Below are 57671 nucleotides of genomic sequence, written 5' to 3' on the forward strand. Positions count from 1 at the left end.
CGGCGCGGACGGCTACGTTCTGGCCACCGATATTTCCTCCAACATCCTCGATCACGCCGCCGCCAATGCCCGTGCAAACGGCTACGGCCAGATCGATTTTCAGGTGATGGACGGCGAAGAGCTCATGACGGCTCCGGAGCGTTTCGACGCCGTCGTCTCGCGGGTCGGCTTGATCTACTTCCCCGACCAGATGAAGGCGCTCGCCGGTATCCACAGGGCGCTGAAGCCGGGCGGATGGTTCTCCGCCATCGTCTATTCGACGCCGGAACGGAACGGGTTCTTCTCGATCCCCGTCGGCATCATCCGCAAGGCCGCAGACCTGCCGACGCCCGCCAAAGGGCAGCCCGGCCCGTTCAGCCTCGGCCAGCCCGGCGTTCTGGCCGCACTGCTGGCGCAGGCAGGGTTCACCAACATTCGTGAACGGACAATCGACGCCCCGCTGAATCTGCCGCGCGCGTCCGATTGCGTGCGTTTTGAACGGGAAAGCTTCGGTGCGCTGCATGAGATGCTGAAGGGCCTCGGCGCGGAAGAGCAAGCCAACGTCTGGGCGGAGATCGAAACCGCGCTTCAGACCTTTGAAAACGGGACCGGCTTTTCCGGCCCCTGCGAATTGATCGTCGTCGCCGGTCAGAAGTGACCCGTCAAAACAACGTCCCACTCAGGAGAAAAACAATGTCGAACAAGATTGCCGTCATCCAGACCCCGCCCGTCCTTTTGAATCTCGAAAAATCCATGGAACGTGCCGTCGCCAGCATCGAAGAGGTCGCTGCAAACGGTGCCGAGTTGGCCGTCTTCCCCGAGGCCTTCCTGCCCGGATATCCAACCTGGATCTGGCGCCTGCGCCCGGGGGGCGACATGGGGCTCTCCAGCACGATCCACCGTCGGCTGCGTGAAAATGCCGTCGATATCGGCAAGGGAGATCTCGCGCCGCTTTGCGACGTTGCCGCGAAACACAACATCACCGTGGTCATGGGAATGAGCGAGGTGGACGGCGAATTCAGCGGCAGCACGCTCTACAACACTGTCGTCGTCATCGGACCGGATGGCACCCTGCTCAATCGCCACCGCAAACTGCTCGCGACGAACCCGGAACGTATGGTCTGGGGGCATGGCGATGCGAGCGGGCTGCGGGTCATCGACACACCCGTAGGTCGGATCGGCACGCTTCTTTGTTGGGAAAACTACATGCCGCTTTCGCGTTTTGCGCTCTACGCGCAGAACCTCGACATCCTTATCGCGCCTACTTGGGATTGCGGTGAGGGCTGGTTGGCCTCGATGCGCCATATCGCCCGCGAGGGTGGCTGCTGGGTCGTGTCTCTGGCCACCGCGCTCAACGAACGCGACATCCCCGAAGACTTCCCAAGCCGCGATGAGCTGTTCGGCGAGGACAGCTGGGTCTGCGATGGCGATGCCGTTGTCATGGAGCCCTTCGGAGGCCCGATCGCGGGTCCGCTCCACCGCAAGCAGGAAGTTCTCTACGCCGAAATCGATGCGTCTCAGGCGGCTTCGGCCCGCCGGTCGCTCGATGTGGCCGGTCACTATGGACGTCCCGATATCTTCAACCTCTCGGTCAACCGCGCGCCCATGCAGCCGGTGTCCTTCACCGATTAACCCCGCAGTCAGAAAAGGAGACATGTCATGACCCATGCAACCCACAAAGGACAGTGCTTTTGCGGCAGTGTGAAATTCGAAGTCACCGGAGCGCCCGAAGGTATGGGCTATTGCCACTGCGAAAGCTGCCGGAGCTGGTCAGCCTCACCGGTCAACGGCTTTACATTGTGGAAGCCGGAAAGCCTCACGATCACGGAAGGTGCGGAATATGTGGGCGAGTACCACAAGACGGACAACAGCCACCGGAAGTTCTGCACCAAATGCGGCGGCCACCTGATGACCGACCATCCGAGTATGGGGCTCGTGGACATCTACTCGGCCATGTTGCCCGATCTTGATTTCGAGCCGGGGCTGCACATCAACTACAGCGAAAAAGTGCTGGCCATTCCGGACGGTTTGCCAAAATTCGCGGACCTGCCCGGTGACTTCGGCGGATCGGACCAGCAACTTCCGGAATAGGACGGCGATCGCGTTGAAAGGCAAAGCCCCACCGAAAAGCAAAGGGCGACCGCGGTTTCACCCACGGTCGCCCATACTTACAGGAGGCCACGCCCTACCCCGCCAATTCCTGTTGCTTTGCCTTCCGGAATTTCCATCGCTGTACCAGCACTGCGATACCCCCGGGCTCGTAGAGCATCATGCCGATGGCTGCGGCGCCGAGGATGATCATGTAGATCGGTCCGTATCCCGAGAGGTTTTCCCGCAGCAGCACGAAGAGAACGGCCCCGATGATCGGCCCGATGATCCGGCCCATACCACCGATCACGACCATGAAGATGATGAACACCGTCCAGTCCGTGAGGCTGAAAGAACCGCTCGGATTCACCCGCAGTTTTTGCAGCGTGTTCACGGCCCCGAGGAGCGACAGAAACGCGCCGGAGACAACAAAGAGCATCGCCTTCACCGCGTTCGGGTTGACGCCGAGTGCCATGGCCGCCGTTTCATTGTCCCGCATCGCACGGAGCGAGTAGCCACGGCGCGAATGCATCACGAGGATGATGAGGAAGATCACGAGCACCAGAATGGCGAAGCTCAGCCAGTAGATGTTCTCGACCCGCGTCGAGGTGCTCGCACCGAAGGCTTTCACAATCTGGGGGCGTAAACTGATGCCCGAGCCGCCGCCAAAGCCCGGCAGTTTGCCGGCCACCAGCATAAAGACTTCGGCCAACACCCAACTGCCGATCGCAAAGTAGGCGACGCGCATACGGCTCAGGATGGCAAAGACCGGAAGCGACAGCAACGCGCCGAAGGGCAGCGTCAAAGCCATGCTCAGAAACGGGTTCAGACCCAGATGCGTCGTGAGACCGAAGAAGGCATAGCCCCCCGCCCCGACGAAGGCGTGCTGCCCGATGGAGACAACGCCGCCGAAACCCGCCAGCAGGTTCCACAACTGGGCGACGGCCATGATGATAAACAGGTCGGTCAGATAGCGCATGGTGCCGTTGTCCACAAAGAACGGGAGCGGAACCATGACGGCGACAGAAAGACCAAGGACTGCGAGAGGAAGTTTTTGGGATCCAGAAGTCATGATTTCACCCGTCATTCTTTGGGAACAGGCCACGCGGGCGGACGATGAGCAGGATCAGAAAGACCAGATGGCCGGACAGCACCTGCCATGAGGCATCAATCTGAGCGCCCACCATTTGCGCGATGCCGATGATGATACCGCCAACCAAAGTGCCCCACATGGACCCGAGGCCGCCGATGACAATCGCCTCGAAAGCCGTCAGCAGTCGGGTCGGACCGCTCGCAGGATCAAAGTTGCCGCGCACGGCCATGAGCATCGCCGCAATCGCAACGGTCAGCATCACGATCACAAACGCCTTGCGGAAGACCGCACGTGTATCGAGACCGAGCATGGCGGCGTTCGCTTCGTTATCCGAAACAGCCCGCAGGGCGCGACCGAAAGAGGTGCGATAGATCATCAACTGCAACCCTCCGATCAGGGCCACCGCGACACCGAAAATCAAAAGCGAGAAGACGCCGACATGCAGGTTGGGCAGGATTTGGACACTCGCTTGCTCCAGCTTACCAATGCTGAGTTTCTGAGGGTCCGCGCCGAACCCCAAGAGCATCAGGTTCTGCAGGATAATCGACAGGCCGAAGGCCACGAGAAGCGGGATCAACGGATCGTGCCGCGGGACGAACTCAAACAGTCCACGCTGGAGCAACCAGCCCATTCCCCCGGCCAAGAGCAGCACCAACGGGGCCGCCACGATGATCGAAATCCCGAAAAACTCGGTCACTGTCAGTCCGACATAGGCAAGCACGACGATCAGATCGCCATGCGCAATGTTCACGATCCGCATGACGCCGAACACGAGACTAAGGCCGAGCGCGTAGAGGGCGAAAAGGCCACCCAACAGCGTGCCCTGCACAAGAGTATTAACCAGTTCCACGTCTACCTCCCAAAATACGCTTGTGCGACTTGATGTTCGTCTGCTTCGCTGGACGCGCCAGACAAAGACACATGCCCCTCAAGGAGGCAGTAGTACCGGTCGGAAATCTCCAACGCTTTGCGCATGGCCTGCTCGACCACGAGGATCGCGAGACCTTCGGACGCGAGCTTGATAAGCTGTTCGTAGAGGCGACCGATGATGGTCGGGGCGAGGCCGAGGCTAATTTCATCGCACAAGAGCACACGCGGATTGGTCATCAGCGCCCGCGCAATCGCGATCATCTGCTGCTGGCCACCCGACAGCATCGTTCCCGAGATATGGCGCTTGGGCACCAGATCCGGAAAGAGGTCGTAAATCCGGTCGAGCGTCCACGGATCACCGCCGTGCACCTGTCCGAGTTGCCCCCCCAAGAGAATGTTTTCTTCCACGCTCAGGGATGGGAAAATGCGCCGTCCTTCCGGCACGAGACCAATCCCCGCGCGGGTAATCTCCGGCGGGTTCAAACCCAATAGCTCACGCCCGTCTAGCGTAATGCTGCCGCGCCCCTCGCCTTCGGTGCCGCAAATGCCACGAATGAGCGAGCTTTTCCCGGCCCCGTTAGCACCGATGACGGCGACGATTTCACCGGCGTCGATTTCGATGTCCATGCCGTGCAAGGCGGCGAACTGGCCGTAATTCAGGTGCAGGTCCCGAATGCTTAACAGTGAACTCATGCCTCTGCCTCCGCGCCGAAATAGAGACGGCGCACTTCGGAATTCTCCAAAACGTCGTCGATCTGGCCGCGCACGATAATGTGCTTGTCCGCGAGGACGGCGACTTCATCGACAAAGCGCGTGAGCGCATGCACGACATGTTCGATCCAGATGACGGCAGTCTCGCGCCCCACGACCTTTTGCAGAATGTCCAAGAGCGTTATGCATTCCGCCTCGGTCAAGCCGCCTGCAATCTCGTCGAGCAGCAGAAGCTTGGGCTTCATCGCAGCCGCTTTCGCCAGTTCCAGACGCTTGAGGTCCAGCAGCGCCAAGGACTTGGCCAATTTGTCCCGATGCTCGCCGAGTCCGGTCATGTCGAGAATTTCATGCGCTCGTTCGCGCGCATCATGTAGCCCAAGACCCGCGCCGCTCGTGCATCCGACGATGACGTTTTCGGCAACGGTCATGTCGCCAAAGGGCTGCGGGATTTGAAAGGTGCGCCCGATGCCGAACCGGCAGGCATCCCACGGCTTCATCTGAACAAGGTTGCGCCCCTGATAGATCATCTCGCCGCCGGACGGGCGATGCAGTCCGGAGATCAGGTTGAACATCGTGCTTTTGCCCGCGCCGTTCGGACCGAGAATGCCCAGACGGGCCCCCGGTTCGAGCGTGAGGCTGACATCCTTGAAGACCTCGATGCCGCCAAAGGCTTTCGAGACCCCTCGAAGTTCGAGAAGTGGTTCCAAGATTATCTCCATCGAGTTGGAAAGAGGCCCCTCAACCCGCCGATGCGGGTTGAGGGAGAGACTCAATACGTCAGAGGCTGAACTTCGCCCTGGACGGGAACCTCTGGCGCAAACTCGTTGTCGCAGATGACGAGGCTCAGAGGGTACTTGTCCCCCTTGACCCATTGGCCACCTGCCGTCGGCGTCATGCAGGTGTTCGGGAGCGGACCGGTCTGGAAGTTGATCGGACCCACGACAGAAACCATGTCGGTCTCGTTGAATGCGGCCTGAATCGACTCCGGATCATCAAGATCCTGCACGCGCTTGAGACCATCGAAGATCACCTCGAAGAGCGAGTGACGATAGGCGAGCGGCATGGACCACTGACGACCGGAGGCAGCCTCATACTCGTCAGCAAGTTCCTGAGAACTTTGACCCGTCATGGTGGAGGCATACGGATAGCTTGGCGCCCACCACACTTCGGTGATCAGACCTTCTGCGCGCGCGCCGAAGGGTTCGATCGCGGCCGGGAATTGAACGGTTTTGCCCGCATAGACCAGCTTGGGCTGGAACTGCTGCTGCGCGGCCTCGTTCCAGAAGGTCGTGAATTCCGGCGGCGGAATAACACCGTAGATCAGGTCAACGCCGTCAGCTTTGAACTGCGATACGGCAGCCGCATAAGAACTCAGCGGCATATCGAAACGGCCCGGATCAGACAGACCGTATCCAAGACTATCGAAAAGGGCCGGATAGCTTTGGGCGAAGGCATTGCCGTCACCATCGTTCGGCCACAGCGCCCCGACCATCTTGTCGGACGCAATCTGACCGAACATGTTGAGGTTCGTGCCCGCCGACTGGGTCCCGGAGAAGAAGAAGTGGTTCGTCCACTCAAAGCCGACGTCGGGGTCACCACCGCGCGCCTGGAAATAGGGTTCGAGCGGCGTGTCGTTGGTCACGCAGGGCACGCCGTTGAGTTCACACATGTCGGACACCGGCACGGTCGTTTCCGGAGTGGCCGCTGCGATCATGAGATCAACGCCTTCGTCGAGGATCAGCTCGGCTGCCACTTCAGACGCGCGGTTCGGGTTCGACTGACTATCACGCAAAAGAATTTCAAAAGGAATTTGGCGCCCGTCGATGTCGAGCTTGCCGCCAGTTGCCTTTTGCACCTGACCAAGCACGAAATCCACGTGCTCAGAGAAGAATGCCAAAGGGCCGGTCTGCGGCATGACCATCCCGATCTTGATGGTCCGCCCCGCGGCAAATGCAGGGCTGTAAAGACCGACCGCCGCCGCAGAGGCCGCCCCAGCCTTTAGAAACCCCCTGCGATTCAGGTGGGTTAAGTTGTGCGTTTTCTTAGTCATAGTTTTCTCCTCTGGTGGTTTCCCGGTCTCCTCCGCCGGGAATTCCTTTTCAATCAGGCGACCGAGTACCCGCCGTCCACGGGGATGCTGACGCCTGTGATGAAATTGGATGCGGCGGACGCCAAAAAGATTGCGACCCCCGCCAGATCTTCGGGCTCGCCCCAACGGGCGGCTGGTGTGCGTGCCAGCACCCGTTCGTTCAGGCCTTCCATCTCGCGACGCCCTTGGGCGCCGAGGCCCGTGTTGATCCAACCGGGCAGGATCGCGTTGACTTGAATACCTTGTTCGGCCCAGGCCACGGCGAGGCTCTTGGTCAGCTGCACCACGCCCCCCTTGCTGGCGGCATAGGCGGGCACTTCGCCCGCGCCGAAAATCGAATACATGGACCCGATGTTGATGATCTTCCCTCCACCGTCGCGCAGGTGCTCGTAGGCGAGTTTCGACAGATGGAAGACGCTGCGAAGATTGACCGAGACGTTGAGGTCCCATTGCTCCATCGTCATCTCTTCGGGCCGACAGTGAATGCCAATGCCTGCGTTGTTCACGAGGATGTCGAGACGTCCGAAGCGCTCCAGCGTCTTGGTGATCAGCCCTTCGGCCTGCTCCGTCGAGGTCACATCAATGGCGAGCGCCATCGTTTCTGCAGACGTGTCTGCGGCCAGTTTCTCTGCGACAGCTTGCGCTGCGTCGCCGTTCAGGTCCGCGATGACAACATTCGCACCTGCGGTGGCCAGAGCCGTCGCGATCCCGAGACCGATGCCAGATGCACCGCCGGTGACGACAGCAACGCGTCCCGACACATCAAAAAGTGTGCTTTCCATATTTCCTCCAATTCGGTTTCAGCCGTTCGGCTGTACCAAAATCTTTATTTCTTCCGGTCTGCCCAAAAGCGCCTCGAAGCCGTCCTTCACAGCTTTGTCCAAGGGCACCTTTCGGGTGACGATTTGCGAGGGCTCGAACCGGCCCGACGCGATGTGTTCGATGAGGTCCGGGTAGCAGTCACGATACCCGAGCGTCGTCAACAGGCTCACTTCCCGATTGACCATGTCGAAGAGGTTCATCTGGGCCGTCTCAACGAAGAGGCCCGCGAGAATAACTTTGCCGCCTTTCCGCGTCGCTTTGAGCGCAGCATCGAGGGCCGCTTGCACGCCGACCGCCTCGAACACCACGTCGAAGTGATCAGGCGCGAGCGCCTCGTCACGCGGTGAGAACGCCGTGTCCGCCCCCAATGCCAATGCTTTGGCACAACGGGCCTCGGACATATCGGTCGCAACAATCTCGGACGCGCCGAACAGCTTCAGAAGCTGGACCAGCAGCAGACCAATTGGTCCTGCCCCAACCACAGCACAGCGTGCACCGTAGACTTCCCCTGCACGGTTGATCGCGTGGCGCGCGACCGCCGCAGGTTCAAGAAGCGCGGCATCATCGAATGACACCCCGTCCGGTAGTGTGTGCAGCATATACGCGGGAACGACGGCCTCTTGTGCCATGCCGCCATGCCCCATCAATCCGGCAAAGCCCCAATCGTCGCACAGATGGTAATCCCCGCGAACGCAGGCTGTGCATTCGCCACAACGATACTCGGGCTCGACCGCGACACGATCACCGACCGCCACAGATCGCACGTCAGACCCGACCTCAATGACGGTTCCGCAAAACTCGTGTCCGATCACGAGCGGAGCCTTCACACCGGAGAGCCGATGGGGCATTTCTGTCGGGATTGCCTGTGGCCCCTGCGCGTATTCATGAAGGTCACTTCCGCAAATCCCGCAGTAAGCAACAGCCAAACGCACCTCGTCCGGTGAAAGCGGAGGACGCTCACGCGCCTCCACCCTCAAATCACGTTGCCCATGCCACTGGACGGCGAGATGGTTCACCGGAGCAGACCATCGATGTAATCTGCACCGAGCCCGACTTTTTCGTAATGCTCACGGCACATTTTCAGGTAGTCGTGGACATCCATGTAGCCGTCGACTTCGCCGTCTTCGTCGAGCCAGAGCAACGGGCCCTTCACAATGAAGAACGCGCGCATCGGATCCGGATGGTCATAGGCGACAAGTGTGTGACCCTCGCCCGGGGATTCATAGATGAAGTCACCTGCGGTCGCGGTCCAGTCATGCTCCAGATAGCCCCACTTGCCGCTGATCGTGTAGGCGAACACTTCGTGCGGGTGATAGTGACGGTTCACGAGACCCGCCTCTTTCGCCATCAGGATATCGCACCATTTGTTCTGGCTCGGCGAAATCCAGAGCGGGCGCGAGGAAACGGTGTCGGTGAAAGGAACAAAATATTTTTCGTCTGCGTCGGCAACATTGCTCGTGTAGACATCGCGACCGGCGTCCGGTTTGAACACCTCTGCGATGGGTTTAATATCTTTCCAAAACTCGTTTACAGCAGCTTCGGGCATTTTTCCTCCAATGGTATTATGCGGCGACCACGGATATTCCGAGGCCCCCTATGAACTTGTGAAACGGCATCTGGCGGTATTCGGGCCCCAGCCCGAGCACCTCCTTGACGTGTTCGATGCCACGCAGCGCTTTTTGACTGTGCGTGCGCATGAGTAATTCCGCGGCCATCGCATCTCCCGTGAGGAGCGCCGTCAGCACGTTCTGGTGCTCGGCCATTCCGGATTGCACGGTCTCGGTTGCAAACTTGCGATCAGACGCAAAGACCACGCGGTTGATCTGGACTGGCATGTAGGCAAGCGTCTCGATCGAGCGCAGAAGGCTCTGATTTTCCGTCTCGGCAACGATTGTGTCATGAAAGGTCCGGTTCGCTGCGGAGTGAGCCTCAAGAAAGCCGTCCGACAGTTCCACGTGACGCGCGAGCTGGCTATAGTCCTCGACACTGCGCTCAAGCGTTTCGCGCACGGCCTCATCGATACCGTTCCGCGCCAACATGCCTGCGGCAGCCCCCTCCAGAACCGAGCGCACCACATTCGCGCCCCACACGTCATCGACAGTGATGCCGCGCACGGTGTAGCCGCGGTTGCTCTGGCCGATGACCAGGTTTTGGGCGGCAAGCTGCAAAAAGGCAGCCCGCACTGGCGTCCGCGACACACCTAGTGTGTCGCAAACCATTTTTTCCGTCAGCCTCTCTCCGGCGTCGAAATCGCCGTTAAGGATCATGCTGCGCAACTTGCTATATACGGTTTGCTCTTGGCTCATATGTATACAATGTTGCGATTCCTGAAATCGATCAATACCTTTTTTTGAAATAAATGTATTTATAATCGGTATATCCGGCAATTTTCCGGATTATAGCCAAAATAATGTATACACTTTTGGGCGGCGCCAGAACATGACTCGACCGGCCCAGCCCACATTTGCGGTGGGATGGAGCGCGAGATCTGGCAATTAAGTGAGGGAATCTAAAGGGGCGGCCTACAGGTTGTAGGCGTTAGAGGCTGCGTCGGGAAATGGCCGGCTCCGATCCTAGCCGGCCCTCTTCGCACATGGCCTCTTAGCTCAGCCCGACGAGCACGCGCAGCAGGTCGGATCGCCGAAGCATCCCGACGAACTGTTCACCATCGAGAACCGGAAACACACGATGAGGATGGTTGAGAAAGGCTTCTGCGGCGGTGGTGATGTCTGCATTTGCCGAGAGCGTCATCACGTCCGACGTCATGAAATCCGCAACTGTGCCTTTCCACTCCTGATAGTAACTCGCGTTCAGAGCCGGACGGAAACAGTCCTTCTGGCTCAGGATGCCTTGCAGCACGCCGCTCTCGTCCAGGACGGCCCCCGCAGCGCCGCGTTCCTCAATGAGTACCGCCACGGCACGACGAATGGGCATGTCGGGTGTGAATACCGGCAGATCATCCCGCACGATATCTCTGAGTGTCTGAACAGGGCTCATCGGCTTTCCTCCCCGAGTTTGTGAGGACACCCTTCACAGGCGATATCTTTGAGACAGGCCATGCCGCCACAAGAGCCTTTCACCGGACCGCGCCCGAACAAAGACCCGAGGGCGAGCCCTCCGACGGCGAGGAGAATGATGACGAGGCCGAGGACAAGTTCCATATCCGCGCCCTCAAACCATATGGCGATCGAAATCGCCTGTCGTGGTCGCGGACAGCCCTGTGTCCGACGGATACAGGAACAGCGCCGACAGCCCGTTCTGACGCGCGAGTTCCGGCCCTTGCTCTCCGGCGGCCATCAATGCCGTGGCCCAACCGTCCGCGATCATGGCCTCCGGCGCGAGCACGGAAACCGAGATTGCCCCGCCCTCGACAGGCGTTGCGCGGCGCGGGTCGATGATGTGGCTGTAGACGTGGTCCCCAAGCGTATAGCTCTGCGCCCGAAGACCGGATGTGGCGACCGAAAAACCGGACGGGAGCCGTAGTCCTGCGGCGGGGCTGAGGGCTCCGACCCGCGGGTCCTCGACAGCCACTTGCCATGCACGACCCGACGGATGCTGCCCGCGGCTTTTCAACTCGCCACCCAAATCAATCAGGACATCCGAAAGTCCGGCCTGCATAAGATAGCTGTCCAAGAGATCGAGCGCGCGTCCCTTCGCGATGCCGCACAGATCAAGGGTCAGCCCCGAGATCTCCTTGCGCAATTGATCGCCTTCTGTTGCGATGCCAGCCCACGTTCCGGACGTGCCGCCCGTGATCCGGCCAAACCCCCATTGCGCGACCAAGGGGCCAACCGTGGGATCAAACCGGCCACCGCTGTCGCGCGCGATCTCCAATGCTGCGCGGGTCACAAGGGCCGTCTCATCAGACACACGGCAGGTATCGGTGCTTCGGTTGAAACGGGACACATCGCTGTCCTCGCGCCATGGCGACATCTGGGCGTCCACCTCGGCCAAGAGACGGTCGATGGCGGCGCGATGCGGCTCAAGCGGCACATCAGAGGGCGCGGTCACGCGCCAATGGCTCGCGAAAGCGCGGCCCTCCATGCTGTGCGTCGGAGAAAGACTGCCTGCCTGTGCCATGCCAGCGCAAAGCGTGGCGCCGCTGAGGGCAATCATCTGACGGCGGGTAAAATCATGGCGCATGGGTCAGCCTCCGAAGTCATCATTGTAGATGGAATCTGGTTCCACGCCCAGCTTGGCGAGCGTGTTGAGGACCGCCGAGATCATGACCGGCGGACCACAGAGATAATATTCGCAATTCTCGGGTGCGGGATGTTTAGACATCGCGGCACGCACGGTGTCGTGGATAAATCCGGTTTCGCCGCGCCACCTGTCCCCCGGTGCAGGGTCGGACAGGGCGGGGGTCCATGCAAAGTTGGGGTGCTCTTTGGCGATGGCTTCGAATTCCTCGACGTAGAAAAGGTCCGCCGCCGAGCGCGCGCCGTAGAAATAACGCATGCTGCGCGTCGTACCCTTGCCGATCTGTTCGTGGATCATGGCCCGCAGAGGCGCCATCCCAACGCCGCCACCGATAAAGACCATGTCGCGTTCTGTGGGCTGGACATGGAACTCTCCGAACGGCCCCGACGCGGCCACTTCGTCGCCCGGTTTCAGGGAAAAGAGCCACGACGACACCGCTCCCGGCGCGATGTCATGCTCTTTGCCTGCGGGCGGCACGGCGAGGCGGATGTTGAACACCGCCTGTCCGACATTGGCGGGGGTGTTGGCGATGGAATAGGCGCGTGTAACCGGCTGATCGGAAGAGGCCGTCATCGTCGGCCAATCGGCGAGGTCCCATGTCTGGGCAAAGGCCGGATCTACGTCGATATCTGCGAAGTCGAGCCGGTAGGCCGGCGCGGTCAACTGCATGAAGCCACCAGCACGGAAGGAAAACGGCTGCTCTGCCGGCAGTTCGAGAACCAGTTCCCTGATGAGAGGGGCAAGCTGTCTGTTGGACACAACGCGGCATGTAAATCCGGTCGCTCCGAGGAACTCTTGTGGCACCGTCACTTGGCATGGGCCGCGCAGGGTTGTCTGGCAGGCCAGTCTGACATGGGCCTTGCGCTCTGCCGCAGAAAGAATCCCTTTCTCCGTCGCGATCGCGGTGCCCGCGCCCTCCCCGTTCACAACGACACGGCACAGCCCGCAGGTGCCCGATCCGCCACAGGCCGCCGGAATACCGATGCCGGAGCGGTGCAGAACGCCCAAGAGCTTTTCGCCGCGCTGCACATCGAGCTTTTCGGTGTCGTTCACCGTGATCTGAAGTGCTTCAGCAGGCACAAGCTTTTGCCGCGTCAAAAGCAGGACAACGGTCAGCGCAATGACCAGCCCGATGATGATGATGGCTCCGAGAACAATCTCCGTCATGACGCCACCATCTGTGCAAAGGCGGAAAAGCCGAGGGACATCATTCCGGCGAGGATGAAGGTGATGCCCAACCCACGCAGCCCTTCAGGGATGTGCGCATAGGCGAGGCGCGCGCGGATCGCGCCGAGCATGATGACAGAGACAGCAAAACCTGTGCCCGCCCCGAGACCGAAAACGGTGGACTCGGCCAGCGTATAGCTGCGCTCGACCATAAAGAGGCTGCCTGCGAGGATGGCGCATTGCACGGTCAGAAGCGGCAGAAAGACCCCGAAAGAGGCGTAGATAGCAGGGAAAAAGCGATCCAGAACCATTTCGAGCAACTGAACCGTGGCCGCGATGACGCCGATAAAGGCAATCAGTTTGAGATAGGACAGATCCGTCTCCGGCAGGCCCGCCCATGCCCACGCGCCGGGCGCGAGGAGCGCGGTGTAGATCAGATGATTGAGCGGCACGGTAACCCCCATGACCGCAACCACGGCGATCCCGAGGCCCGCGGCAGAGCCGGTTTTTCGCGACAGCGCGATGAAAGTGCAGAGGCCCAAAAACAGGGTGAGCGGCATGTTCTCCACAAAGGCCGCGCTCAGGAACAGAGAGACAAGATCATTCATGACAGGTCCTCCGGTTTGTCCGGCGACAACAGATCAATGGTTTCCGCCTGTGCGGGTAGGAGGGTGCGAATGGCCCAGACCAATCCGCCCAGCAGAAAGAACGCAGACGGCGCCAAGAGCATCAGGTTAAGGGGCGTATACCACCCGCCCTGATCGACCGTTTGAAAGACCTGAACCCCGAGCAGCGATCCGGCCCCGAAGAGTTCCCGAACCGATCCGATCACGACCAGAACGACGGAATACCCAAGCCCGTTGCCCAAAGCGTCCACCATCGACCGCCCCGGCGGGTTGTGGCGGGAAAAGGACTCCGTGCGTCCGAGCACGAGACAGTTCGTGGTGATCAGGCTGACAAAGACCGACAATTTTTGGCTGATCTCGAACAGATAGGCCTGAAGGATCTGGTCGATCACGATCACAAGCGAGGCCACGATCACGATCTGGACGATCAGGCGGATCGAGCCGGGAATGTGGTTGCGGATCAGGCTGATGAGACCGGCGGACATCACGAGGACCGCCGTGAGTGCGGCCGACATGGTGAGAGCCGTCGCGACAGAGGTCGTCACCGCCAATGCGGAACAAATCCCGAGAATTTGCAGGGTCACGGGATTCTGGTGGACCAACGGGTCTGTCAGGGTGTTCCAGAGACTTGCGCGGGCGGGCATGGGTCAGAACTCCCCACGCTGGATGGCGTCGATCAGAGGGCCGTATCCATCGGGGCCGAGCCAGAAACGCATGATCCGCGTCACGGCGCTTGAGGTGCGCGTCGCCCCTGTGATCCCGTCAACCTCGAACTCGCTGCTCGCGCGTCCTTTGGCGACGGCAAAACGCACAGCGCCGCTTGCGTCCGCGATCTCTTTCCCGCGCCATTGCGAAAGCCACGCAGGTTCCTCGATGCGTCCGCCCAGACCGGGGGTCTCGGCTTGGGCCAAGACGGCCAGACCCGCGATGGTGTTCATGTCCGCCCTGAGCGCGAGAATGGCATCAATCGGGGCGACATAGCCTGCCCCGCTGATCGGCAGCAGCGCGAGTGAAATTTCGCCGTCCGCCCCGCGCAGGAAGTAGATCTGCGCGTAGTTCGGGCGCTGCCCGAGACCGGCGAGGTCCTGCCCTTCGGAGAGACCCGTCCAGTTCGCATTGTCCTCCAGCGCAGCGGAGAGAGTGGCGGGCGTGACGTCAGTCGCGGCTCTTCCTTCGGTCAGATCGACAACGACGGTGGAGAGAGAGCCGCCCTCCGCGGCCATCAGTTCAGACATGCCTGGGATGCCCGCGATCAGCCCCTCAAGACGCGCCTGTTGTTCGGCGGCACGGTTGGCGGCTTGGATCGGGCGCAGGATCACGGTCGCCCCGCTGACCCCGAGGGCACAGATGGCCGAGACCAGAAACGCCATGACCAAGGTCTTGGTCCGGCTTTCGTTCGGCAGAGCGAGGAGTTTCCGCCACGCGGTGATCGGGTTCATGTCAGCCATGACGTTTTCTCCTTTGCCTTACCCAGAGAGCGAGCGCGGCCTCGTCGAAGAGTGGCGCGAACAAAGATGCGAGGAATGCGGCCGAGACAGTCATTTGCACCGGTGCGGCCCCCTGCCATTCATGAGCGAAGAGGACTACAAATCCCCCATAGACCGCCCCGTAAAGCCAACGGCCGAGGGAGGTCGAGGCGCCCGCGACCGGATCGGTGACGAGGAGCGCCAACACCAAAACAGCGGCGGGCAAGATTGCTGAAATCGCAGGATCGCCGCCGGAATACGCGATCCCGAGGACCGCAAAGGCCGCGATAATGACGCGCATAGACAGAATGCCGAACAGTGCGCCAATCGCCAACGCAGGCAGCGCCGCCCAAAAGACGGGTGCAACGAAATCAGGCCACGGTGCCGCCGGAAAACCAAAGCCCAGAAAGGCAATCGTAACAGTGGCCGGATTGAGTACATTGCGCCCCCAGCCTCCAAACACCAATTCGGCCATGACCGTGCCGAAACTGACGCCGAGGGCCAACCGGATCAGACCCAAATCTTCGGGCGCGATCATGGCGACTGCGATTGCGGACAGCACACCGGCCAGAGAAGGCGATTGTGCCCGCGCCAGCATAAAGACCATGTGCCAGACGCCGGATATGATCAGAGTGAGGCTGAGTCGCCCAATCGCATCAAGGCCCCCGAACCAGAGCCACGTCAGCACCATCGGCATAAGCGCCAAGAGCAAGAGTGCTGCGACCATCTCGCGATCCCACATCCCGCGCCTCATGCGACACCTTCCTCTTCTTCAATGCGGTCCAGAAGCGCCCGCAGTTGGGTCATGAGACGCGGCGATGCGCCCGTCGCATAATCCGCCAGCGCGACATCCTCTTCCAACAGAGACAGACCGCCTAGACGGGTGAAGCCCTCAACATCGCCGGACGCCAAGATACGGATCAGCGCAGCGGAGGGGAGCGCGCGCCCGAACGCGAGATCGAGCGCGGCTGTTGGAATGATCGGCGCGCGTCGCGACACATGATCGAGCGCCTCGTTGAACCAGTGACGGTTCTTCGTGGACGTGTCGCGCGTGAGCACCGTGACTTGCCGATCCCTGTGCGACAACCAATGCGCGGGCCGCCCGTCCAGAAACGAGCCGGACAAGACCGCATGCGGTCCGGGGCGCAGAAGCGACTGGCTCAACCCGCGCAGGTCCGCGCCCGGCTGGCACTGAACCAGTTTCGCCTCTCTGAGCGCATCGCCCGAAATAGAGACCACACGCGTCGCGGGCACATAGCCCGTCTCCAGAAAGGAACCGATATCCGCGACATCTTTCGCATGGATATCCCAGACAGGGGCCTCGACCCGCGCGGGCATGTGGCGATGGATCATCAGACCTGAAAGGCCGTTGGGATGAACTTTGCCGGTTCGAATGCGGGTGACGCCCCCCGGAAGCGCGCCGGTGTAGGAGGACGCCTCTGCCTCACACAGGAATATGCGTGCTTCTGTCAAGCGCGCGAGCGCGTCGAGACCCCGCGAGAACTCCTCTTCGCGGCTTGCAAGGCGCGGGAGCGGATCCGGCGCGTCGGGTCGTGAGTCGGTCGCCATGACGAAAATCGCGGCAGGGATTGCGCCCGGTTTTGGCACATGCCCGAACGGACGGCTTCGCAACATGCGCCACAGACCGGACATCTGGAGAACCCTGCGCAGCTCGTCCGTATCGTGGCCTGCCTGAGACACATCATAGGCATAGCGATCCCCGCCAGCCTCATGAAACAGCATCATTTGCGACAGCCGATGCCCCGGGCGAAGTTCGATTTTCGCAACCCGTCCCGCCATCGGAGCCGTCAGATACATGTCCGGCATCGCCCGCAACCGCAGAAGGGGCTGCCCTTGCGCCACGCTGTCTCCGTCGCCAACCAGCGAATCAACCCGCAACTCCTCACCGTGTGCTGGCGTGATTGCGGCTTCGTCAGTGATGTGTAGCGCCGGAGCATCGGGCGTTAGAGGCGGACCGACGCGGGGCATAATAAGTCCCGCAGAGAAGATTGAGCCAAACATCTCAATGTCCATTTTCGCGCCGAAATACCAAACTGTTTGAATATCGAGGCGTCAGGTGAATTGCGTGAATCTGTAATTCCAGATAACATAGTCGTGCGCGAAAGTGGAGCATCTTTAGCGGGGGTCTGACGACCATGTCTTTCAAACGTAAATTCTTTTTTCCAATCCTTGTCGGTTTTTCAATCGCAGCAAATCCGAGTATTTCGGTCGCACAAGATCAGGCAGAAGAGCCGGTTCGTGACATCGAAGAGATCGCAGAAGATCTCGAACTCTATGTGATGCCGGACGCTGGTCCGTTCCGTCCTGACCAGATCGAGATCAAGAACAAGCTGGCGATCGGAGAGTGGGCGCGATCCGGTCACGCCCTGTCGACAGCAGAGGCGTTCACCCATTGGGATGAAGAGGGCGAGGTGCCTGTCGCCTGTGCCACCTGTCACTCCGGTGCGGGTTTCAGATCCTTCTATGGCCTCGACGGAAGCGAAGCGGGCGTCATCGAAGCACCGATGCCAACCGGCGGGGTGGTTGATTGTGACACCTGCCACAATCCCGGTCTGGCCTCCGTCGAAGAGGTCAAATTCCCGAGCGGCCTGATGCACCCGATTGCCCCCGGCGAGGCGTCCTGTTTGACGTGCCACCAAGGACGGGCGTCCGGCCTGAGCATCGAGGCCTCTGTCGCCGACAAGGCGCCGGATGAGACGAACGCGGACCTGCGCTTTATCAATCCGCACTATGCCCTCGCGGCGTCAACGTGGCTCGGCGGTTACGGCGGGTCGGGGTATCATTATGAAGGCAAAGAGTATTCGGGCCGGTTCTTCCATGCGCGACCGGTAGCGAGCTGTGTGTCCTGTCATGATCCACATAACCTCGAGGTGTCGCAGACAACCTGCATGAGCTGCCATGTGGACGGCGAGCCGGACAACATCCGCCTTTCGCGGATCAGCTACGACGGCAGCGGCAACCTCGACCAAGGGCTGCGCACTGACGTGTCGCACAATGCCGACCGGCTGATGGGACTCATTGAGGAGTATGCCGAGACGGTCGCAGGGACCGCGATGCTCTATGACGGACATCGGTATCCCTACTTCTTTGCCGACGCGAATAACGACGGTCAAATCGACATGAGTGACGGACGGGCGGTTGCCTATAACACTTGGACGCCGCGTCTGTTGAAAGCCGCGTACAACTGGAAGTTCGTGACAACCGACAAAGGCGCCTTTGCCCACAATCCGCACTACGTGCTGGAGCTGCTTTATGACTCGAGTGAGGATCTCATGAGCGCGCTCGGCGGTGACATCGCGGCCACCGGAATGATGCGCTAACAGAGGGCAGAGTTCTTTTTACCGGACAAAAAGAAAGGGAGGGCCGCGGCCCTCCCTTTCCTGTTTCTGCGCGGGATAAGGCTTACCAAGAGGTGAGCACGGTCCCGTGGTAGCTCTCTTCGATGAAGGCTTTCACTTCATCGGAGTGGTAGGCGTCTACCAGCGTCTGGACCCACGGTTCGTTTTCATCACCGGTGCGGACGACGATGACGTTCACATAGGGGTTCTCTGCGCTTTCCATGGCGATGGAGTCCTCTTTCGGGCTCAGGCCGGAGGCGATCGCGTAGTTCGTGTTGATCAGGGCAGCGTCCAGATCGGCGAGCGAGCGCGGCAGTTGCGCGGCATCGAGTTCCTGGAACTTCAGGCCCTTCGGGTTCTCGGTGATGTCGAGCACGGTCGGTTTCAGACCAGCGGCCGGGTCGAGTTTGATCAGGCCAAGCTGTTGCAGCACCAGAAGCGCACGACCGCCGTTGGTCGGGTCGTTCGGGATGCCAAAGCGCGCGCCCTCTTCGAGATCGGCGAGATCGGTGACCTTATCGGAATAGACACCCATCGGCGTGGTGATCGTGTTGCCCACGACGGTGAGGTCAAACCCGCGGTCCGCCATCTGGTTGTCGAGATAGGGAACGTGCTGGAAGGAGTTGGCTTCGATGTCACCATCGGCCAGCGCCTGGTTCGGGATCACGTAATCGGAGAATTCGACAACGTCGATGTCGAGCCCCATGGGGGCCGCAACCTTTGCGACCTCTTCCATGATTTCGGCGTGTTCGCCCGGGGAAACGCCGACCTTGATTTCTTCGGCGATGGACGCGGATGCCATCAGGGCGAGGACGGAGGTGAGACTGGCAAGTCGCAGCATGTGTGAACTCCTATATGTTGCGATTATTGACCGCGCCCTTTGGGCGCGCGTTTGTCCACGCGGGCGGCGATCCACTCTCCGAGGGATTGCACGAGCTGGACAAGAACGATGAGAATGACGACCACGATGGCCATGACTTCAGGCATGAAACGCTGATAGCCGTAGCGGATGCCGAGATCGCCCAAACCTTCGCCGCCCACGGCGCCGACCATGGCAGAATACCCGATCAGGCTGACGACGGCGAGGGTGAGGCCAAGGGTGATCGCGGGCAGAGCCTCGGGGATCAGAACCTTGCGGATGATTTGCAGGGGCGTGGCGCCCATGGCGCGGGCGGCTTCGATCAGGCCGCTATCCACCTCACGAATGGCGTTTTCGACCAGTCGCGCGATGAAGGGCACCGCCGCGATGGTCAGGGGCACGATGGCCGCTGTGGTGCCGATGGAGGTGCCTGCCACGAGCCGCGTGAACGGGATGATCGCCACGACGAGAATGATGAACGGCACAGAGCGCGTGGCGTTCACCACGAGGCCGAGGACCGTATTCACGAGCGGCGCAGAGAGCAGTTCGCCCCGTTGCGACACCGCGAGATAGGTGCCGAGCGGCAGTCCGAAGACCGTGCCCAGAAAGGCCGAGATCGCCACCATGTAAAGGGTCTGACCCGTCGCCTCGATCAAAAGGTTGATGAGATTAGCTGACATAGCCGAGCACCTCCGTCAAAAGCTCGTGGCGTTCGAGATAGGCCCGCGCCTCGTCCGCGCGCGCAGCAGGCAGGGAGATCAGGAGATTGCCGAACGGATGCGTGCCGATCTCTTCGACGGCACCCGCCAGAATGTTCACTTCGATGCCCAGATCCTTCGTCAGGAGCGCGAGCATCGGATCGGTCGCGTGCTTGCCTGCAAAGGTGACGCGGATCACTTCCTCGCCGCCGGTGGCGGGGCGTGTCGCGGTGAGTTTGTGCTCGACGAAAGCGGGGAGTTTGACACCCGTCACGCCCGACAGGAACGAACGCGTCGTGGGATGTTGCGGCGCGGTGAACACGTCATAGGTCCGGCCGTGCTCTACAATTTGTCCGCCATCAATCACCGCCACGTGGCTCGCGATGTCGCGCACCACGGCCATTTCATGGGTGATCAAGAGAATCGTTAGCCCGAGATCGCGGTTGATGTCTTTCAGCAGCGACAACACGGTTTGCGTGGTCTCGGGATCAAGGGCCGAGGTCGCTTCGTCCGACAACAGAACCTTCGGTTCCGTCGCCAAAGCGCGTGCAATACCGACGCGCTGTTTTTGTCCGCCCGACAGCTCCGCCGGATAGCGTCCGGCCTGTTCGGTCAACCCCACACGATCAATCAGCTCCGCCACCCGCGGCGCAATTTTGTCAGACGAGACCCCCGCGATTTCCAGCGGCAGCGCGATGTTTCCCGCCACGGTGCGCGAGGACAACAGGTTGAAATGCTGGAAAATCATCCCGACATCGCGACGGATCGCGCGCAGGGCGCTCCCCTTGGAGGCTCCGACATCGTGACCACCGACCCTCACCCGTCCGGAGGTCGGCATCTCCAACCCGTTCACCATGCGCAACAGCGTGGATTTCCCCGCGCCCGAGCGCCCGATGATCCCGGTGATCGCCCCCGGCTCCACGGTTAAGGACACGTTCTCTAGCGCCGTCACGGTCCCGCCGCCCGGCTTGGTATAGGCCTTGCCAACCGCATCAAAGGCGATTGAGGCCGCTTGGCTCATGGTGTTCGTCATTGTTTGTCAGGCCATTCCACGAATTCGGAGTGCTCCGTAGATAAGAATTGACCAAAAGGTTCAAGAGCCGTTCAGCGCATATCGGCTGTGCTTTTCGGGGAAATGTTCGCCCTAACAGGCAGATTTTCAGATTTGCATCCAGCGCGAAGGCATAACGGGAGAAAGTGTTCGCCCGCCCTCCCCGTCCACTGGATATCCTCCTTCTCTTTCATGTCGGGTCGCGCGGAGGCGGTGAGGTCGACCATTTAAACGCAGTGGTGGAAAAGGCTTACAGATCACCGAAAATGTGACATTGTGAATGCCAATACTCAAAAGAACATTTTTTTCCGTTGAATGACAGCGCGCGGCACGTGCGAGACGACCAAGACGATCAGGAGACTTTTATGTATCGACCCCTATTGAGCACCGGAGCGGTCTTAGCCAGTTTTATGGCGATACAGCCTGCGGGTGCAGAGGCCCAAGATTTTGAGCAATATAACCTCGTGGGCGTGACCCAATACGACGCGATGGAACTGCTCTCGTTTGCATCTCAGGCCGCGCTGCATCAGTCCGGCGAAATTACGGCCCAGAGCCTCGCTCAAACGGTTCAGGCGATTTACCTCGAAGATGGCTATTTCCTCGCCGAAGTCTTTATCGCGGCAGACGGAACAACCGTGATTGTGGATGAGGGCGAGATCGGCTCCATCTCCATCGAGGGCACGGACGCGCAGACATCGGAGCTCATCGGTTCCTACATGGCCCCCGTGATCGGACGGCGCGGGATCACGCAAAAAGACTTCGAACGCTCGATCATGCTCGTTGAGGATATCGAGGCCATCTCCGCCACCGCCGCCATCGACTATGCGCCAAACGATCCGCATGCCCGCCTCACCCTACGCACTGAGGAGCTCGACAAAAGTTTCGGGAGCGTGACTTTGGATCACCCGTCGCGTGGTCTCGATGAGGCCGCGACGCTGACATTTGGTCAGACGTATTTAAACGCCCTCACCCCGGGCGACATGGTGCGTCTGGAGGCGTCGACCACGCTTGAATATGGCTCCTCCAACGACTCCACGTGGGGGGCGCTCACCTACCGGACGCCGTTTGGTGGTTCCGGTGCTTTTGTTGAGGGCTATCTGGGCACTGTGACCGCGTTCAGGAACGCTGACGGGCTGCTACAGGAAACCGATGTCGAAGGCCGCACCGCGATCTTCGCCACCGGGTTTCCGTTCGTGCGCGATGTTGACACCTACGGCTACGGTCTCGCCGAATTCCGACATGCGGCCTCTGACGTTGATGTTGCGGGCAATCCGATCGATAGCGAAGTCAACGTCCTCGCCCTGTCGTGGATTTATGGGGCTGCCTTCGACAATGGCGGCGCCTTCGAATACGCCCTCTCCTACGCGGCTGGTGAGCGCAGCGGAAATGCTGGCGGGCTCGACGATGGCGATGACAGCTTTAGCTACATTCGCTTTGGCGGCGGGATCGAGCATCCTCTAACCGGCCTTTCTCAGGATACCTTCCTGCGTGTGGAACTCTGGGGGCAATACACGAATGACCGCTTGCCCGGACTGGAGGAATTCCATCTCGGCGGACGCTCTGACGAGCGCGGCTATCTGTTCGCAGAGGCCACCGGTGACACCGGGATTTCGGCAAGCTTCGAGATCGACTACGATATTTTTCCAGACCATCAAGCGATCCGGCACCTGAGACCGTTCGGCTTTCTCGACGTCGGCTACATCGAAAACAATGCGCCGGGCGTGGACGAAATCGACCACATGACACTCGCGTCTCTTGGTCTCGGCCTTGACGCCGACTTCAATCAGGGTGTGCGTTTCAAAGGCTACATCGCGACGCCTTTGAAGGACGGAACATCGACGGAGGCGGGTGACCCCGCACTCTATCTCAGCCTCTCGAAACAATGGTGAGCACATGAAACATCTCGTTCTTGGCTTTATCGCCACCACGTTTGCAATCGGTCTCGCATCCGAGAGTCAGGCGCAACAACATCTCGGATGGTGCATCGGGGTCGGCAACAAACACGCCGCAAGCGAATGCGGCGCCTCCTCCGCAACGGGCGGCACGACGGGAGGCTCGGTCGCGACGGCCAATCAGCTGCCCCCGACCACGGGCACTCAGGGGCCAGTTCCGGACACGGTGCAAACCATTCAGGAAATCCTGCCTCTCGATCCGACTGTGATCACCGGTTTCGGACAGGTGCCGGACCCGCAACCGGGCGGCTCCTTCACCGGCACGTCGCTCGTTCTTTCGCCATTGCCACAGCAAACGCTAACCGGCACCTCGCCAGTTCCGCCCCTGCAAGCCCTGCCCACGCCGTCGTTTACGGGCGGGCAGCCGCAGACCATCACGATTAAACCTGTGCCGCCAACGACTTTCACCGGCGTCGGTCCGGTGGGTCAGTTGCAGGTTCAGGCAACGCCGTCGTTCACCGGTGGGCAGCCGCAGATTGTGACGATCAAACCGCTTCCGCAGACGGTTTTCACAGGCACTTCTCCCGTGATCCCGCCGCAAGCGATCCCCACGCCGTCCTTCACGGGTGGCCCCGATCCAGTGGTCATTCAGCCGCAGCCGCAGCCGCAGCAGACGCTAACCGGAACCTCGCCGGTGATCCCACCGCAAGCCATGCCGACGCCATCTTTCACAGGTGGCCCCGCGCCGTTGGTGATCCAACCGCTGCCGCAACAAACTCTAACCGGAACCTCGCCGGTGATCCCGCCACAGGCGACACCCACGCCATCCTTCACCGGCCAAGGCCTTCCGACCCTGGTCATCGCGCCCAACCCGCCGCAGACGTTCGTTGGCTATGGTCCGGTGCCAGTGAGCGTCATCGTGATGCCGACACCGGCCGCGACACCGCAGGCTGTCCCCACGCAGGTGCCTCAGCTCGTTCCGAATATGACGCCGCAAGCGACGCCCCAAGCAACCCCAACCCCAACCCCGCAGGCAACCACTGTCTCGACACCGATGGTAATGCCGCGCCCGAAACCAAAACCGAACCTGCATCCGCAGGTCTCTGTCTCCGGTGGCGCGGTTGTCGAACACGTGCCGAACCCGACGCGCGAAATGGTCTCCGAGAATTTCGTGACGGCCAAGGCGGGCAGTCAGACAACGCATGACGCCCCGCGCTTTGCCTCCGCGGAGGGCGATGTCTGGCGCTGTATGGCCAGTGGTCACGGCAAACGCCGCAGCTACGCCGACGAAGAGGCAAGCGCCTCTGGCGCCTTGGTCCATGTCGGTGCCGTTGACGTGCTCGGCCGTGATCTACCTGCGCTGCATCCGTCGCACAGCAACTGCATCATCGCGGTCAAACGCAGATCCGAGTGAGCGCTATCAGGATGACATATTGACCGTTTTCGCACAGAAATGATGCAGAGGACGGCAATTCGCGCGCAAATATGTGTCAGTTTTCTCCGTTCCTGCCCAAATCACCGCCGCGGGCGTTGCCCCGCTCCGGAAATCGGCTCCTTTTGGGCGGGCATAATAATTACAAACGATGAGAAAACTGATGACCAACCAGACAACGGGCACCACGCCCGTTTTGTCCGTGCGCGACCTGTCGGTGGCGCTACCGGGCAAACATGACCGCCCCTATGCCGTTCAAAATATCAGCTTCGATCTGATGCCTGCGGAGATCCTCTGCATCATCGGGGAATCCGGCTCCGGCAAATCCGTGACCGCGAATACGGTGATGGGCCTTCTGCCCGACGTGATGACCATCGAGAAAGGGCATATCGACTTTAAAGGCCGCTCCCTCCTTGATCTGCACGAGGCCGAGCTGCGCAAGCTGCGTGGCCGCGCGGTGTCGATCATCTTCCAAGACCCGCTTTCGGCGCTGAACCCGCTGATGACCATCGGCGATCAAATCCGCGAAGTGCTTGACACGCACAACATGGGCACGCCGGACAGTCGGGCCGCGAAAGTGCTCGAGATGCTGACAGAGGTCGGTCTGCCCGATCCCAACCTGATCCAGCACCAATATCCCTTCCGCCTCTCCGGTGGTCAGCGCCAGCGTGTGATGATCGCGATGGCCCTCGCGCTCGGCCCCGATATCCTGATTGCGGACGAACCGACCACCGCGCTCGATGTGACAACGCAGGCGCAAATCCTCGATCTCATCAGCCGCATCCAACAGCGCAAAGGCATGAGCGTCATGTTCATCACCCATGACTTCGGCGTCGTGGCCGAGATTGCGGACCGTGTGATCGTGATGGAGAAAGGGCACCTTGTCGAACAAGGCCCCGCGAAACAAGTGCTCGCATCGCCTGCGCATCCCTACACGCAAAAGCTCATCGCGTCGGTTCCGAAGATGCGCGAAGTGGACCGCGAACGCGCGCCGAGCCGTCATGTCGCGCTCGACGTGAAGAACCTGCACAAGACCTACCGCACGCGCAGCGGCTTTCTTGGCCGGATGCGTGAGGTGAAGGCGGTCGATGACATCAGCTTCACCCTGCACAAAGGCGAGACCATCGGCATCGTCGGGGAATCCGGATCGGGGAAATCCTCCATGGGTAAGGTGCTCATGAAGCTCATTCCCGCCGACAGCGGCGAAATCCGGTTTCAGGGCGAAAACACTTTGGCCCTTGATGAAGCCAACTTCCGCCCGCTCCGCCCCCGCATCCAGATGATCTTTCAGGATCCGTTTGCCTCCCTCAACCCGCGTTTCACGATTGGTCAGGCCCTCACCGTCGGGCCGATCGCCCATGATCTCCTGACGCGCGAAGATGCGCGCAAACGGGCGGAGGAACTGCTCGAACTCGTCGGGCTGGACCCGTCGGCCTTTGACCGTTTCCCGCACGAGTTCTCCGGCGGCCAGCGTCAGCGCGTCGGCATCGCGCGGGCGCTCATGTTTGATCCCGAAGTGATTGTCGCGGATGAGGCGGTGTCCGCGCTCGACGTATCAATTCAGGCGCAGGTGCTTGAACTGCTGGATAAAATCCGGCGCGAACGCAAGCTTGCGATGATCTTCATCACCCACGACCTGCGGGTGGCGAGCCAGATCAGCGACGAGATCATCGTGATGCATCGCGGCAAAATGGTCGAATACGGCCCGCCGTCGCAGATTTTCCAGGCACCGGAACATGAATACACGCGTTCTCTCATCGCGGCGATTCCGGGTGCCACGGCGGCGTAACGACTCAAAGCGCTTTTAGAAGTTCGGGAAGGGGCAGCCTTGGTTGCCCCTTCTTTTTTGCTTACTGCGTGGTCAATCGCCGGCTTCGGTTCGGCTCAGGTGAACGAAAAAGAGGCAATAGTTGTTTTTTGCAACTACTTAGTTGTGAATTACAACTTTCTGGTTGCGGCCAGAGGGCTGGGCCTCAAAACATGAAGGAAAGATGACAATGACGACGGATCGCACCCCGCCCATGACCGACACTGACCGCACCCACGACGAAGAGCCGCTGACGCTCGCCGGATTGCAGATCGACGTGCTCGCGGGCGCGTTCAGCTGGTATATCCGGTCGCTCGATTTCGTCGTGTCCCGCGACCTTGATCAGCGGATGGGTCATCTCGATGTGGCGAAGGGCAAGGGTAAGATCACCGCGCTTTTGCTCGTGGACCGCTACCCCGGCGTGCGCCCCTCGCAAATCGCCGAGGTTCTGATGCGCGACCGTCCGACGACGGGGCGGATCATCGATGCCCTTGTCAAAGCCGGAGATATCCGCCGCGAAGCCGATGCGGATGATCAACGCGCCCATGCGCTCTTTATCACCGAGCGAGGTCACGAAGTGGCCGAACAGGTCCGCAACGTCATTCAGCTGCAGGAAGACGAGTTCTTCGACTTTATCGAGCCGGAAGACCGCGAAGTATTCATGCGCATGTTGAAACGCGCTTATCTGAACATGAGGAAAAAACTCGAATGAGTGACACCCGTATCGCCCTGATTTCCGGCGCGAACCGTGGCATTGGGGCCGCTGTCGCGCAGGTGCTTTTCAACGCTGGCTGGACTGTGTCGTTAGGGATGCGCACCCCGCAGATGCCGGATTGGGCAGAGGACGCACCGGACCGCGTGCATGTCTTTGCCTATGACGCCGCCTCCGAGAAGAGCGCGCAGGATTGGGCGAAAGCGGTCATGGAGACCCACGGACGTATCGACGCCGTGATTGCCAACGCAGGGATCATGATCCCGAAAACCCCCATCGAAATCACTGACGACGAGATGGCGCAGCTTCTCGATATTAACGTTCAGGGCCCGCGCCGGTTGGCGGCTGCGTGCTGGGACGGGCTGAAAGTCTCCGGCAAGGGCCGCGTGATCATCCTCGGGTCGCTCTCGGGCAAACGCGTGAAATCCGCCCGCGCCGGATCCTACGCCATGTCCAAATTCGCGGCCGTCGGTCTCGCCCACGCGCTGCGGCACACGGGGTTCGAAGACGGCATTCGCGCGACCGTCGTCTGTCCGGGCTTTGTCGCGACCGACATGGCCTTGGCCATCAGCGACCGCGCCGCAGAGGCGATGACTGACCCCAAAGACCTCGCCGCCGTGATCCAAATGCTGATCGAGCTGCCGAACGAGGCGAGCGTCGCCGAATTCTGCGTCAATTGCCAACTTGAGGAGTCTTTCTGAGATGCCAGGTCCTTTTGTCGTTCCCGTCCATGGTGATCTCGAATTGCCGAAAAAAGTCGATGTCGTCGTTATTGGCGGTGGCATCATCGGCGCCTCGACCGCGCTCGAACTCGCGGATCAGGGGCTGAAAGTCGCGCTCTGTGAAAAGGGCGGGATCGGTCATGAGCAATCGAGCCGCAACTGGGGCTGGGTGCGGATCACCCGCCGCGACCCCCGCGAAATCCCTCTGATGGCCGAAGCCCTGCGTATCTGGCCGACGCTGGCCGAACGCACGGGCCGCGATCTCGGTTACACACGCTCCGGCATCGCCTTTGCCTGCGCGACGAAGAAAGACTTTGAAGACCACGAAAGATGGCTCGAACATCTCAAGGACTACCAGTTCGATAGCAAAATGCTCTCGGCCAAGGAGTTCAACGAAAAGACCCCCGGCATGAAGATGAACATCGAAGGGGCGCTATACACCTCTGTCGATGGTCGGGCGGAACCGCAAAAGTCGGCCCCTGCGATTGCCGAAGCCGCGCGGGATCGCGGGGCGCATATCCTCACCGAATGTGCCGTGCGCGGGATCGAAACGGCGGGCGGCAAGGTCTGCGGCGTCGTGACAGAGCGTGGCGAGATCGCCTGTGAGCAGGTCGTGCTCGCCGGTGGCGCATGGTCGAGCCTCTTTGCACGCAACACCGGCCTGCGCCTGCCGCAGCTCAAGGTCAAAAACTCCGTGATCCGCACCAAACCGCTCGAAGGCGGGCCGGAACACGCGATCTGGTCCGAAGGCTTCTCTGTCCGCAAACGTGAGGACGGCGGCTACACCATCGCTGACGGGTTCCGGAACATTGTCGACATTGTGCCGGACAGCTTCCGTTATATGCGCGACTTCCTCCCTGCCCTCGGCGCGGAGTGGAAAGCCCTCATGCTGCGCTTTGGGGGCCGCTTTTATGACGAGGCCCGCATCCCGAACAAATGGTCGCTCGATGAGGCCAGCCCGTTTGAATACAACCGCGTGCTCGACCCGAAACCGTCCTTCACGCTTCAGGACAAAGCCCTCGCCAATCTGCGCAAGGCGTTTCCGGTGTTCGAAAAAGCCGAGATCGCACAACGCTGGGCCGGTGCGATTGACGTGACGCCCGACGCCATTCCGGTGATCTCTCCGATTGACGACATTCCGGGTTTCTACATTGCCACCGGGTTCTCCGGCCACGGGTTCGGGATCGGACCTGCCGCCGGTCGTCTGGCCGCTGATCTGGTCACAGGTCGCGCCCCGATTGTGGACCCGACACCCTTCCGTTTTAGCCGCTTCAGCGATGGATCGAAGATCGAAATCATCTCTGGCTACTGAATGCGCACGCGTCCGTTCCCGCGGGCGCCGCAAATGTCGGTTCGTGAAACGCAAGCGCGGACCGCTCCTCCCCCAACTTGCGAGACCAATAGGGAAAGTATGATGACTGACGAGAAGAAACATTCCGCACATCTCAATCGCCGCCAAACCCTGATGATGATGGGTGCAGCGGGTGCAGCCGGCCTGATGGGGCCGATGGCCATCGGCCGTGACCGCGCGTTTGCCGCCAATGCCGACCCGTCCGGCCAACTGGTGCTTGCGTTCTCGCAAGAGCCGACCGTCTTCAACCCGCTGATGCCGCACATCGAAGTGGACGAAGGCCTCTACTACGCTGTCTACGACACGCTGTTCGACTTTGATCCGGCCGGTGAATTCTTCCCGATCCTCGCGGCTGAAGTGCCGTCCGTTGCCAATGGCGGCATCTCCGCAGACGGTCTGAACTGGAGCCTCAAGCTCAAAGAAGGCGTGACCTGGCACGACGGCACCCCGTTCACCGCAGAAGACGTGAAGTTCTCTCTCGAACTGACCATGGACCCGGATTTCCGCTCCTTCCGCTCCACAGGTTACAAGCTGATGGAAAACATCACGGTCGTCTCCCCGACCGAACTGACCTGGACCATGAGCGAACCGTTTGCGCCGATGGCTGCGATCCTCGCCTCCACCTACATCGTGCCGAAGCACGTGTTCGACGGTGTTGCCGACAAAAACGACACGATCCTGAACACCGCGCCGATCGGCACCGGTCCGTTCAAGTTCAAGAGCCGCATGGCCGGTGACCACATCGAGCTCGAGGCCAACAAAGACTACCACATGGATGGTCCGTTCCTCGAAACGCTGATCATCAAATACGTGCCTGACCTGAACGTCATGTATACGCAGTTCAAATCCGGCGACATCGACGTCATCGGCCTGCAATACATCACACCGGACCACCTCGAAGAGGCGGAAAAACTCGAAGGTAAGACTGTGAAGGTCGCGGGCACCGCAACCTTTGAATCCATCGGCCTCAACATGACCCGCCCGCAGTTTCAGGAACTGGCCGTGCGTCAGGCGCTTTATGCCGCCATCGACAAAACCTCGATCATCGATGCGCTCTATTATGGCGTGCCGACCCCGACCGAGACCTACATGCCGCAGCAGTCCTACTACTACAACGAAAGCCTGCCGAAGCATGAGTTCAACATCGAGAAAGCAAACGCGATCCTTGATGAAGCTGGCTGGGTCAAAGGCTCCGACGGCATCCGTGAGAAAGACGGCGTAAAGCTCTCCTTCTCCAACTCCACGACCGCAGGCAACCACCTGCGCGAACAGGCGCAACAGTTCATCCAACAGACCTTCGCCATGATCGGCGTGCAGATGGAGATCAAGAACTTCCCGCCGGCTGTCATGTGGGGCGACTACTGGATGAACTCCGAATTCGACTCCGTTGTCGTGGGCCTCAACACCCTCGCCGGTGCGGATCCGGATACCTCGGACTACTTCATGTCCACCATGTCTCCGGCACTCGGCGGTTCCGGCCAGAACACCTTCGCCTACCAGAACCCGAAGGTGGACGAACTGCTGACCAAAGGCGCTGCGAACTTTGTCCCTGAAGAGCGCAAAGCGATCTACGAAGAAATGCAGGCGGTCATGCGTGACGATCTGCCGTTCCTTCCGATGTTCCAATACGCCGTGATCAAAGGCTGGAAAGACGACGTGACCGGCCCTGCGCCGAACGTGAACAACCGCATCGACACGTGGAACGTGCGCGATTGGAAACGTGGCTAAGGCCACCACGTCCTAACAAAACCCCGAGATGCGGCGCTCCCTTCCCACCGCATCTCATGGCCAGCCGCTTCCCTTCGGCTGGCCCCCCTAACAACCGCACAAGGAGGGCGGCGACATGCTGCGCTATATTCTCTCCCGGCTCGGTCAGAGCCTTATTCTCTTGGTGATCGTTTCCTTTATCGGGTTTGCCGTGCTCACGCTCGCACCCGGTGGTCCGCTGTCGCAATTCGCGCTCAGCCCGGGCATGACACAGGAGCAGATTGACAAGATCGCTGCGCAGATGGGCCTCGACCGCCCTGTTGTCGTTCAATACTTCGACTGGATCACCAATCTCGTCGTGGGCGACTGGGGCACCTCCTATCGTGACGGGCAATCGGTCCTGCACGTGATCGGCAGCCACCTGTTCGCAACGCTCCTCCTTATGGGCACCGCGACCGTCATTTCCGTCTCCCTCGGCAGCACCATCGGCATCTTCAGCGCGCTGAAACGTGGCTCCGCCTTTGACTACACGATGACGGTGTTCGCCATGGTCGCCCTGTCGATCCCGACCTTCTGGTTCGGTCTGATCGCGATCTACTTTTTCTCGCTCAACCTCGGCTGGCTACCTGCGGGCAATATGTACACCGTCGGGGATGGATCCGTGCTCGACTATGCGAGCCACTTGATCATGCCGGCTGCGGTGCTGGCGTTGGTCGATGTCGCGATCTGGAGCCGCTATATGCGCACCTCCACCCTCAATGTGATCAATCAGGATTTCGTCCGCACGGCCAAGGCCAAGGGCCTCCCGCGTCGCCGTGTCGTGCTCAAACATATCGTCGGCAACTCGCTCGTGCCCATGATCACGCTGGCGGGTCTGCAATTGCCGATGGTTCTGGGGGGCGCGCTCGTGACCGAGACCGTGTTCACATGGCCCGGCATGGGTCGTCTGTTCCTCGATAGCCTCGGCTACTCCGACTACCCCGTCGTGATGGGCCTCCTGATGGCCTCCGCCATCCTCGTCCTCGTCGGCAACCTCGCCGCAGACCTCATCGTCGCTCTGATCGACCCCCGCATTCGTCTCGACTGAAGGATTGCCAGATATGAGCTCACTCACAGCGAATACCCCCGCGCGCCGTCCTTTCATCAAGTCCCGTGCCCTGCGCCGGTTCCTGAGCCACAAGCTCGCCCTGATCGGTGTCATCATGGTGCTGACGCTGACGGCGGCCTGTTTCCTCGGGCCGTTCTTCCTGCCCTATGACGAACTTCACATCGACCTGATGGCCCGCTTTGCGCCGCCGGGATCGGGTGGCCACATCTTCGGCACCGACCCCTTGGGCCGTGACATCGCCGCCCGCCTGTTCCACGCCGGACAGATTTCGATGGCCGTGGGCTTTGCGGTGATGATCATCGCAACGACCATCGGTTCCGTCGTCGGCGTGGTTTCCGGCTACTACGGGGGCAAGGTCGCCGCCGTCCTGATGCGGATCGTGGATGCCTTTCTGTCCTTCCCGTCGGTCTTCCTGCTCCTCGCGCTCGCCGCCTTTATCCAGCCCGGGCCGGTGATGATCGCTCTGATCATCTCTGCAACGAGCTGGATGGAAGTCGCACGGATCGTGGAGGCAGAGGTCAAATCGCTCCGCAATCAGGATTTCGTCCAAGCCGCCCACATGCTCGGCCTGTCGAACCGCTGGATCATGTTCCGCGAACTTCTCCCGAATGCCATCGGTCCGATCATCGTGGCCGCAACACTCACCGTGGCCCGCGCCATTCTGTTGGAGGCCTATATCTCCTTCCTCGGCTACGGCATCCAACCGCCGCTTCCGAGCTGGGGCAATATGCTCAACGGCGCGCAGCAGTATCTGCAATCGGCTCCGTGGCTCGCCATCGTTCCGGGCCTTGCGATCACCATCGCTGTGACTGGCTTCAACTTCATCGGTGACGGTCTGCGCGACGCGTTCGACAGCCGTGCGCAGGGCGAATGAGATGAAACCCAAGTTCTCCGAGTTCAAAGACACGCTCTGGTATGCGACCGCGCCGGAGGCACCGGAGACCCAGCCGCTGCGCGGTGAGGTCACGGCGGATGTCTGCATCGTCGGGGCGGGCTATTCCGGCCTGACGACGGCGCTCGAACTCGCGCGACAGGGCGTGTCTGTCGTAGTGCTGGAACGCGAAGAGATCGGCTTTGGCGGCTCTGGCCGCAATGCGGGTCACTGCACACCGACGTTCACGCACTACAGCCTGCCGGAACTGCGCAAAGTGCTCGGAGAGCCGTGGGCAGAGCGGTTGATCCACCGCCAAACCCGCGCGAATGACAAAGTGGGGGACATGATTTCCCGCTACAACATCGACTGCGAGTGGGAGCAGAACGGCTACGTCCAAGGCGCGCTGTTTCCATCGCACCTCAAAACCCTCGCGAACAAGGCCAAAACCTACAACGAGGTCGGGGCGCGGACACGGATGCTCGACCGTGACGAGGTGCGTGCGATCACCGGCAGTTCGCGATTTTACGGCGGTTGGTTCCATGAGGAAGCAGGCGGTCTGAATGCCCTCGCCTACGCACGCGGCCTTGGTCGGGCGGTGCTCTCCGAAGGTGGGCAAATCTATACCGGATCGAGCGTCACAGGATGCGACCGCGAGAACCAGTCATGGGTCGTCAAAACCCAACGCGGATCGGTGCGGGCAGAAAAGGTGATCTACACCACGGGGGCCTATACCGTCACCGGTTGGCCGAAACTCGAAGAAACCTTCCGCATCATGCGCGTGTTCGTCGCCGCGACACAGCCCCTGTCGGCGGCGTCGCAGGCGGCTGTCCTGCCGAAACGGACAACGATCCAAGACGGGCGCGGCGATATCTACGTCTACAAATACAACCGAGAAAACCGCATCGTCGTCTCCATGTTCCCGATGGGCGCGCGCGGCAAAGACCCTGCCTATACCCGCAAGGTCCTTTCCGACCGCCTCAAATGGCTGCATCCGGAGCTGCGTGAGGAGTTGCGGTGGGAGTTTTTCTGGTTCGGCGAACTGGACATGCAGCGCAAAACCGTGCCGCGTCTCTACGGCCTCGCGCCGGGTGTCGTTGCGATGACCGGTCTTTCGGGACGCGGTGTGCCGACGGGATCAATGATCGGCGGCATCCTGTCCGATTGGGCGATGGGTGTGTCCGAGACCGACCTCGATCTGCGGGTCGAACCGCTGAGCAAACAACCCCTCTACATGAATTTCGCGCCACACGCGGCGCTGCGCGGCTATCGCCTGCGCGACGGTTTGCGGGCCATCCGGCAACGCGCGCCGCTCCCCCCACATGCGTGATTGATTTACAGGGCGCACCGCGCCGCATTTAGGAGAACCACCATGCCGGGACCGCAACTTGATCCGGTCGAGAGCAACGCCAATTTGCCCGAAGAAGTTGATGTCGTCGTGATCGGCGGAGGGATCGCGGGGGTTTGTGCCGCGCTCGAACTAATTGATCGTGGGAAAACGGTCGCGATCTGTGAAAAGGGCGAGATCGGCGCAGAGCAATCCAGCCGCAACTGGGGCTGGGTCCGCCTCACCCACCGTGATCCGCGTGAAATGCCGCTCATGGTGGAATCTGTGCGGCTCTGGAAGGCGATGAACGACCGGATTGGCGGCGAAACCGGCTATCGGCAAACGGGCGTGACCTACACGGTGACGACGGATGCGGCACTCGCGGCCGAACAACACGCCATGGATGATCTGCAAAGCTACCAAGTCCCCGCCCGCCTCATGACGCGCGAAGAGGTGAGGGAGGCCTTCCCCGGATTCACGCTCGACATCACAGGCGCACTACATAACCCCCACGATGGGCGGGCAGAGCCGCAAAAGGCCGCGCCAGCCATCGCCCGTGGCGTCCAGGAACGCGGCGGCACCGTGCATCAAAACTGCGCCGTGCGCACCCTCGAAACCAAAGACGGTAAGGTGACGGGCGTTGTCACCGAACTCGGGACGATCAAATGCTCTGCCGTGTTGCTCGCAGGTGGGGTGTGGTCGCGCTTGTTCCTCGGCAATCTCGGCATCTATCTGCCGCAGCTTCGGACGAAAAACACCGTGATGCGGACCGATCCCGTCGAAGACGGGCCCGAAGAGAACCTGAAAGCGCCCGGCTTTGCGCTGCGCAAGCGTCTCGACGGCGGCTACAACATCGCCTCCTCCATGCCGAGCCGCTATCAACTCACACCCGACAGCTTTCGCCTGTTCAAAGCCTTCCTGCCAACGCTGAAGAACGAATGGCGCAGCGTGTCTCTGGGGATTGGTCCGGCCTTTTTCGAGGCGCTGAGAACCCCACGGCGCTGGACCGGCAAAGATGTGAGCCCGTTTGAGAAAACCCGCATCCTCGATCCGAAACCCAATGCGCCCATGATCGACAAGGTGCTGGACCTGGTGAGGGGCGGCTATGCGCCGTTCAAATCCGCGAAAGTGGCGCAACGCTGGGCCGGTTACATCGACGTCCTGCCCGACGTGATCCCCGTCATTTCCGAAACCGAGGGCGTGAAGAACGGGATTGCAGGGCTCTATGTGGCGACGGGCTTTTCCGGTCACGGATTTGGCCTCGGCACGGGGGCCGGTCTTTTGGCGGCGGATCTGATCACCGGCAAAACGCCCTGTGTTGACCCGACGCCCTTCAGGCTCCATCGTTTCACCGACGGCAGCAAGATCAGCGCGATGGAAAATATCCTCAAACGATGACCCGCGCGCGGATTGTCACATGCACGTCGGGCAGGACCATTCGAACGGATAGACGATGACGATTTTATTGAATGTGACGGATCAGGACCGTCTCGACGCATTTCATGAGACCTTTGCGCGAGAGTTGCCGGAGATTCCGGTCGTCACGAGCGACATGGACTACGCGCCCGAGGACATTCGCTACATCTTCACGTGGAGACCGCTCGACGATTGGGCGGCGCTTCCCAATCTGGAAATCGTGTTCTCCGTCAGTGCGGGCATCGACCAGTTCGGCGCGTTGCCGGAGCATATCACCCTCGTCAAAATGGTCGATCCGAAAAACACGCAGAAGGTGATCGACTACGTGCTCGCCGCCTGCCTGTCCTGCATGCGGGATTTCCCGACCTACGCGGAGCGGCAGCGGCAGAAAACATGGGAGACCTCCCCGATTGTTACGACCGCCGAGACCACAGTCACCATTCTCGGTCTGGGCGAGATCGGGGAAAAGGCCGCGCGGACGCTGGCGTCCGTGGGGTTTACCGTGACCGGATGGGCGCGCAGCCCGCGCGAGATTGAGGGCGTGACCTGCAAGACCGGCGAAGACGGGCTCGACAATCTCTTGGCGGAGGCGGATATCGTGGTCTGTCTTTTGCCGCTGACCGATGAGACACGCGGCCTTCTCTCACATGACTTCTTCAACCGGATGAAAAAGGGGGCGAGCCTCGTCCACGCCGGTCGCGGGGCGCAGTGTGTGTTCGCCGATCTGGGTGACGCGCTCCAAAGCGGACAGGTCGGGAATGCGATTGTCGATGTGTTTGACACCGAACCGCTCCCGCCGACCGATCCGATCTGGGAGATGCCCAATCTTCTGATCACCCCGCACGTCGCGGGCCGGACCGACGCCCGCACCTCCGCGCACAACGTGAGCCTGAACTTGCAACGCCTGCGCGACGGCAAGGACCTGTTGTGGTGCGTGGATCGGGGGAAGGGCTACTAGCGCCTTACTTCCGCTTCATCGCGTCCATGAGCGCGGCACCCAGTGCGCCATTGCCGCTCGATTTCTGCGGCGGACGGCCCTGCGCGGGTTTGCCTTTGCCACCCTTCGCCTGTGATTTTGGTGCCCCTTTCGGCCCCGCGTTCCGGTTCGGCGCCTGTTTGTCCCCTCCGTCCTTGCGCATAGTGAGACCGATACGTTTGCGCGGCACATCGACTTCGGTCACGCGCACGCGCACCACATCTCCGGCTTTCACCACTTCATGCGGGTCTTTGACGAAACGGTCGGCAAGCTGGCTCACATGCACCAAGCCGTCCTGATGGACGCCAATATCCACAAACGCCCCGAAGGCCGCAACGTTGGTGACAGTGCCTTCGAGCGTCATGCCGGGTTTGAGGTCTTTGATATCCTCCACCCCATCGGCGAAGGCCGCCGTTTTGAATTCCGGTCGCGGGTCGCGTCCGGGTTTGCCGAGCTCTTCGAGAATGTCGCGCACAGTCGGAAGGCCGAAACGGTCATCGACGAAATCCTGCGCCTTGAGAGACCGAAGCGCCTCCGGATGGCCCATGATCTCCCGCACATCACGCCCGCAGGCCCCGACGATCCGGCGCGCGACGTCGTAGGCCTCGGGGTGGACGGCGGACGCATCAAGCGGTTCATCCCCGCCGCTGATCCGCAAAAAGCCCGCGCATTGCTCAAACGCCTTCGGCCCGAGCCCCGGAACTTTCAACAGCGCCTTGCGCGAGGCAAAGGCCCCGTTCTCATCGCGATGCGCGACGATGGAGGCAGCGACCGATTGGCTCAGACCCGCGATATGGGACAGGAGCGGCGCGGAGGCCATGTTGAGATCAACGCCGACGCCGTTCACCGCATCCTCAACCACACCGTCGAGCGCGTGGGACAGTTGGCGTTGGTCCACGTCGTGCTGATACTGGCCGACGCCGATGCTCTCCGGCGGGACTTTGACGAGTTCGGCGAGCGGGTCTTGGAGGCGGCGGGCGATACTGACCGCGCCGCGCAGGCTCACGTCGAGATCGGGGAATTCGCGGGCGGCCAACTCGGATGCGGAATAGACACTCGCCCCTGCCTCGGAGACGACAACCTTCGTCGGTTTCGGCCCTTCGATGAGTTTCAGCGTATCCGCCACCATGCGTTCCGTTTCACGGCTCGCGGTGCCGTTGCCGATGGCGATGAGTTCGATCCCGTGACGTTTCACCGCCGCCGCAATCCACGCCTGCGCGCCGCGCATGTCCATCTTCGGCTGGAACGGATAGAGCGTCGCGGTTTCCACGAGCTTGCCCGTGGCATCGACGACCGCCGCCTTCACACCCGTGCGAATGCCCGGATCGAGACCAAGCGCCGCTTTGCTCCCCGCAGGGGCCGCGAGCAGCAGGTCGCGCAGGTTGCGAGCGAAGACCGCGATGGCCTCTTCATGCGCACGGCGGCGCAATTCGCCCATGAGATCGACATACATGGTGAGCGTCAGTTTGATCCGCCACGTCCACGCCGCCGCATCGCGCAGCCAACGGTCGCCCGCACCGTTGCCCGTGATCCCGATGGCGTTACAGATGATCCCCGTTGCACGCTCTGCGCCGGTCTCCGGTTCGGGGGCGATGTCAACGGTGACGACCTTTTCCTTCGCCGCCCGCAGGATCGCAAGCGCGCGGTGGGACGGGATCGTGGACCATGCTTCGCTATGATCAAAGTAGTCCGAGAACTTCGCGCCCGCCTGTTCCTGTCCGGCCACCACGCGTGCGGTGACACGGGCCTCGGCCTTCATGAACTCCCGCAGTCGCCCGAGAAGCGCCGCGTTCTCCGACAACTCCTCCGCCAGAATATCCCGCGCCCCGTTGAGCGCATCAGTAGGGGTCTCCACCGCCTCCGACACATACCCCGCCGCGAGCGTCATCGGGTCCGCCGTCCGATCCGTTTCAATCGCGCGCAAAAGCGGCTCCAACCCGTTCTCGCGGGCGATCATCGCTTTGGTCCGGCGCTTCGGTTTAAAGGGCAGGTAGATGTCTTCGAGCGTGGATTTGGTCTCTGCCTGCGCAATCGTGCGGGCGAGATCGTCGGTCAGTTTGCCCTGCTCGCGGATCGACTCAAGGATCGCGGCGCGGCGCTTTTCCATGTCGCGCAGATAGACCAGACGATCCCCGAGCGTCCGGAGCTGCGTGTCATCGAGACCGCCCGTGGCTTCCTTCCGATACCGCGCGATGAACGGCACCGTGGCCCCGTCATCCAGGAGCGCGACGGCGGCGGCGACCTGTCGTTCGCTCGCGGAAATCTCGGTGGCAATGGTGCGGGCGATGCGGTCTGCGGTCTGATCCACTGGAAGGCTCCTCTTCGTCGGACGACCTTTCTATCCGCGCGCCGTCACCTCGCCAAGAGCGAAGAAGACGTCAAATCGCAGAAAGCCCTGCGTTGGTGTTCAGCAGGAACTGCGAAAAGATCGGGCTGATGGCGGCGCCGATGCTGCGGGCGTTGTAGCCGACGCTTCCTGCCTCGATCTGGGGTTCAATCAGGCCGCGTTTGTCCTGATGCACGAGATAGCGTTTGGTTCTCTCGACCAATTCGTCGCGCACATCGGGCGGGAACGCGCCGTCAATCAGGATGGCCTCGAAATCAATGACCGAACAAATCGACAGCGAGGCCTTCGCCAGTTCCTGTGCCGTTTGGCCGATCCATGCCTCGACGTGGCGGGACACGCTGCTCCAATCCTGCGGCAGTTTCCAGAGCACTTCGGGATCGACGCCAACTTCGGTCAGACGTGTCTCCAAGAGGTGAATGGAGGCGACATCGATCAGTTGTTGCGATTCCCCGAGCGGGCCTGTGCTCCGCATGGACCCGAGCGCACCCGCATTGCCGCGATTGCCCTCGAACACCGTTCCGTTCAGAACCACACCGCCCCCGATGAAAGAGCCAATAAAGAAATAGGCGTAGTCCCTGAATTCCTGACCGCGTCCGTAGAGGTGTTCGGCCTGACAGGCCGCCGTCGCATCGTTGACGACATAGACCGGCAGCGGGCTAAAGGCCGCGACCTCCTCAGTAAAGTTGATGTCTTTCCACGCGCGGAACTTTTCGGCGGCGACACCGACGAGATCGTGCCACTTCCACAGTTCAAAGGGCGTCCCGATCCCGATGCCACACACGCGGTGCCGGAGCGTTTCGGGAAGCGTGCCGAGAAGCGTCTCTAGCCCGTCCTTGAGAAAGCCGAATATCGCGTCGGGCATGGGGTAGTCATAGATCGAATGAAGCTGCGCGCGCACGTTTCCGGCGAAGTCGAGCAACAACAGATCGGCACTCCGGCGGCCGATTTTCAGACCCACGGAGAGCACCCCATCAGGATCGACCTCCATCGGGATCGACGGTTTGCCCACCTTCCCGCGCACCGGATCGCCGCGCCGCACGAGGCCGTCTTCTTCGAGGTTGCGCAGGATGGTCGAGACGGTCGGTTTGGACAGACCCGTGCGCCGCGCGAGTTCGGCGGCAGGCACAGCACGATAGCGTTGGAGGGTGGAGAGGATCAGGCGTTCGTTATGGTCGCGAACCCCTCTCTGGTTCACGCCCGCGCTTCTTTCTCTGATTCCACTTCCGTCCATGGATCGAACCATAGATGCCTCCCCCTCAAACTGGAAGATAAAGCGAATTAATTAGTAAGTAAAGTTTCCAAACTAATTGACAGACCCTTCAGAATCGGGCTTTTTAAGGGTGTCCCGCCGATTTGCGTTGGCGGGGTCCGGGGGAGGAGGAGCTCGGCTCGGACAAAGGAATATGTTTCTTATGGGAGGAAAACATGAGAAAGCTGATGACCGCTTCGGCGCTGGCCGTGATCGCAATGGCAGGGTCCGCCTACGCCGAAACCAACGCTTGTCTTATCACCAAGACCGACACCAACCCGTTCTTCGTCAAAATGAAAGAAGGCGCGACTGAAGCCGCGATGGCGAACGGGATCAACCTGTCCACCTTCGCAGGTAAATACGATGGCGACGTCGAAACGCAGGTCGCCGCTGTTGAAACCTGCATCGCATCGGGCGCCAAAGGCATCCTTATCACCCCGACCGACAGCCGCGCGCTCGTTCCGGTGATCACGCAGGCCCGCGAAGCAGGTGCCCTCGTCATCGCACTCGACACGCAGTTCGAACCTGCTGATGCAGCCGACGCGACCTTCGCCACCGACAACTTCAAAGCCGGCGTCATGATTGGCCAGTGGGCCAGAGCGAAAATGGGCGATGACGCCGCGAACGCAAAAATCGCACTTCTCGACCTGAACGCGTCCGAAGTCTCAGTAGACTATCAGCGCAACAACGGCTTCCTTCAGGGCTTTGGCATTGACATCAAAGACCCGACCGACATCGGTGACGAAGATGACCCGCGCATCGTCGGCAATGACGTGACCGACGGCTCGCCGGACGGTGGCCGCACCGCGATGGAGAACCTTCTCCAAATCGATCCGGACATCAACCTCGTCTACACCATCAACGAACCGGCGGCTGCGGGTGCCTATGAAGCGCTGAAATCATTTGGCAAAGCGGACGGCGTGACGATCGTGTCTGTCGACGGCGGCTGCCCGGGCGTGCAGGACATCGCAGGCGGCGTGATCGGCGCGACCGCAATGCAGTTCCCGCTCCTGATGGCCTCCAAAGGCATCGAGGCGATCAAGACCTTTGCCGAGACCGGCGAGAAGCCGCAAAACAGCGAAGGTCTCGATTTCTACAACACCGGCGTAGAACTCATCACGGACGAACCGGTCGAGGGCGTTCCTTCGATCTCCTCTGAAGAGGGCCTGAAGAAGTGCTGGGGCTGATCCACAGCTAACCTCCCTGGCGGGGCGCAAAGGCGCCCTGCCTCTTCGCTATCTCCCGTAACTTTGACGGGACCTCATGGCTGCAGCTACGCTTGCCGGTAAGGGAGAGAGATATGTCAAATACCACGACGACAGGCCCCAAGGGGCAGGATTTCGAACAGACCCTGGATCAGAGCGATACCAAGGTTGCGTCGTTCGAAGTCAGGCATCAATCACCGCTGGAACGTATCCGGCACGTGCTTCACAACAATCCCACGCTGGTTCCCGTGATCGTTCTGGTCATGAGCCTCTTTGCGTTCGGGCTCATTGCGGGCGGAAAGTTCTTTTCGGCCTTCAACCTCAGCCTCATTCTGCAACAGGTGTCGATCATCGGCATTCTGGCCGCCGCCCAATCGTTGATCATCATCACCGCAGGGATCGATCTCTCGGTCGCCGCGATCATGGTTCTGATGTCGGTTGTCATGGGCAATCTGGCCGTCTTCGCCGGTGTGCCCTCCGGCTTCGCGATCATCGTCGGTCTCGCCGGTGGCGTCGGCGCAGGCATGATGAACGGCTGGCTCATCACCAAAGTCAAACTGCCCCCGTTCATCACCACCCTCGGCACATGGTCGATCTTCTACGCGCTGCTGCTCTGGCTCTCCGGCGCACAGTCGATCCGGGGACAGGACATCGACGCCAATGCGCCGCTCCTGAAACTTTTTGGGGCGAGCTTTAACATCGGCGGCGCGCGGATCACCTTGAGCGCGCTTCTGATGATCGTCGTCTTTGTCGTGCTCTGGTATATGCTCAACAAAACCGCCTGGGGCCGCCACGTCTACGCCATCGGCGATGACAAGGAAGCCGCCGATATGTCCGGCATCCGCACCGACCGCACGTTGCTCTCTGTCTACGGTCTGTCGGGCTTCGTCTGCGCCCTTGCTGGCTGGGCGTCCATCGGCCGCGTCGGGTCCATCTCTCCGCAGTCGTTCTATGAGGGCAACCTCGACTCCATCACCGCTGTGGTGATTGGCGGCATCTCCCTCTTCGGCGGGCGCGGGTCCATCATGGGTGCCCTTTTCGGCGCGCTGATCGTGGGTGTCTTCCGTTCCGGCCTCCGCCTCTCGGGTGTGGACGTGCTCTGGCAGGTCTTCGCCATCGGTTGGCTCATCATCATCGCGGTCGCTATCGACCAATGGATCAGAAGGGTATCGGCATAATGGAAAACGTAACTCCAGTCGTCCAAGCCCGCGGAATCGTGAAGCGCTATGGCCACGTGACCGCGATCGACCACTCCGACTTTGAACTCCGTCCGGGCGAAGTGCTCGCTGTCATCGGCGACAACGGCGCAGGCAAATCTTCCATCGTGAAGGCGATCTGCGGCGCGACCGTTCCTGACGAGGGAGAAATCCTGATCGAGGGCAAGCCGGTTAAGTTCAACTCTCCCATCGAAGCGCGGGAAATGGGGATCGAGATCGTCTATCAGAACCTCGCCCTCTCCCCCGCCCTGTCGATTGCCGACAACATGTTCACGGGCCGCGAAATCCGCAAGCAAGGCTGGCAGGGCAAATACCTGCGTATGCTCGACAAACCCGCGATGGAGAAGTTCGCCCGAGACAAGCTCACCGAGCTCGGATTGATGACGGTGCAGTCGATCAAACAACCGGTCGAAACACTCTCCGGTGGTCAACGTCAGGGCGTGGCCGTGGCCCGCGCGGCGGCCTTCGCGACCAAGTTCATCATCATGGACGAACCGACGGCGGCCTTGGGTGTGAAAGAGAGCCGCAAGGTGTTGGAACTCATTCAGGACGTCCGCGCCCGTGGCATTCCGATCATCCTGATCAGCCACAACATGCCACACGTGTTCGAGGTCGCAGATCGCATCCACATCCACCGTCTGGGCAAACGGCTCTGCACCATCAACCCGAAGGACTACACCATGTCCGACGCGGTCGCCTTTATGACGGGGGCGAAAGAGCCCCCCGCACAGGACACCGTTTAAACACCGCGCAAAAGACACCGGGGCGCCGCCGGATCAACTCCGGCGGCGCTTTCGTGCGATCAGAGCGGCCCCTTAGATCAGAGTCTGCATGACCTCTGCCGCAATCTCGAAAGAGCGGATGCGCGCGGCTTGGTCATGGATCATTCCTGTGACCATCAATTCATCGGGCTGATACCGCTCCATGAGCTTGGAAATCTGCACCCCGAGCGTCTCACGTCCCCCGACGGCTGCACAACTCAGCATACGGTCTACTTGGGCGCGGACCGGCGGCGGCATGTTGGCGACCCGTTCGAGCGACGGTTTGGGCAGCTTGCCCCGATTGTTGGTCACGATATTGGCAAAGGCCTGAAGCTGCGAAGTCCGCAGATAGGCCGCCTCTTCGTCGCTCTCCGCCGCACAAACGCTCGCGGCCATGATCGCGTAAGGCTCTGCATGGGCCTCAGACGGTTTGAAGGTGGTGCGATAGACGTGCAGCGCTTCTTCGAGCATATCGGGCGCGAAGTGAGAGGCGAACGCATAGGGCAGGCCGAAATGCGCGGCGAGCTGCGCACCATAGAGGCTCGATCCCAAAATCCAGACCGGCACATGGGTGCCCATCCCCGGAATGGCCCGCACTGGCGCGCCCTCCGGCATATCGCCGAGATAAGTGAGCAGTTCATGCACATCATGCGGGAAACTGTCGCCCTGTTGCATATTGCGGCGGAGCGCGTGCGCGGTGGCCATATCCGTGCCCGGCGCGCGCCCGAGGCCGAGATCAATCCGCCCCTTGTGGAAGAGCGAGAGCGTGCCGAATTGCTCCGCAACCATCAACGGTGCGTGGTTCGGGAGCATTATGCCCCCTGCCCCGACGCGCATCGTCTTGGTCGCCGCGGCGATCTGACCGATGAGGACGGCAGTGGCGGAGCTTGCGATGCCGATCATGTTGTGATGCTCGGCCACCCAATAACGGTGATACCCCGCCTTTTCCGCCGCCACGGCAAGCGAGACGCAGTTGGACAGCGCCTCATCGACACCTTGGCCTTCGGCAACGGGGGCGAGATCGAGGAGCGAATATCGGTTCATGACGGACTTTCTAACGGTTTCATTTGGAGTTTTATGCCTGCGCGCTTCAGGCCTCAACAGGCGCAATGTTGCGAAACAACGCCAACGCCTCCGGATTGGCAAGCGCATCGCTGTTCTTGGCCGTGCGGCCCTCGATGACATCCCTGACGGCGAGTTCGGAGACCTTCCCGCTCTTGGTCCGCGGGATATCAGCGACCGCGAGGATCAGGGCCGGCACATGGCGCGGCGAGGCCCCGAGCCGGATCGCGCCCTTGATTTCGCGGGTCAGATCCTCGTCGAGCACGCTGCCCGATTTCATGACCACGAACAACACAACGCGCACATCATCGCTGGTCGATTGGCCGACGACAACCGCATCTTCGATCTGGCTGAACCGCGCGACCTCGGCGTAGATTTCCGCCGTGCCGATCCGCACCCCGCCCGGATTGAGCGTCGCGTCTGATCGCCCGTGGATCACATATCCGCCGCCTTCGATCTGCTCCGCGAAATCGCCTTGGCACCAGACACCGGGGAAGCGGTCGAAATAGGCGGACATATAGCGGGCACGGCCCTCGTCGTTCCAGAACCCGATCGGCATGGTCGGAAAGGGTTTCGTGCAGACCAACTCGCCCTTTTCTCCCTTTGCGACAGGCGAGCCCTCATCGGACCAGACCTCCACCGCAATCCCGAGACCCGCCGACTGGATCACGCCGCGCGTGACGGGCCGTGTCGGGTCGCCGCAGACGAAGCAGGACAGGATGTCCGTGCCGCCCGAAATGGACGCGAGATGCAGGTCGGGTTTGAGCGCCTGGTAGACGTAATCATAGGCCTCCCCCAACAGAGGCGCGCCAGTCGAAAGCATCGTGCGAAGCGCGGAGAGATCGTGGTCAGGCGCAGGTTCAAATCCCACAGAGCGCAACCCGTCGAGATATTTGGGCGAGGTGCCGAACTGCGTCATCTTCTCACCGCTGGCATAATCAAACAGCACGCCCGGCGCAGGATGGAAGGGCGAACCATCAAAGAGCATGAGCGTCGCCCCCCGCGCGAGGCCCGAAACCAGCCAGTTCCACATCATCCAGCCGAGCGTCGTGAAATAGAACATCCGGTCGCCCGGCCGCACGTCCACATGCAGCGCGTGCTCTTTCAGGTGCTGCAAGAGCACCCCGCCCGCACGATGAACGATGCACTTGGGCGCACCGGTCGTGCCGGAGGAAAAGGTCACATAGAGCGGATGATTGAACGGCATCGGGACAAATTCACAGGCCTGCGCCGGAAACGGGGCCTCGAAGGCGTCAAAACTTACCGCTTTGGGCAGTCCCGCCGCCGTGTCCTCCGCTTTGCCGAGGTAGTCAATGATCACACAGGTCTCGACCGTGGGGAGTAGTGAAAGCGTCTCCGCGAGTTTATCTGCGATGGCAAAGGGCTTGCCCGCATACCAATAGCCGTCGCAGGCGAAGAGCACTTTGGGTTCAATCTGCCCGAACCTGTCAACGACGACACGCGGCCCGAAATCGGGCGAGGCAGAGGCCCAGACCGCGCCGAGTGAAACGGTCGCAAGCATGGCGGCCACGGCCTCCGGTCGGTTGGGCAAAAGCCCCGCCACACGATCCCCCGGCCCAACGCCCGCAGCCCGCAACGCCTGGTGAAGCCGCGAGACATGCGCCTCGAGTTCGTCCCAGCTCCAGCGCAGCTCACATTTGTCTTCACCACGAAACACCAACGCATCGCGGCTCCCGTCCTCGGGCCGCGCGAGATGCAGCAGGTTCTCCGCGAAGTTCAGCGTGCCCTCGGGAAAGAACTCTGAGGAGGCCATGTCCGCCCCCACGAGATACGGCGCGTCGCCCTTGTCTCCGATGACCCCGAAGAAATCCCACAGCGCCGACCAGAACCGCGCCGGATCGTCCAGAACGCGTTCGGAAAGGGTCGCCGAGTCGGGAATGTCCTCCCCCGTTGCCTCTGCAAAATAGGCCCGAAACCGCGCCATTTCGGTGTCGGCGGCGCGGTCGGCGCTTGGCTCCCAAAGAATGTTAGGCATCGCGAAGTCTCCGATTTGACGGCGCGCCGATCAGGCAACCGCGTCGATATAGGCCTGCCAGAGGAGCACGAAGCTCACAAAGAACAGGATCAGGGTGATGATGAAATTGAACGCGCGCGGATCGACGGTGCGCACGAGGCGCGACCCTGCCCAACTGGAGGCGACGGCCAGCGGCACGTAGAACAGGCTGAGTTGTAGAATGTCGCGGGAGTAGAACCCCAGCGCCGCGAAACTCGGGAGTTTCATCAGGTTCAGAGAGGCAAAGAACATCACGCTCGTGCCGACGTAGATCTCTTTGCGCAGGTGTTTGGGCATCACGTAGATCTGGAACGGCGGCGAACCCGCATGGGCGATGGCGCTCGCGAAACCACCCGCAGCCCCCGCCGCAACACCGAGGGCCGTGTCGTGACGCGGCCTCGCAGGAATTTCGGGCACCCCGCGCGACATCAGGATGACCTGCCAGACCGAAAACAACAGGGACACAGCGCCGAGCGCTGCCTTGATCACCCATTCCGGCACGGATGAGGCCAAAAGATAGGCCGCGAGAACGCCAATCACGCCGCCCGGGATCATCTTTGCCAGAAGCGCTTTGTCGAAGTCGTAGCGGTAGAGATAGACCGCCACCACATCCTGCACGAGCATGATCGGCAGCATGAGCGCCACCGCCGTCAGAGGATCGCTGAACGCGGCCACGAGCGGCGTGCTAACCATCCCGATCCCCGCAAAGCCGCCCTTGGAGAGGCCAAGGATGGTCACAGAGATCGTGAGCACGATCAGGAATGTGGGATCGAGTGTCATGCGTTTACTTCGTCGAAGTCCCCCGCCCGATGGGGCGTCAGGACAGGCCTCGCACACAATGTGGTTCAACGAGGAAGGTCGAGATTTCCGCGATGAATTCCTTCGCGTGCATCATCGTCGTATTGCCGATATCGGACTGAAAGGCGCTGTCGATTGTCTCGCCATCGGGGAACCAAAGCTCCACCATGCCATCAACCATCATGTGCCCGTCCGCGTCACGCGGACCGTCGAGCACGAGGTTCTGACGGTAGCCCGCAAGTCCGGGCAGACGCTTGACCAAGAGGCCGTGGAGTTCGAACCATTGCTTTTGGAAGTCCTCGCTCGACACATCCGGACGCTTGCGCAGGATCGACATCCGCTTGAGGCCCTGCCCCATCGCGGGCGGTTCGACCACGGTGTTCTGAAGGCAGAGAATAGAATGCATATCTGCCACGAGCGGCCCCGCCAGACCCATGGTGAGATTGAAACTGCCCATGGAGGCCGCCGTCATGCTGGCGGAAATGTCGTTGAAGAAGAACTGGGTGATTGCGTCGAGCTCCACCCCGCCACGGGCATAAGTGATGCCCTTCTGGCTGTTGTCGACAACGCGGTTGAACACGCCACCCAAAGAGAGATCGCCGACACCACGGCGCATTGCGTCTTCGTTGTCGACATAGGTTGTCTCGGAAAGATCGGTTGCGGTCTGGATCAGACCCATAACGGTAATCACGAAAGCACCTCGATTGCTCTAGATTGTTTGAAAAGGGGCCGCCCGATTGGGACGCGGGCGGCCCGGGGATATCATCACCGTCCAAGATACGTGGGGATGTTACGCACCGCGACGGCAATGATAATGGCCAGAGCCTGCACGAGGAGTTGCACGGAAGTTCCCGCGCCGAGCGCGAGGACCATTTGGCCAAGCTGGGTCATGAAGAGCGCGGCCACACCGCTCGCGATCACACTGCCGCGCCCGCCGTTAAAGGGCGTGCCGCCGACGACCACCGCCGCGATGGCAGGCAGCAGGTAATCAACGCCAGCCGTCTGCGACGCGGAGCCGATGAAGCCGGTGAAGAGCATGCCCGCCACCGCAAAGCACAGCGACGCAATCGCATAGGTCGCGACCTGATAGCGCAGGATCGGGATGCCTGCTGCGGTCGCCGCCGCAGGGTTGGCACCCACTGCAACGAAGCGACGGCCGGGAATGGTGCGCTTGGTCACGATGCTGATGACGATGATGAAGAGCATCGCGAGGATGAGCGTCATTGGCACGCCGAAGAGTTTGGAGTGCGAGAATTCCGCGAGTTCCGCAGGCGCCGTCATCGGGCTCCCGCCGGAGACCGCACGCACGGCCCCCATGAGGATCGCGTTCGTCGCCAGCGTGGTGACGATCGGCGTAATGTTGACCTTAGCTACCAGCAGACCGTTCACGATCCCGATGCAAAGCGCGATGGCCAACGTCAGCGGCACCGCCAAAAGCGTCGATCCGGTTGTGAACCCGATCTGCGCGAACAGAAGCCCCGCGATGGTCATCATCCCCGGCAGCGACATATCAAGGCCGCGCTGCTGGATCACGATGGTCATCCCGACCGCCGTGATCGCGAGGATCGCGGCGAAGGGCAGCATGGAGCTGATGGCAGCGGGGCGCACAACGCCCGGGGCGACAAAGCTACAGAGGATAAAGAGGGCAATCGTCCCGCCCCAGATCCACGAAAATTCATTGAAAACCGTGGACTTGATCTGTTGGCCAAAGCTGGGCTGGGTCATGGTTTTGCTTTCCGTCATTGTCATAGTCATGCCTGCACCACTTTCTCACGGCTCTTGGAATAGAGTGCCACGGAGGCAAGGATGAGGAACCCGAGGAGGTATTGCTGCCACTCCTGACTGAGACGCAGGAAGACGGTGACAGAGTTCACTTGGGTGATGAAGATTGCGCCGAGCAGCGCGCCGATGAAGGAACCGCGCCCGCCAAAGAGGCTTGCCCCCCCGATTACGACGGCTGCGATGGAGCCGAGCGTGTAGCTGATGCCGGCACGCGGGTCGCCGATGCCGACCTGTGCGAACATGGTGATGGCCGCAAGACCGGCAAAGATCGAACAGCCGACATAGGCGATCAGGCGGACCATCACAGGACGAATACCGGCCGTGCGCGCCGCTTCCTGACGCGAGCCGAGACCACGCATGGACACGCCTAGGCTCCGACGGAACAGGAAGAACTCCATGACAAGCGCAAGCACGACAGCCGCGATAAAGGTCACGGGAATGATGCCGACCTTGGTGTTGAGCGCCATCATCAGCTGGCCGTCAAGCATCCCGCCCGGAACCGGACGCAGGAAGAGCGAGACCGCCTGAACCGCCATAAAGGTCGCGAGGGTCGCTACCATCGGGTGCAGACGTAGCCCTTCGACAAGGAGCCAGTTGATAAACCCGACCACGGCCGCGACGACCAATACGAGCATCCAGCCGAGCGCCTGATCCCCACCAGTGGCCCCCGTGAGCAGGAAGAAAGAGGCGACCACCTGCACCAGTCCCATGGTTGGCCCGACCGAGAGGTCGATGCCACTGACGAGCATCAGGAATTGCTGTCCGTAGGCGACAATCGCGAGCGTGGCTGCAAGGGTCATCATGTTCGAAAGACTACGCGACGACAGGTAATAGGGGTTCCATGCGCCCGCGACCGCGCCCAAGAGGACAATCGCAAGGCCTACCATGATGAGCGGTGCGCTGTTGCCCGCCGCCCATTTCCAGAAGGCGCCCAGAGATTTATGGTGCTTGTCACGCTGCTGGGTGGATTTGAGAACCGAGGCGGTGATGTTGTCTTCGGTCACACGATCACCCGTGAGCATCTCCACAACGCGACCGCGCGAGAAGATCGCGACGTGATCGGAGAGACCTGCGACCTCTTGTTGGTCCGAGGACACAAGGATCACGGCCACACCCGCGCGCGCCGCCTCGCGGATCACGCGGTAGATTTCTGCCCGTGCGCCCACATCGACACCCTGCGTGGGTTCATCGACCAAAAGCACCTTCGGCTTCATCGCGAGAACGCTGGAGAGCACGACTTTTTGCTGGTTGCCGCCGGAGAGCGACTGGATCGGCGTCTCCCCGTTCGGTGTTTTTACAGCGAATTGTTTGATCGCATCGAGGGTCCGACCCTGTTCAACACGGCTGCTGACGAGACCCAGACGGGTGTCCTCACGCGAGCTGCGGATAGAGAAGTTTTCGCGGATCGACAGCTCGGGGAAAATCCCCTCACGGTGACGGTCGCCCGGCAGATAGCTGATCCCGAGCGCCTTCGCCCCCTGGCTGGAGCGGATCTGGATGTCCTTGCCGCTCAGGGTCAGATGTCCGTGGCCGCGATGGATACCTGCAAGCGCCCGCATGAATTCGCGCTGACCGTTCGCGTCGATCCCCGCAAGGCCGAGGATTTCACCCGCGCGCACCTGAAGCGAGACGCCTGAGAAGCCCGGACCAGAGAAATCCTGCGTTGCAAGAACCGTCTCGTGATGGCCCGGCGCGGCTTTGTCCGGAAACGTCCGGTCGAGATCGCCACCGACAATAAGCGACACAATCTGATCTTCGTTCAACTCGCGGGCGGGATAGGTCCCCTGCCCTTCACCATCGCGGAGCACCGTCAAACGGTCGGCAATCTCCTGCACTTCGCGAATACGGTGCGAAATGTAGACCACCGATGCACCACGCGCCGTAACCTTGCGCACGCGATCAAACAGACGTTTGACGTCCTCGGTCGCGAGGTGTTCGGTCGGCTCGTCGAGCACGAGAACTTTCGGTTCACATTCGAGCGCCTTCACGATTTCAACGATGAAGCGCTGTTCGGGATTGAGCGTCGTGATGTGATCGCGCGGATCAATCGTCACGTCGTCGCTCCAATGCATGAGCAGTTTACGCGCCCACTCATTGAGGCCCGACAAAGAGGGGCGACGTGCGTGCGGCAGACCGAGATAAAGGTTTTCGGCCACAGACAAATCCGGCATCAGCGCCGGTTCCTGACGGACAATTGCGAGACCCAGCTCACGTGCGAGATCCGGATCTGCGGACACTTCGGTCCCGTCAATACGGACGGTTCCCTCTGTCGCCTGAAGCGCGCCGGATGCCACACCCATCAGCGTGGATTTCCCCGCACCGTTCTCACCGACGAGCCCGTGCACCTCACCCGCCCGAACATCGAACGTGATCTCGTGCAGCGCGCGAACGCCGGGGAAATGCTTGGAAACTCCCTGCATCTCCAACAAAAGCTTATCGCTTTGCATAATTTCCTCCCCTGTATGTGACGCCCGAATGCACACCGCTCGCCCTACCCGCCTAAGCGGGAGGGTCGGCAAAAATCCTGGTGCTGCGACGAGTGCGTCGTCTCCTTCCGAAGGTGTTTCGCGTCCTGCGCGACCACCAAATCTCCTCGCTTAAAGTTCCACTATTGCGAATAGATTTGTCAATATAATATAAGTTTTCACACAATTTTTTCCCAAGTTTTATAATTTTAATTATATTTTTCTGTGACTTATATGATTTTCTCGACCATTTCGATTTTGACCATCACATCGCAAAAGAGAGTTTTCTCTTGGCAATTGCGTCAGATTTGCTTAAATCAAATGTATTCGCTATTTCCAAATATTGGATTCTGCGGGGAGCAGAGACCGGTTTGGACAACCTTTAGGGAGGTATCATGGAGGGAATCACTGGGGCAGTCGCCGTCGTCACGGGCGCGGCGCAAGGCAATGGTCGTGCCATTGCTCTTGGGCTCGCAGCACAGGGCGCCAAAGTTATCGCCTGCGACATTCAACAAGAAGCCGTTGAGAAAGTGGCTCAAGAGATTCTTGACGCGGGCGGCGAGGCCATTGGCGTCGCGCTCGACATCACCAACCGCGAGAGCTGCCAGTCGGCAGCAGAGACGGCACGCAAAGCCTTTGATGCACCTGTGTCGATCCTGATCAACAACGCGGGCATCATTCGCCGCACCATGCCGGACAGCGAGACCTTCGAAGCTGACTGGGACGCCGTGATGAATGTCAACGCGACCGGCCAGATGAACATGGTTCAGGCCTTTCTGTCGCAACTGATGGAAAGCAAGGGCCGTATCGTCAACCTCGGCTCCATCATGTCCGTCGCGGCGAACCCCGGCCTCGTGGCTTATGCCGCCTCGAAAGGGGCCGTCCTGCAAATGACGCGCGCCCTCGCCCACGATCTCGCAGAGCATGGCATCCGCGTGAATGCCCTCGCACCCGGCGTCATCGAGACCCCGATGACCGTGGCGACCCGCGACAATCCCGAAGCCATCGGCCGCTTCATGGCGCACACGCCCATGAAACGCCCGGGCAAACCCGAAGAACTCGTCGGACCGGTGCTGTTTCTCGCCTCCGACGCATCCAGCTACGTGACCGGCGCATTGCTTCCGGTCGATGGCGGCTATCTGGCTGCCTAACGGAGGAACTCATGAAACATCAAGAAGTAGATGTCCTTGTTGTCGGCTCCGGTGCAGGTGGTCTGTCCACCGCTGTTTCTGCCGCGCACCGTGGACTGAAAGTCATCGTCGCCGAAAAGGAATCCGTTTTCGGCGGCACCACAGCACGCTCCGGCGGCTGGAGCTGGATCCCCAACAACGCTCCGGGCAAACGCGCAGGCGTTCAGGACAGCGTTGAAAAGGCCCGCACCTATCTCAAACACGAGACTGGCGATCACTACGACTCCGCCAAGGTCGAAGCCTTCCTCGAAGCAGGCCCCAAAGCGGTCGATTTCTTTGAAGAGAAAACCGCGCTGCAATTCGATCTCGGCCCGACTTTTTCCGACTATCACCCGACCGCCCCCGGCGGTATGGATGGCGGTCGTTCCATCGTAGCGCGTCCGTTCGACGGGCGTGATCTCGGCAAGGAAATCAAACGTCTGCGCCCGCCGCTTCGCGAGATCACCGTGCTCGGCATGATGATCGGGTCCGGCAAGGAACTGCTGCACTTCTTCAACGTGACACGCTCTCCGATTTCGGCTCTGTTCGTCACCGGACTCGTGGCGAAATTCGCCCGCGATGTGACTTTCCACGGTCGCTCCATGCGCCTGATGAACGGCAACGCCCTGATCGCACGTTTGGCAAAGTCCTGCTTTGACAAGAACGTGCCGATCTGGACCTCTTCGCCGGTCAAAAAGCTTCTGCGCAATGAAGATGGCAGCATCAAAGGGGCGATCGTGAACCGTCCCGACGGTCCTGTTGAGATCATCGCCCGCAAAGGCGTCGTGCTCGCCGCAGGTGGCTTCCCGCAGGACGCCGTGCGCCGCAAGGAACTGATGCCGCACTCGCCGTCCGGTCATGAACACGTCTCCCCCGCCCCTCCGGGCAACACGGGCGACGGTCTGCGCCTCGCCGAAAGCGTGGGCGCGCAGCTCAAGACGGACCTGCCGAACTCCGCTGCTTGGGTTCCGGTGTCGCGTCCGCCTATGGGCAACGGCCTTTTGGGCACCTTCCCGCATTTTGTGGACCGCTCCAAACCGGGCGTGATTGCTGTGACGCGGTCGGGCAAGCGGTTTGTGAACGAGGCACAGAGCTACCACGACTTCTGTCAGGCGATGGTCAAACGCTGTCAGGAAGAGGGCGGCCCCGACGCCGACCTCGCGGCATGGTTTGTTGCGGATCACCGCACCTTCCGCAAATACGGCCTCGGCTTCGCGAAACCCGCGCCGGTGCCTTATAAGTCGCTCATCAAGCAGGGCTACCTGATCCGCGGCAAAACCATCCGTGACCTCGCAGAGCAAATCGGTGCCGATCCGGCGCAGATGGAGCGCACGGTTGCCGAGTTCAACAAGCACGCAGTGAAGGGTGAAGATCCGGAGTTCGGCAAAGGCTCGACCGCCTACAACCGGTCGCTCGGCGATCCGGACCACAAACCGAACCCCTGTGTGGCGCCGGTCAAAAAAGGCCCGTTCTACGCAGTGCGTCTCTACGTGGGCGACCTCGGCACCTTCGCAGGCATGAAAACCAACGAATACAGCCAAGTCCTCAACGATGAAGGCAAGCCGATCGGTGGTCTCTATGCAGCCGGCAACGACGCCGCGTCCATCATGGGCGGCAACTACCCGGGTGGCGGCATCACCCTCGGGCCGGCTCTGACCTTCGGCTATATCGCTGCACGCCACATGGCCGGCGGCAACAGCTAACCAAAATACCTCCCTGAAAAGCCCCGTCGAAGACATTCGGCGGGGCTTTTTTTATTCGTCCGCGCCGCTGCACGCGGGCGCTGGCAACAAAAAACAGGCGCGGTCTCCCGCGCCTGTCTCCATTTTATCTCTTCGAACCTCAGTTGGTTTCGAATTCCTTCGCGTGCAGCCAATCCGCGTGTTTCGGCGCCCTCTTGGTCTTGCTCCACTCTTCGAGCATGTCCCATTTCACGGCATCGAGACGTTCGAGGTTCTTGTCCTGCTCCGGGTTCGGCGCAGCAAGCTCCACGCGGTGGCCGTTCGGGTCGAAGAAATAGATCGAGTCAAAGATCGTGTGATCCGTCACGCCCAGAACCTCGACACCGTTGGCTTCGAGATGCTCTTTGAACTCCACGAGTGTCTCACGGTCTTTAACCTGAAACGCGATGTGCTGGACCCAGATCGGCGTGTTTTCGTCGCGGCCCATTTCCGGTTTGGTCGGCAGCTCAAAGAACGCGAGGATGTTGCCGTCACCTGCATCGAGGAAGAGGTGCATGTAAGGGTCCGGCTCGTGGGTGGACGGCACCTGATCCTCGGCGATGGCGAGGATGAAATCCATGTTCAGCATTTTGGTGTAAAATTCGACGGTCTCCTTCGCGTCTTTACAGCGGTAGGCGACGTGGTGAATGCGTTCGACTTTCATGGTCCGATCTCCATTTGTTGCATTTGCAACCAATTTACAGGGGCGATCGTCCGCACTATTTGATCTAGATCAATTTGTTAAAAATAAAGTTATTCGCTTTTTGCAAATAAAAAACGGCGCTCCGGAGTTCGGAGCGCCGCCTCAAAAGCCGTATTCGAGTGAGGATTAACCCTGAAGGTCTTCCCACATCTCGCGGTCGCGTTCCGCGGTCCAGACACGCGGGGTGTCGATGCCACGGGCTTCGTCATAGGCGCGCGCGACGTTGAACGGCAGGCAGTGTTCGTAGATCGCATAGTCGCCGAACTTCTCGTCACAGGAGGCGCGCACGGCGTCCCATGCTTCCTTCAGAGAGCCACCACGCGCCACGATACGGGCGACAGGCGCATAGGTGCTGTCCACGAAGTCGCGGGTTGCGGCAATCGCCTTGCCCACCATCTCTTCGCCCACGAGCGCGTCACCACGGCCCGGCGCAATAGACTTCGGCTTGTAGGCCGCAATCGCGTCGAGCGTGCCGCCCCAGTCACCAAAGTGACCGTCGCCGCAGTAACAGGCGGAGTGGTATTCAACGATATCACCCGTGAACATCACTTCCTGATCCGGCACCCAGATCACCGCGTCACCCGCCGTATGCGCACGGCCGAGCGTCATGATGTCCACGCGGCGCTTGCCGAGATAGACAGTCATCTTGTCAGAGAACGTCGTTGTCGGACGCGTCAGACCAGGGATTTCCTCGTGTCCTTGGAACAGGCGCGGGAAACGACCGAATTCGCTGTCCCAGTCCTCCTGACCGCGCTCTTCGACCATCGCGGCGGCTTTCTCCGACATGATGATCTCACGTGCACCATAGGCGCTCGCGCCGAGCACACGGACAGCGTGGTAGTGGGTCAGCACAACGTGGCTGATCGGCTTGTCCGTCACCGTGCGCACGCACTCGATGACCTTGCGTGCGAGACGCGGGGTCGCCTGCGCCTCGACGATCATGACGCTGTCGTCGCCAATGATGACGCCGGTGTTCGGGTCGCCCTCGGCGGTGAACGCATAGAGTCCCTCGCCGACCTCGGTGAAGCTCACCGTCTTTTCTTCCAAGTCACCTTGGCTTGCGAATGCTTTCGCCATGTTTTCCTCCTAATGTGTTCAGTTCGTAACCGGACGCGCGGGCAGCACTTTGCCAACGCATTCGCCAAAGCCGATCTTGTATCCGTCGCCATGCGCTGCACCCTTGAGCGTGAGCGTGTCGCCGTCCTCGACAAAGCTGCGGGTCTCGCCGGTATCGAGCGTGAGCGGCTCTTTCCCGCCCCAGCTCATCTCCAACAGGGAGCCACGGCTGCCCTTCTCCGGTCCCGAAATGGTTCCGGACCCGAGCATATCGCCCACCCGCATCGGGCAGCCCGACGACGTGTGGTGCGCCAACTGCTGTGCGGCGGAATAGTACATATTGTTGTAGTTGGAGCGGATGATCACCGTCTCGTCTTTACCTTCCGGAGCCAGAGTCACTTCAAGATCGATGTCGTAAATCATCGGCTTCGGCTCGAAGAGGTAATCGAGAAGCGGCTTTTCTCGCTCTGGTCCAGTGGTGCGGAACGGCTCCAGCGCAGCAGCCGTCACAATCCACGGGCTGATGGTGGTTGCAGTGGCTTTGGACTGGAACGGGCCGAGCGGCTGGTATTCCCAGGCCTGAATGTCGCGCGCAGACCAGTCGTTCATCAGGACATAGCCGAAAATCGCGTCAAACGCCTCTGAGACGGTAATCGGGCCGTTCGACGGCGTGCCGACGATGGCGCCCATTTCCAGTTCGATATCAAAGCGTTGCGAGGGGCCGAACTTTGGCGCTTCTTCCGTCGGGGCTTTCGTCTGGCCATTCGGACGGATCACCGGCGTGCCGGAGACCACGACAGAGGACGCACGACCGTTGTAGCCGATCGGGATGTGGAGCCAGTTCGGCGGCAACGCATTCTCGGGATCACGGAACATGGACCCGACGTTGAAGGCATGGTGCCGCGCGGCATAGAAATCGGTGTATTCCGTCACGCTGAACGGCATATGCAGCGTTGCGTCGCTTTGTGCCACGAGATGCGCCGAAAGCGTTGCCTCGGCATCGGATCCTTCAGCCAAAAGCGTCGTCAACTCGGCCCGCAAGCGATCCCATTCCGGCTTGCCAAGCGCCATAAACGCGTTCCAGCTCCCGGTTTTGAGGGTGCCTGCAAAAGAGAGCACACCGGCCTCTTCGAGCGCGGCAAGATCAAGGATTTGATCGCCAATCGCGGTGCCGCAACGGGGGCTTCCGCCCTCTGTCGAGAACACGCCATAGGGCAGGTTGTTGAGCGGGAATTGGGTTTCTGCGCTGTTCGCACTTTCGACCCACGAGCGTTTCAAGTCAGTCATGTCAGGTCCTTCTTCAATTTGCGTCCGGCTGCGCTTCGGGGCGCGCGTCGGCAAAGGCAGGAAGCGCGAGGCACCGCGCTTCGATCTCGGTCAGGCGCGCGAAAGGCGTGAGGTCGGCGCCCCAGCGATGCGCGTTGTAAAGCTGTGGCACGAGGCAGATATCCGCGAGCCCCGGCGTGTCGCCGAAACAGAACGGCGTGTCAGGCCGGATCAGCGCCGCGAAGGCCGCAAAGCCCTGCGTCATCCAGTCGTTCATCCACGCGACGGTTTCGTCCTGCGTGTGGCCCATGTCCTTGAGCTTTTGGACGATCCGCAGGTTGTTGACGGGATGCACGTCCGTCGCAATCCCCAGTGCTGCCGCCTGCACCTGTGCCCGCGCGAACGGATCGTCGGGCAGGAGCGCGGGCTCCGGATAGGTGCGTTCGATCCAGTCAAG

At 60.9% G+C, this 57671-nt stretch carries 54 protein-coding genes (2 of these 54 cut by a window edge); 21 read left to right on the top strand and 33 right to left on the bottom strand.

From position 1 onward, the window contains the following. The 3 genes in view from LA304_RS08155 to LA304_RS08165 are tightly spaced (at most 35 nt apart) and all read left to right on the top strand, a layout consistent with a single transcriptional unit that may run on beyond the window. A protein-coding gene (locus LA304_RS08155) for a class I SAM-dependent methyltransferase (RefSeq protein WP_224502648.1) crosses the window boundary here: on the top strand, positions 1 to 637 show its 3' portion. Its footprint begins 221 nt before the window's first position; the window shows 637 of its 858 coding nt (coding positions 222–858); the start codon falls outside the window, past its left edge; its stop codon occupies positions 635 to 637. Between the two features lie 35 nt (positions 638 to 672). Further along, on the top strand, positions 673 to 1611 hold the full coding sequence (locus tag LA304_RS08160; protein ID WP_224502649.1) for a carbon-nitrogen hydrolase family protein: 939 nt from the start codon (positions 673 to 675) through the stop codon (positions 1609 to 1611). Between the two features lie 27 nt (positions 1612 to 1638). Further along, on the top strand, positions 1639 to 2070 hold the full coding sequence (locus LA304_RS08165; protein ID WP_224502650.1) for a GFA family protein: 432 nt from the start codon (positions 1639 to 1641) through the stop codon (positions 2068 to 2070). Between the two features lie 94 nt (positions 2071 to 2164). Here the strand turns inward: LA304_RS08165 and LA304_RS08170 are convergent, their stop codons facing one another. From LA304_RS08170 to LA304_RS08255, 18 genes are all read right to left on the bottom strand, one after another. Then, the gene (locus LA304_RS08170; protein WP_224502651.1) at positions 2165 to 3139 is read right to left on the bottom strand and encodes a branched-chain amino acid ABC transporter permease; all 975 of its coding nucleotides are present in this window, start codon (positions 3137 to 3139) and stop codon (positions 2165 to 2167) included. 4 nt (positions 3140 to 3143) lie between these two features. Continuing rightward, positions 3144 to 4010, bottom strand: coding sequence for a branched-chain amino acid ABC transporter permease (locus LA304_RS08175; RefSeq protein WP_224502652.1), 867 nt, complete (start codon positions 4008 to 4010; stop codon positions 3144 to 3146). 2 nt (positions 4011 to 4012) lie between these two features. Beyond that, positions 4013 to 4723, bottom strand: coding sequence for an ABC transporter ATP-binding protein (locus LA304_RS08180; RefSeq protein WP_224502653.1), 711 nt, complete (start codon positions 4721 to 4723; stop codon positions 4013 to 4015). After that, the gene (locus LA304_RS08185; RefSeq protein ID WP_224502654.1) at positions 4720 to 5448 is read right to left on the bottom strand and encodes an ABC transporter ATP-binding protein; all 729 of its coding nucleotides are present in this window, start codon (positions 5446 to 5448) and stop codon (positions 4720 to 4722) included. Before LA304_RS08185 ends, LA304_RS08180 begins: the two co-directional genes overlap by 4 nt. Before the next feature lie 62 nt (positions 5449 to 5510). Next, positions 5511 to 6791 carry an ABC transporter substrate-binding protein gene (locus tag LA304_RS08190; protein WP_224502655.1) on the bottom strand — a complete coding sequence of 427 codons (1281 nt, stop codon included), beginning with the start codon at positions 6789 to 6791 and terminating at the stop codon, positions 5511 to 5513. 53 nt (positions 6792 to 6844) lie between these two features. Further along, the gene (locus LA304_RS08195) at positions 6845 to 7612 is read right to left on the bottom strand and encodes an SDR family NAD(P)-dependent oxidoreductase (RefSeq protein WP_224502656.1); all 768 of its coding nucleotides are present in this window, start codon (positions 7610 to 7612) and stop codon (positions 6845 to 6847) included. 18 nt (positions 7613 to 7630) lie between these two features. Then, a complete protein-coding gene (locus LA304_RS08200; protein ID WP_318010682.1) occupies positions 7631 to 8668 on the bottom strand; it encodes a 2,3-butanediol dehydrogenase in 1038 nt (345 codons plus the stop codon). Beyond that, entirely contained in the window at positions 8665 to 9198 is a 534-nt protein-coding gene (locus tag LA304_RS08205; protein ID WP_224502657.1) for a 2,4'-dihydroxyacetophenone dioxygenase family protein, read from the bottom strand. Before LA304_RS08205 ends, LA304_RS08200 begins: the two co-directional genes overlap by 4 nt. Before the next feature lie 16 nt (positions 9199 to 9214). Further along, positions 9215 to 9958, bottom strand: coding sequence for a GntR family transcriptional regulator (locus LA304_RS08210; RefSeq protein WP_224502658.1), 744 nt, complete (start codon positions 9956 to 9958; stop codon positions 9215 to 9217). Positions 9959 to 10253: 295 nt separating this feature from the next. Further along, positions 10254 to 10649 carry a CBS domain-containing protein gene (locus LA304_RS08215; protein WP_224502659.1) on the bottom strand — a complete coding sequence of 132 codons (396 nt, stop codon included), beginning with the start codon at positions 10647 to 10649 and terminating at the stop codon, positions 10254 to 10256. Continuing rightward, on the bottom strand, positions 10646 to 10813 hold the full coding sequence (nqrM, locus tag LA304_RS08220) for a (Na+)-NQR maturation NqrM (RefSeq protein ID WP_224502660.1): 168 nt from the start codon (positions 10811 to 10813) through the stop codon (positions 10646 to 10648). Before nqrM ends, LA304_RS08215 begins: the two co-directional genes overlap by 4 nt. A gap of 10 nt (positions 10814 to 10823) precedes the next feature. After that, positions 10824 to 11795 (bottom strand): FAD:protein FMN transferase, encoded by a 972-nt coding sequence (locus LA304_RS08225; protein WP_224502661.1) that lies wholly within the window; start codon positions 11793 to 11795, stop codon positions 10824 to 10826. 3 nt (positions 11796 to 11798) lie between these two features. Beyond that, complete coding sequence (gene nqrF / locus LA304_RS08230) at positions 11799 to 13019, bottom strand: NADH:ubiquinone reductase (Na(+)-transporting) subunit F (RefSeq protein ID WP_224502662.1); 1221 nt, start codon at positions 13017 to 13019, stop codon at positions 11799 to 11801. Then, the gene (gene nqrE, locus LA304_RS08235) at positions 13016 to 13627 is read right to left on the bottom strand and encodes an NADH:ubiquinone reductase (Na(+)-transporting) subunit E (protein ID WP_224502663.1); all 612 of its coding nucleotides are present in this window, start codon (positions 13625 to 13627) and stop codon (positions 13016 to 13018) included. Before nqrE ends, nqrF begins: the two co-directional genes overlap by 4 nt. Next, the gene (locus LA304_RS08240; protein WP_224502664.1) at positions 13624 to 14289 is read right to left on the bottom strand and encodes an NADH:ubiquinone reductase (Na(+)-transporting) subunit D; all 666 of its coding nucleotides are present in this window, start codon (positions 14287 to 14289) and stop codon (positions 13624 to 13626) included. The genes nqrE and LA304_RS08240 overlap by 4 nt, the downstream gene beginning before the upstream one ends. Before the next feature lie 3 nt (positions 14290 to 14292). After that, positions 14293 to 15093: an FMN-binding protein gene (locus LA304_RS08245; RefSeq protein ID WP_224502665.1), complete on the bottom strand. Its 801-nt coding sequence runs from the start codon at positions 15091 to 15093 to the stop codon at positions 14293 to 14295. Beyond that, entirely contained in the window at positions 15086 to 15865 is a 780-nt protein-coding gene (locus LA304_RS08250; RefSeq protein WP_224502666.1) for an RnfABCDGE type electron transport complex subunit D, read from the bottom strand. The genes LA304_RS08245 and LA304_RS08250 overlap by 8 nt, the downstream gene beginning before the upstream one ends. Further along, the gene (locus LA304_RS08255; RefSeq protein ID WP_224502667.1) at positions 15862 to 17145 is read right to left on the bottom strand and encodes a biotin/lipoyl-containing protein; all 1284 of its coding nucleotides are present in this window, start codon (positions 17143 to 17145) and stop codon (positions 15862 to 15864) included. The genes LA304_RS08250 and LA304_RS08255 overlap by 4 nt, the downstream gene beginning before the upstream one ends. 122 nt (positions 17146 to 17267) lie before the next feature. On the opposite strand from LA304_RS08255, the gene LA304_RS08260 reads away from it, so the two are divergent. Further along, positions 17268 to 18452, top strand: coding sequence for a cytochrome c3 family protein (locus LA304_RS08260; protein ID WP_224502668.1), 1185 nt, complete (start codon positions 17268 to 17270; stop codon positions 18450 to 18452). 82 nt (positions 18453 to 18534) lie between these two features. Here the strand turns inward: LA304_RS08260 and LA304_RS08265 are convergent, their stop codons facing one another. The 3 genes from LA304_RS08265 to LA304_RS08275 are packed head-to-tail and all read right to left on the bottom strand — an operon-like array spanning position 18535 to position 21060. Beyond that, a complete protein-coding gene (locus LA304_RS08265; protein WP_224502669.1) occupies positions 18535 to 19311 on the bottom strand; it encodes a MetQ/NlpA family ABC transporter substrate-binding protein in 777 nt (258 codons plus the stop codon). Between the two features lie 23 nt (positions 19312 to 19334). After that, positions 19335 to 20009, bottom strand: coding sequence for a methionine ABC transporter permease (locus tag LA304_RS08270; RefSeq protein WP_224502670.1), 675 nt, complete (start codon positions 20007 to 20009; stop codon positions 19335 to 19337). Then, positions 19999 to 21060, bottom strand: a complete 1062-nt coding sequence (locus LA304_RS08275) for a methionine ABC transporter ATP-binding protein (protein WP_224502671.1) — start codon at positions 21058 to 21060, stop codon at positions 19999 to 20001. The genes LA304_RS08270 and LA304_RS08275 overlap by 11 nt, the downstream gene beginning before the upstream one ends. A gap of 428 nt (positions 21061 to 21488) precedes the next feature. Between LA304_RS08275 and LA304_RS08280 the strand changes: the two genes are divergently transcribed. The 12 genes from LA304_RS08280 (at position 21489) to LA304_RS08335 (ending at position 36381) form a co-directional block, all read left to right on the top strand. Next, positions 21489 to 22967, top strand: coding sequence for a ShlB/FhaC/HecB family hemolysin secretion/activation protein (locus tag LA304_RS08280; protein WP_224502672.1), 1479 nt, complete (start codon positions 21489 to 21491; stop codon positions 22965 to 22967). A gap of 4 nt (positions 22968 to 22971) precedes the next feature. Then, entirely contained in the window at positions 22972 to 24384 is a 1413-nt protein-coding gene (locus LA304_RS08285; protein ID WP_224502673.1) for a YML083C domain-containing protein, read from the top strand. 181 nt (positions 24385 to 24565) lie between these two features. Continuing rightward, on the top strand, positions 24566 to 26191 hold the full coding sequence (locus tag LA304_RS08290; protein ID WP_224502674.1) for an ABC transporter ATP-binding protein: 1626 nt from the start codon (positions 24566 to 24568) through the stop codon (positions 26189 to 26191). 208 nt (positions 26192 to 26399) lie between these two features. Continuing rightward, a complete protein-coding gene (locus LA304_RS08295; RefSeq protein WP_224502675.1) occupies positions 26400 to 26921 on the top strand; it encodes a MarR family winged helix-turn-helix transcriptional regulator in 522 nt (173 codons plus the stop codon). Then, complete coding sequence (locus tag LA304_RS08300; protein ID WP_224502676.1) at positions 26918 to 27622, top strand: SDR family NAD(P)-dependent oxidoreductase; 705 nt, start codon at positions 26918 to 26920, stop codon at positions 27620 to 27622. Before LA304_RS08295 ends, LA304_RS08300 begins: the two co-directional genes overlap by 4 nt. Position 27623: 1 nt before the next feature. Then, complete coding sequence (locus LA304_RS08305) at positions 27624 to 28955, top strand: NAD(P)/FAD-dependent oxidoreductase (RefSeq protein WP_224502677.1); 1332 nt, start codon at positions 27624 to 27626, stop codon at positions 28953 to 28955. A 102-nt stretch (positions 28956 to 29057) separates the two neighbouring features. Next, positions 29058 to 30722, top strand: coding sequence for a peptide ABC transporter substrate-binding protein (locus LA304_RS08310; protein WP_224502678.1), 1665 nt, complete (start codon positions 29058 to 29060; stop codon positions 30720 to 30722). 115 nt (positions 30723 to 30837) lie between these two features. Further along, on the top strand, positions 30838 to 31788 hold the full coding sequence (locus LA304_RS08315; RefSeq protein WP_224502679.1) for an ABC transporter permease: 951 nt from the start codon (positions 30838 to 30840) through the stop codon (positions 31786 to 31788). Between the two features lie 13 nt (positions 31789 to 31801). After that, on the top strand, positions 31802 to 32683 hold the full coding sequence (locus LA304_RS08320; protein ID WP_224502680.1) for an ABC transporter permease: 882 nt from the start codon (positions 31802 to 31804) through the stop codon (positions 32681 to 32683). 1 nt (position 32684) lies between these two features. Further along, the gene (locus LA304_RS08325) at positions 32685 to 34010 is read left to right on the top strand and encodes an NAD(P)/FAD-dependent oxidoreductase (RefSeq protein WP_224502681.1); all 1326 of its coding nucleotides are present in this window, start codon (positions 32685 to 32687) and stop codon (positions 34008 to 34010) included. 42 nt (positions 34011 to 34052) lie between these two features. Next, complete coding sequence (locus tag LA304_RS08330; RefSeq protein ID WP_224502682.1) at positions 34053 to 35405, top strand: NAD(P)/FAD-dependent oxidoreductase; 1353 nt, start codon at positions 34053 to 34055, stop codon at positions 35403 to 35405. Positions 35406 to 35460: 55 nt separating this feature from the next. Then, entirely contained in the window at positions 35461 to 36381 is a 921-nt protein-coding gene (locus LA304_RS08335) for a 2-hydroxyacid dehydrogenase (RefSeq protein WP_224502683.1), read from the top strand. A 4-nt stretch (positions 36382 to 36385) separates the two neighbouring features. Here the strand turns inward: LA304_RS08335 and LA304_RS08340 are convergent, their stop codons facing one another. Both LA304_RS08340 and LA304_RS08345 read right to left on the bottom strand, forming a co-directional pair. Continuing rightward, the gene (locus tag LA304_RS08340; RefSeq protein WP_224502684.1) at positions 36386 to 38707 is read right to left on the bottom strand and encodes a Tex family protein; all 2322 of its coding nucleotides are present in this window, start codon (positions 38705 to 38707) and stop codon (positions 36386 to 36388) included. 70 nt (positions 38708 to 38777) lie between these two features. Continuing rightward, a complete protein-coding gene (locus LA304_RS08345; RefSeq protein ID WP_224502723.1) occupies positions 38778 to 39977 on the bottom strand; it encodes an ROK family transcriptional regulator in 1200 nt (399 codons plus the stop codon). A gap of 194 nt (positions 39978 to 40171) precedes the next feature. Between LA304_RS08345 and LA304_RS08350 the strand changes: the two genes are divergently transcribed. The 3 genes from LA304_RS08350 to LA304_RS08360 all read left to right on the top strand — a co-directional run bounded on the left by LA304_RS08350 (position 40172) and on the right by LA304_RS08360 (position 43160). Then, the gene (locus tag LA304_RS08350; RefSeq protein WP_224502685.1) at positions 40172 to 41182 is read left to right on the top strand and encodes a substrate-binding domain-containing protein; all 1011 of its coding nucleotides are present in this window, start codon (positions 40172 to 40174) and stop codon (positions 41180 to 41182) included. Positions 41183 to 41295: 113 nt separating this feature from the next. Then, positions 41296 to 42378 (top strand): ABC transporter permease, encoded by a 1083-nt coding sequence (locus LA304_RS08355; protein ID WP_224502686.1) that lies wholly within the window; start codon positions 41296 to 41298, stop codon positions 42376 to 42378. Continuing rightward, positions 42354 to 43160 carry an ATP-binding cassette domain-containing protein gene (locus LA304_RS08360; RefSeq protein WP_396022179.1) on the top strand — a complete coding sequence of 269 codons (807 nt, stop codon included), beginning with the start codon at positions 42354 to 42356 and terminating at the stop codon, positions 43158 to 43160. Before LA304_RS08355 ends, LA304_RS08360 begins: the two co-directional genes overlap by 25 nt. A gap of 72 nt (positions 43161 to 43232) precedes the next feature. On the opposite strand, the gene LA304_RS08365 is transcribed toward LA304_RS08360, so the two are convergent. From LA304_RS08365 to LA304_RS08390, 6 genes are all read right to left on the bottom strand, one after another. Further along, positions 43233 to 44222: an LLM class flavin-dependent oxidoreductase gene (locus tag LA304_RS08365; RefSeq protein WP_224502688.1), complete on the bottom strand. Its 990-nt coding sequence runs from the start codon at positions 44220 to 44222 to the stop codon at positions 43233 to 43235. A 46-nt stretch (positions 44223 to 44268) separates the two neighbouring features. Then, a complete protein-coding gene (locus LA304_RS08370) occupies positions 44269 to 46236 on the bottom strand; it encodes an acetoacetate--CoA ligase (protein ID WP_224502689.1) in 1968 nt (655 codons plus the stop codon). A 30-nt stretch (positions 46237 to 46266) separates the two neighbouring features. Then, positions 46267 to 47034 (bottom strand): sulfite exporter TauE/SafE family protein, encoded by a 768-nt coding sequence (locus LA304_RS08375; RefSeq protein ID WP_224502690.1) that lies wholly within the window; start codon positions 47032 to 47034, stop codon positions 46267 to 46269. 37 nt (positions 47035 to 47071) lie between these two features. Next, on the bottom strand, positions 47072 to 47743 hold the full coding sequence (locus LA304_RS17895) for an EthD family reductase (RefSeq protein WP_224502691.1): 672 nt from the start codon (positions 47741 to 47743) through the stop codon (positions 47072 to 47074). A 74-nt stretch (positions 47744 to 47817) separates the two neighbouring features. Then, complete coding sequence (locus LA304_RS08385) at positions 47818 to 48777, bottom strand: ABC transporter permease (RefSeq protein ID WP_224502692.1); 960 nt, start codon at positions 48775 to 48777, stop codon at positions 47818 to 47820. A 26-nt stretch (positions 48778 to 48803) separates the two neighbouring features. Beyond that, on the bottom strand, positions 48804 to 51281 hold the full coding sequence (locus LA304_RS08390) for an ATP-binding cassette domain-containing protein (protein ID WP_224502693.1): 2478 nt from the start codon (positions 51279 to 51281) through the stop codon (positions 48804 to 48806). Between the two features lie 413 nt (positions 51282 to 51694). On the opposite strand from LA304_RS08390, the gene LA304_RS08395 reads away from it, so the two are divergent. Next, positions 51695 to 52450, top strand: coding sequence for an SDR family NAD(P)-dependent oxidoreductase (locus tag LA304_RS08395; protein ID WP_224502694.1), 756 nt, complete (start codon positions 51695 to 51697; stop codon positions 52448 to 52450). A gap of 11 nt (positions 52451 to 52461) precedes the next feature. Beyond that, positions 52462 to 54171 carry an FAD-dependent oxidoreductase gene (locus tag LA304_RS08400; RefSeq protein ID WP_224502695.1) on the top strand — a complete coding sequence of 570 codons (1710 nt, stop codon included), beginning with the start codon at positions 52462 to 52464 and terminating at the stop codon, positions 54169 to 54171. 139 nt (positions 54172 to 54310) lie between these two features. On the opposite strand, the gene LA304_RS08405 is transcribed toward LA304_RS08400, so the two are convergent. The 4 genes from LA304_RS08405 to maiA all read right to left on the bottom strand — a co-directional run. Next, positions 54311 to 54853, bottom strand: a complete 543-nt coding sequence (locus LA304_RS08405; protein ID WP_224502696.1) for a VOC family protein — start codon at positions 54851 to 54853, stop codon at positions 54311 to 54313. A gap of 165 nt (positions 54854 to 55018) precedes the next feature. Next, the gene (locus tag LA304_RS08410) at positions 55019 to 55969 is read right to left on the bottom strand and encodes an MBL fold metallo-hydrolase (RefSeq protein ID WP_224502697.1); all 951 of its coding nucleotides are present in this window, start codon (positions 55967 to 55969) and stop codon (positions 55019 to 55021) included. A gap of 18 nt (positions 55970 to 55987) precedes the next feature. Then, the gene (fahA, locus tag LA304_RS08415) at positions 55988 to 57235 is read right to left on the bottom strand and encodes a fumarylacetoacetase (RefSeq protein WP_224502698.1); all 1248 of its coding nucleotides are present in this window, start codon (positions 57233 to 57235) and stop codon (positions 55988 to 55990) included. 13 nt (positions 57236 to 57248) lie between these two features. Further along, positions 57249 to 57671 carry the 3' portion of a maleylacetoacetate isomerase gene (gene maiA, locus LA304_RS08420; RefSeq protein WP_224502699.1) on the bottom strand. It continues 207 nt past the right edge of the window, so only the last 423 of its 630 coding nucleotides appear in the window; its start codon lies beyond the right edge, outside the window; it ends in the stop codon at positions 57249 to 57251.

This window comes from Celeribacter litoreus (genome assembly GCF_020165855.1).
Classification (GTDB): Bacteria; Pseudomonadota; Alphaproteobacteria; order Rhodobacterales; family Rhodobacteraceae; genus Celeribacter; species Celeribacter litoreus.

Bases quoted from the DNA above. Each gene is read 5' to 3' on its own strand.
- LA304_RS08160 (WP_224502649.1), top strand. From the start codon at position 673: ATGTCGAACAAGATTGCCGTCATCCAGACCCCGCCCGTCCTTTTGAAT.
- LA304_RS08165 (WP_224502650.1), top strand. From the start codon at position 1,639: ATGACCCATGCAACCCACAAAGGACAGTGCTTTTGCGGCAGTGTGAAA.
- LA304_RS08170 (WP_224502651.1), bottom strand. From the start codon at position 3,139: ATGACTTCTGGATCCCAAAAACTTCCTCTCGCAGTCCTTGGTCTTTCT.
- LA304_RS08180 (WP_224502653.1), bottom strand. From the start codon at position 4,723: ATGAGTTCACTGTTAAGCATTCGGGACCTGCACCTGAATTACGGCCAG.
- LA304_RS08190 (WP_224502655.1), bottom strand. From the start codon at position 6,791: ATGACTAAGAAAACGCACAACTTAACCCACCTGAATCGCAGGGGGTTT.
- LA304_RS08195 (WP_224502656.1), bottom strand. From the start codon at position 7,612: ATGGAAAGCACACTTTTTGATGTGTCGGGACGCGTTGCTGTCGTCACC.
- LA304_RS08205 (WP_224502657.1), bottom strand. From the start codon at position 9,198: ATGCCCGAAGCTGCTGTAAACGAGTTTTGGAAAGATATTAAACCCATC.
- LA304_RS08210 (WP_224502658.1), bottom strand. From the start codon at position 9,958: ATGAGCCAAGAGCAAACCGTATATAGCAAGTTGCGCAGCATGATCCTT.
- LA304_RS08215 (WP_224502659.1), bottom strand. From the start codon at position 10,649: ATGAGCCCTGTTCAGACACTCAGAGATATCGTGCGGGATGATCTGCCG.
- nqrM (WP_224502660.1), bottom strand. From the start codon at position 10,813: ATGGAACTTGTCCTCGGCCTCGTCATCATTCTCCTCGCCGTCGGAGGG.
- LA304_RS08225 (WP_224502661.1), bottom strand. From the start codon at position 11,795: ATGCGCCATGATTTTACCCGCCGTCAGATGATTGCCCTCAGCGGCGCC.
- nqrF (WP_224502662.1), bottom strand. From the start codon at position 13,019: ATGACGGAGATTGTTCTCGGAGCCATCATCATCATCGGGCTGGTCATT.
- nqrE (WP_224502663.1), bottom strand. From the start codon at position 13,627: ATGAATGATCTTGTCTCTCTGTTCCTGAGCGCGGCCTTTGTGGAGAAC.
- LA304_RS08240 (WP_224502664.1), bottom strand. From the start codon at position 14,289: ATGCCCGCCCGCGCAAGTCTCTGGAACACCCTGACAGACCCGTTGGTC.
- LA304_RS08245 (WP_224502665.1), bottom strand. From the start codon at position 15,093: ATGGCTGACATGAACCCGATCACCGCGTGGCGGAAACTCCTCGCTCTG.
- LA304_RS08250 (WP_224502666.1), bottom strand. From the start codon at position 15,865: ATGAGGCGCGGGATGTGGGATCGCGAGATGGTCGCAGCACTCTTGCTC.
- LA304_RS08255 (WP_224502667.1), bottom strand. From the start codon at position 17,145: ATGGACATTGAGATGTTTGGCTCAATCTTCTCTGCGGGACTTATTATG.
- LA304_RS08260 (WP_224502668.1), top strand. From the start codon at position 17,268: ATGTCTTTCAAACGTAAATTCTTTTTTCCAATCCTTGTCGGTTTTTCA.
- LA304_RS08265 (WP_224502669.1), bottom strand. From the start codon at position 19,311: ATGCTGCGACTTGCCAGTCTCACCTCCGTCCTCGCCCTGATGGCATCC.
- LA304_RS08270 (WP_224502670.1), bottom strand. From the start codon at position 20,009: ATGTCAGCTAATCTCATCAACCTTTTGATCGAGGCGACGGGTCAGACC.
- LA304_RS08275 (WP_224502671.1), bottom strand. From the start codon at position 21,060: ATGACGAACACCATGAGCCAAGCGGCCTCAATCGCCTTTGATGCGGTT.
- LA304_RS08280 (WP_224502672.1), top strand. From the start codon at position 21,489: ATGGCGATACAGCCTGCGGGTGCAGAGGCCCAAGATTTTGAGCAATAT.
- LA304_RS08285 (WP_224502673.1), top strand. From the start codon at position 22,972: ATGAAACATCTCGTTCTTGGCTTTATCGCCACCACGTTTGCAATCGGT.
- LA304_RS08290 (WP_224502674.1), top strand. From the start codon at position 24,566: ATGACCAACCAGACAACGGGCACCACGCCCGTTTTGTCCGTGCGCGAC.
- LA304_RS08295 (WP_224502675.1), top strand. From the start codon at position 26,400: ATGACGACGGATCGCACCCCGCCCATGACCGACACTGACCGCACCCAC.
- LA304_RS08300 (WP_224502676.1), top strand. From the start codon at position 26,918: ATGAGTGACACCCGTATCGCCCTGATTTCCGGCGCGAACCGTGGCATT.
- LA304_RS08305 (WP_224502677.1), top strand. From the start codon at position 27,624: ATGCCAGGTCCTTTTGTCGTTCCCGTCCATGGTGATCTCGAATTGCCG.
- LA304_RS08310 (WP_224502678.1), top strand. From the start codon at position 29,058: ATGACTGACGAGAAGAAACATTCCGCACATCTCAATCGCCGCCAAACC.
- LA304_RS08315 (WP_224502679.1), top strand. From the start codon at position 30,838: ATGCTGCGCTATATTCTCTCCCGGCTCGGTCAGAGCCTTATTCTCTTG.
- LA304_RS08320 (WP_224502680.1), top strand. From the start codon at position 31,802: ATGAGCTCACTCACAGCGAATACCCCCGCGCGCCGTCCTTTCATCAAG.
- LA304_RS08325 (WP_224502681.1), top strand. From the start codon at position 32,685: ATGAAACCCAAGTTCTCCGAGTTCAAAGACACGCTCTGGTATGCGACC.
- LA304_RS08330 (WP_224502682.1), top strand. From the start codon at position 34,053: ATGCCGGGACCGCAACTTGATCCGGTCGAGAGCAACGCCAATTTGCCC.
- LA304_RS08335 (WP_224502683.1), top strand. From the start codon at position 35,461: ATGACGATTTTATTGAATGTGACGGATCAGGACCGTCTCGACGCATTT.
- LA304_RS08345 (WP_224502723.1), bottom strand. From the start codon at position 39,977: ATGGACGGAAGTGGAATCAGAGAAAGAAGCGCGGGCGTGAACCAGAGA.
- LA304_RS08350 (WP_224502685.1), top strand. From the start codon at position 40,172: ATGAGAAAGCTGATGACCGCTTCGGCGCTGGCCGTGATCGCAATGGCA.
- LA304_RS08355 (WP_224502686.1), top strand. From the start codon at position 41,296: ATGTCAAATACCACGACGACAGGCCCCAAGGGGCAGGATTTCGAACAG.
- LA304_RS08360 (WP_396022179.1), top strand. From the start codon at position 42,354: ATGGATCAGAAGGGTATCGGCATAATGGAAAACGTAACTCCAGTCGTC.
- LA304_RS08365 (WP_224502688.1), bottom strand. From the start codon at position 44,222: ATGAACCGATATTCGCTCCTCGATCTCGCCCCCGTTGCCGAAGGCCAA.
- LA304_RS08370 (WP_224502689.1), bottom strand. From the start codon at position 46,236: ATGCCTAACATTCTTTGGGAGCCAAGCGCCGACCGCGCCGCCGACACC.
- LA304_RS08375 (WP_224502690.1), bottom strand. From the start codon at position 47,034: ATGACACTCGATCCCACATTCCTGATCGTGCTCACGATCTCTGTGACC.
- LA304_RS08385 (WP_224502692.1), bottom strand. From the start codon at position 48,777: ATGACCCAGCCCAGCTTTGGCCAACAGATCAAGTCCACGGTTTTCAAT.
- LA304_RS08390 (WP_224502693.1), bottom strand. From the start codon at position 51,281: ATGCAAAGCGATAAGCTTTTGTTGGAGATGCAGGGAGTTTCCAAGCAT.
- LA304_RS08395 (WP_224502694.1), top strand. From the start codon at position 51,695: ATGGAGGGAATCACTGGGGCAGTCGCCGTCGTCACGGGCGCGGCGCAA.
- LA304_RS08400 (WP_224502695.1), top strand. From the start codon at position 52,462: ATGAAACATCAAGAAGTAGATGTCCTTGTTGTCGGCTCCGGTGCAGGT.
- LA304_RS08405 (WP_224502696.1), bottom strand. From the start codon at position 54,853: ATGAAAGTCGAACGCATTCACCACGTCGCCTACCGCTGTAAAGACGCG.
- LA304_RS08410 (WP_224502697.1), bottom strand. From the start codon at position 55,969: ATGGCGAAAGCATTCGCAAGCCAAGGTGACTTGGAAGAAAAGACGGTG.
- fahA (WP_224502698.1), bottom strand. From the start codon at position 57,235: ATGACTGACTTGAAACGCTCGTGGGTCGAAAGTGCGAACAGCGCAGAA.